Source organism: Streptomyces sp. VTCC 41912, from assembly GCF_045799175.1.
Lineage (GTDB): Bacteria > Actinomycetota > Actinomycetes > Streptomycetales > Streptomycetaceae > Streptomyces > Streptomyces albulus_C.
Map to the genome: position 1 here is coordinate 1 of NZ_JBJMAB010000019.1, position 55578 is coordinate 55578.

The 55578-nt window shown below is 72.6% G+C and carries 57 protein-coding genes, 1 tRNA gene and 1 pseudogene (1 of these 59 only partly in view); 15 read left to right on the plus strand and 44 right to left on the minus strand.

Features of this window, described 5'->3' with window-relative positions; all coding sequences use genetic code 11:
* Positions 1-445: 445 nt before the first annotated feature.
* Positions 446-1135, minus strand: coding sequence for a DedA family protein (locus ACJ6WD_RS24280; RefSeq protein WP_233661860.1), 690 nt, complete (start codon positions 1133-1135; stop codon positions 446-448).
* 204 nt (positions 1136-1339) lie between these two features.
* Here ACJ6WD_RS24280 and ACJ6WD_RS24285 point away from each other — a divergent pair, with 204 nt between their 5' ends.
* A complete protein-coding gene (locus tag ACJ6WD_RS24285) occupies positions 1340-1708 on the plus strand; it encodes a YbjQ family protein (protein ID WP_016578170.1) in 369 nt (122 codons plus the stop codon).
* A gap of 45 nt (positions 1709-1753) precedes the next feature.
* On the opposite strand, the gene ACJ6WD_RS24290 is transcribed toward ACJ6WD_RS24285, so the two are convergent.
* On the minus strand, positions 1754-2512 hold the full coding sequence (locus ACJ6WD_RS24290; protein ID WP_407616529.1) for a MerR family transcriptional regulator: 759 nt from the start codon (positions 2510-2512) through the stop codon (positions 1754-1756).
* Positions 2513-2633: 121 nt separating this feature from the next.
* On the opposite strand from ACJ6WD_RS24290, the gene leuE reads away from it, so the two are divergent.
* The 3 genes from leuE to ACJ6WD_RS24305 all read left to right on the plus strand — a co-directional run bounded on the left by leuE (position 2634) and on the right by ACJ6WD_RS24305 (position 5500).
* Positions 2634-3332, plus strand: coding sequence for a leucine efflux protein LeuE (gene leuE, locus ACJ6WD_RS24295; RefSeq protein ID WP_331249046.1), 699 nt, complete (start codon positions 2634-2636; stop codon positions 3330-3332).
* A gap of 112 nt (positions 3333-3444) precedes the next feature.
* Positions 3445-4068: an NAD(P)H:quinone oxidoreductase gene (gene wrbA, locus ACJ6WD_RS24300; RefSeq protein ID WP_407616481.1), complete on the plus strand. Its 624-nt coding sequence runs from the start codon at positions 3445-3447 to the stop codon at positions 4066-4068.
* A 16-nt stretch (positions 4069-4084) separates the two neighbouring features.
* Positions 4085-5500 carry a glutamate decarboxylase gene (locus ACJ6WD_RS24305; protein ID WP_233661856.1) on the plus strand — a complete coding sequence of 472 codons (1416 nt, stop codon included), beginning with the start codon at positions 4085-4087 and terminating at the stop codon, positions 5498-5500.
* 30 nt (positions 5501-5530) lie between these two features.
* Here ACJ6WD_RS24305 and ACJ6WD_RS24310 read toward each other — a convergent pair whose 3' ends face one another.
* The 4 genes from ACJ6WD_RS24310 to ACJ6WD_RS24325 form a co-directional block, all read right to left on the minus strand.
* Positions 5531-6181 (minus strand): PadR family transcriptional regulator, encoded by a 651-nt coding sequence (locus tag ACJ6WD_RS24310; RefSeq protein WP_016573111.1) that lies wholly within the window; start codon positions 6179-6181, stop codon positions 5531-5533.
* Positions 6182-6270: 89 nt separating this feature from the next.
* The gene (locus ACJ6WD_RS24315; protein WP_055583462.1) at positions 6271-6819 is read right to left on the minus strand and encodes a DinB family protein; all 549 of its coding nucleotides are present in this window, start codon (positions 6817-6819) and stop codon (positions 6271-6273) included.
* Between the two features lie 162 nt (positions 6820-6981).
* The gene (locus ACJ6WD_RS24320; protein WP_233661854.1) at positions 6982-8439 is read right to left on the minus strand and encodes an aldehyde dehydrogenase family protein; all 1458 of its coding nucleotides are present in this window, start codon (positions 8437-8439) and stop codon (positions 6982-6984) included.
* Positions 8440-8503: 64 nt separating this feature from the next.
* Positions 8504-9367 (minus strand): helix-turn-helix transcriptional regulator, encoded by an 864-nt coding sequence (locus ACJ6WD_RS24325; RefSeq protein WP_020929983.1) that lies wholly within the window; start codon positions 9365-9367, stop codon positions 8504-8506.
* A gap of 315 nt (positions 9368-9682) precedes the next feature.
* Here ACJ6WD_RS24325 and ACJ6WD_RS24330 point away from each other — a divergent pair, with 315 nt between their 5' ends.
* Complete coding sequence (locus ACJ6WD_RS24330) at positions 9683-10192, plus strand: ATP-binding protein (protein ID WP_233661853.1); 510 nt, start codon at positions 9683-9685, stop codon at positions 10190-10192.
* 125 nt (positions 10193-10317) lie between these two features.
* On the opposite strand, the gene ACJ6WD_RS24335 is transcribed toward ACJ6WD_RS24330, so the two are convergent.
* The 7 genes from ACJ6WD_RS24335 to rpmG all read right to left on the minus strand — a co-directional run bounded on the left by ACJ6WD_RS24335 (position 10318) and on the right by rpmG (position 13542).
* Complete coding sequence (locus ACJ6WD_RS24335) at positions 10318-10557, minus strand: DUF397 domain-containing protein (RefSeq protein WP_044378415.1); 240 nt, start codon at positions 10555-10557, stop codon at positions 10318-10320.
* Between the two features lie 118 nt (positions 10558-10675).
* Positions 10676-11158, minus strand: coding sequence for an SRPBCC domain-containing protein (locus tag ACJ6WD_RS24340; RefSeq protein ID WP_233661852.1), 483 nt, complete (start codon positions 11156-11158; stop codon positions 10676-10678).
* A complete protein-coding gene (locus ACJ6WD_RS24345) occupies positions 11155-11550 on the minus strand; it encodes a helix-turn-helix transcriptional regulator (RefSeq protein WP_233661851.1) in 396 nt (131 codons plus the stop codon). Before ACJ6WD_RS24345 ends, ACJ6WD_RS24340 begins: the two co-directional genes overlap by 4 nt.
* Before the next feature lie 109 nt (positions 11551-11659).
* A complete protein-coding gene (gene rpsR / locus ACJ6WD_RS24350) occupies positions 11660-11896 on the minus strand; it encodes a 30S ribosomal protein S18 (protein WP_233661850.1) in 237 nt (78 codons plus the stop codon).
* 73 nt (positions 11897-11969) lie between these two features.
* The gene (locus ACJ6WD_RS24355) at positions 11970-13118 is read right to left on the minus strand and encodes a GTP-binding protein (RefSeq protein ID WP_233661849.1); all 1149 of its coding nucleotides are present in this window, start codon (positions 13116-13118) and stop codon (positions 11970-11972) included.
* The gene (locus ACJ6WD_RS24360) at positions 13118-13372 is read right to left on the minus strand and encodes a type B 50S ribosomal protein L31 (RefSeq protein ID WP_016573101.1); all 255 of its coding nucleotides are present in this window, start codon (positions 13370-13372) and stop codon (positions 13118-13120) included. Before ACJ6WD_RS24360 ends, ACJ6WD_RS24355 begins: the two co-directional genes overlap by 1 nt.
* 5 nt (positions 13373-13377) lie before the next feature.
* Entirely contained in the window at positions 13378-13542 is a 165-nt protein-coding gene (gene rpmG, locus ACJ6WD_RS24365) for a 50S ribosomal protein L33 (protein WP_016573100.1), read from the minus strand.
* Between the two features lie 74 nt (positions 13543-13616).
* On the opposite strand from rpmG, the gene rpmB reads away from it, so the two are divergent.
* From rpmB to tatA, 3 genes are all read left to right on the plus strand, one after another.
* Positions 13617-13853: a 50S ribosomal protein L28 gene (rpmB, locus tag ACJ6WD_RS24370; protein ID WP_407616482.1), complete on the plus strand. Its 237-nt coding sequence runs from the start codon at positions 13617-13619 to the stop codon at positions 13851-13853.
* Entirely contained in the window at positions 13853-14158 is a 306-nt protein-coding gene (rpsN, locus tag ACJ6WD_RS24375) for a 30S ribosomal protein S14 (protein ID WP_233661848.1), read from the plus strand. The genes rpmB and rpsN overlap by 1 nt, the downstream gene beginning before the upstream one ends.
* Before the next feature lie 109 nt (positions 14159-14267).
* On the plus strand, positions 14268-14465 hold the full coding sequence (tatA, locus tag ACJ6WD_RS24380) for a Sec-independent protein translocase subunit TatA (protein ID WP_233661847.1): 198 nt from the start codon (positions 14268-14270) through the stop codon (positions 14463-14465).
* A gap of 21 nt (positions 14466-14486) precedes the next feature.
* On the opposite strand, the gene ACJ6WD_RS24385 is transcribed toward tatA, so the two are convergent.
* From ACJ6WD_RS24385 to ACJ6WD_RS24420, 8 genes are all read right to left on the minus strand, one after another.
* Positions 14487-15332 (minus strand): nitrilase-related carbon-nitrogen hydrolase, encoded by an 846-nt coding sequence (locus tag ACJ6WD_RS24385; RefSeq protein WP_233661846.1) that lies wholly within the window; start codon positions 15330-15332, stop codon positions 14487-14489.
* Positions 15333-15654: 322 nt separating this feature from the next.
* Entirely contained in the window at positions 15655-15807 is a 153-nt protein-coding gene (locus ACJ6WD_RS24390; RefSeq protein ID WP_233661845.1) for a hypothetical protein, read from the minus strand.
* 514 nt (positions 15808-16321) lie between these two features.
* Entirely contained in the window at positions 16322-16729 is a 408-nt protein-coding gene (locus ACJ6WD_RS24395) for a rodlin (protein ID WP_233661844.1), read from the minus strand.
* Positions 16730-17113: 384 nt separating this feature from the next.
* Positions 17114-17524, minus strand: a complete 411-nt coding sequence (locus tag ACJ6WD_RS24400) for a rodlin (protein WP_037633824.1) — start codon at positions 17522-17524, stop codon at positions 17114-17116.
* 290 nt (positions 17525-17814) lie between these two features.
* Positions 17815-18114 (minus strand): hypothetical protein, encoded by a 300-nt coding sequence (locus tag ACJ6WD_RS24405; protein WP_233661843.1) that lies wholly within the window; start codon positions 18112-18114, stop codon positions 17815-17817.
* A 271-nt stretch (positions 18115-18385) separates the two neighbouring features.
* Positions 18386-18619 (minus strand): chaplin, encoded by a 234-nt coding sequence (locus ACJ6WD_RS24410; RefSeq protein ID WP_233661861.1) that lies wholly within the window; start codon positions 18617-18619, stop codon positions 18386-18388.
* A 362-nt stretch (positions 18620-18981) separates the two neighbouring features.
* Entirely contained in the window at positions 18982-19392 is a 411-nt protein-coding gene (locus tag ACJ6WD_RS24415; protein ID WP_233661842.1) for a rodlin, read from the minus strand.
* A 251-nt stretch (positions 19393-19643) separates the two neighbouring features.
* Entirely contained in the window at positions 19644-19898 is a 255-nt protein-coding gene (locus ACJ6WD_RS24420) for a chaplin (RefSeq protein ID WP_331249043.1), read from the minus strand.
* 347 nt (positions 19899-20245) lie between these two features.
* Here ACJ6WD_RS24420 and ACJ6WD_RS24425 point away from each other — a divergent pair, with 347 nt between their 5' ends.
* A complete protein-coding gene (locus ACJ6WD_RS24425) occupies positions 20246-21925 on the plus strand; it encodes a bifunctional 3'-5' exonuclease/DNA polymerase (RefSeq protein WP_037633826.1) in 1680 nt (559 codons plus the stop codon).
* Positions 21926-21976: 51 nt separating this feature from the next.
* Here the strand turns inward: ACJ6WD_RS24425 and ACJ6WD_RS24430 are convergent, their stop codons facing one another.
* Positions 21977-22582 (minus strand): TetR/AcrR family transcriptional regulator, encoded by a 606-nt coding sequence (locus ACJ6WD_RS24430; protein WP_016574566.1) that lies wholly within the window; start codon positions 22580-22582, stop codon positions 21977-21979.
* A gap of 266 nt (positions 22583-22848) precedes the next feature.
* Between ACJ6WD_RS24430 and ACJ6WD_RS24435 the strand changes: the two genes are divergently transcribed.
* The 3 genes from ACJ6WD_RS24435 to ACJ6WD_RS24445 all read left to right on the plus strand — a co-directional run bounded on the left by ACJ6WD_RS24435 (position 22849) and on the right by ACJ6WD_RS24445 (position 24932).
* Positions 22849-23559: a spheroidene monooxygenase gene (locus ACJ6WD_RS24435; RefSeq protein ID WP_407616483.1), complete on the plus strand. Its 711-nt coding sequence runs from the start codon at positions 22849-22851 to the stop codon at positions 23557-23559.
* A 78-nt stretch (positions 23560-23637) separates the two neighbouring features.
* On the plus strand, positions 23638-24477 hold the full coding sequence (locus ACJ6WD_RS24440) for a DeoR/GlpR family DNA-binding transcription regulator (protein ID WP_016574564.1): 840 nt from the start codon (positions 23638-23640) through the stop codon (positions 24475-24477).
* On the plus strand, positions 24474-24932 hold the full coding sequence (locus tag ACJ6WD_RS24445; RefSeq protein WP_331249041.1) for a RidA family protein: 459 nt from the start codon (positions 24474-24476) through the stop codon (positions 24930-24932). Before ACJ6WD_RS24440 ends, ACJ6WD_RS24445 begins: the two co-directional genes overlap by 4 nt.
* A 184-nt stretch (positions 24933-25116) precedes the next feature.
* On the opposite strand, the gene ACJ6WD_RS24450 is transcribed toward ACJ6WD_RS24445, so the two are convergent.
* From ACJ6WD_RS24450 to topA, 8 genes are all read right to left on the minus strand, one after another.
* Positions 25117-25944: an arylamine N-acetyltransferase family protein gene (locus tag ACJ6WD_RS24450; RefSeq protein ID WP_407616484.1), complete on the minus strand. Its 828-nt coding sequence runs from the start codon at positions 25942-25944 to the stop codon at positions 25117-25119.
* Between the two features lie 262 nt (positions 25945-26206).
* Entirely contained in the window at positions 26207-27499 is a 1293-nt protein-coding gene (locus ACJ6WD_RS24455; RefSeq protein WP_233661836.1) for an acyltransferase family protein, read from the minus strand.
* A gap of 423 nt (positions 27500-27922) precedes the next feature.
* Positions 27923-28846, minus strand: a complete 924-nt coding sequence (locus ACJ6WD_RS24460) for a glycerophosphodiester phosphodiesterase family protein (RefSeq protein ID WP_233661835.1) — start codon at positions 28844-28846, stop codon at positions 27923-27925.
* 282 nt (positions 28847-29128) lie between these two features.
* Positions 29129-29202, minus strand: a tRNA-Thr gene (locus ACJ6WD_RS24465).
* A gap of 91 nt (positions 29203-29293) precedes the next feature.
* Entirely contained in the window at positions 29294-30898 is a 1605-nt protein-coding gene (locus ACJ6WD_RS24470) for an alpha/beta hydrolase (protein WP_407616485.1), read from the minus strand.
* A 285-nt stretch (positions 30899-31183) separates the two neighbouring features.
* On the minus strand, positions 31184-32437 hold the full coding sequence (locus tag ACJ6WD_RS24475) for a DNA polymerase III subunit delta' (RefSeq protein ID WP_233661833.1): 1254 nt from the start codon (positions 32435-32437) through the stop codon (positions 31184-31186).
* A gap of 396 nt (positions 32438-32833) precedes the next feature.
* Positions 32834-36070, minus strand: a complete 3237-nt coding sequence (gene tmk / locus ACJ6WD_RS24480) for a dTMP kinase (RefSeq protein ID WP_407616486.1) — start codon at positions 36068-36070, stop codon at positions 32834-32836.
* A 150-nt stretch (positions 36071-36220) separates the two neighbouring features.
* On the minus strand, positions 36221-39064 hold the full coding sequence (gene topA, locus ACJ6WD_RS24485; RefSeq protein WP_233660591.1) for a type I DNA topoisomerase: 2844 nt from the start codon (positions 39062-39064) through the stop codon (positions 36221-36223).
* Between the two features lie 485 nt (positions 39065-39549).
* On the opposite strand from topA, the gene ACJ6WD_RS24490 reads away from it, so the two are divergent.
* Positions 39550-40137, plus strand: a complete 588-nt coding sequence (locus tag ACJ6WD_RS24490; RefSeq protein ID WP_233660590.1) for a hypothetical protein — start codon at positions 39550-39552, stop codon at positions 40135-40137.
* Positions 40134-40619, plus strand: a complete 486-nt coding sequence (locus ACJ6WD_RS24495; RefSeq protein ID WP_376447662.1) for a DUF2752 domain-containing protein — start codon at positions 40134-40136, stop codon at positions 40617-40619. Before ACJ6WD_RS24490 ends, ACJ6WD_RS24495 begins: the two co-directional genes overlap by 4 nt.
* 18 nt (positions 40620-40637) lie before the next feature.
* On the opposite strand, the gene ACJ6WD_RS24500 is transcribed toward ACJ6WD_RS24495, so the two are convergent.
* From ACJ6WD_RS24500 to bldG, 7 genes are all read right to left on the minus strand, one after another.
* Positions 40638-41042 carry a hypothetical protein gene (locus tag ACJ6WD_RS24500; RefSeq protein WP_407616487.1) on the minus strand — a complete coding sequence of 135 codons (405 nt, stop codon included), beginning with the start codon at positions 41040-41042 and terminating at the stop codon, positions 40638-40640.
* 158 nt (positions 41043-41200) lie between these two features.
* A complete protein-coding gene (locus ACJ6WD_RS24505; RefSeq protein WP_016574360.1) occupies positions 41201-41398 on the minus strand; it encodes a hypothetical protein in 198 nt (65 codons plus the stop codon).
* Between the two features lie 77 nt (positions 41399-41475).
* Positions 41476-43005: a methyltransferase gene (locus ACJ6WD_RS24510; protein ID WP_233660587.1), complete on the minus strand. Its 1530-nt coding sequence runs from the start codon at positions 43003-43005 to the stop codon at positions 41476-41478.
* Positions 43006-43134: 129 nt separating this feature from the next.
* A complete protein-coding gene (locus tag ACJ6WD_RS24515; protein WP_233660586.1) occupies positions 43135-43719 on the minus strand; it encodes a small secreted protein in 585 nt (194 codons plus the stop codon).
* A gap of 216 nt (positions 43720-43935) precedes the next feature.
* The gene (locus ACJ6WD_RS24520; protein WP_331249030.1) at positions 43936-46344 is read right to left on the minus strand and encodes a sodium-translocating pyrophosphatase; all 2409 of its coding nucleotides are present in this window, start codon (positions 46342-46344) and stop codon (positions 43936-43938) included.
* Positions 46345-47162: 818 nt separating this feature from the next.
* Complete coding sequence (locus tag ACJ6WD_RS24525; protein WP_016574356.1) at positions 47163-47597, minus strand: ATP-binding protein; 435 nt, start codon at positions 47595-47597, stop codon at positions 47163-47165.
* Positions 47598-47706: 109 nt separating this feature from the next.
* Positions 47707-48048 carry an anti-sigma factor antagonist BldG gene (gene bldG, locus ACJ6WD_RS24530; RefSeq protein WP_004571875.1) on the minus strand — a complete coding sequence of 114 codons (342 nt, stop codon included), beginning with the start codon at positions 48046-48048 and terminating at the stop codon, positions 47707-47709.
* 160 nt (positions 48049-48208) lie between these two features.
* On the opposite strand from bldG, the gene ACJ6WD_RS24535 reads away from it, so the two are divergent.
* Entirely contained in the window at positions 48209-50593 is a 2385-nt protein-coding gene (locus ACJ6WD_RS24535) for a DEAD/DEAH box helicase (RefSeq protein WP_407616488.1), read from the plus strand.
* A 231-nt stretch (positions 50594-50824) separates the two neighbouring features.
* Here ACJ6WD_RS24535 and ACJ6WD_RS24540 read toward each other — a convergent pair.
* The 7 genes and pseudogenes from ACJ6WD_RS24540 to ssd all read right to left on the minus strand — a co-directional run.
* Positions 50825-51058, minus strand: a pseudogene (locus ACJ6WD_RS24540) (Rv3654c family TadE-like protein); the annotation flags it as partial.
* Between the two features lie 16 nt (positions 51059-51074).
* Positions 51075-51485 carry a TadE family type IV pilus minor pilin gene (locus ACJ6WD_RS24545; protein ID WP_037633108.1) on the minus strand — a complete coding sequence of 137 codons (411 nt, stop codon included), beginning with the start codon at positions 51483-51485 and terminating at the stop codon, positions 51075-51077.
* Complete coding sequence (locus ACJ6WD_RS24550) at positions 51472-51660, minus strand: DUF4244 domain-containing protein (RefSeq protein ID WP_331249029.1); 189 nt, start codon at positions 51658-51660, stop codon at positions 51472-51474. Before ACJ6WD_RS24550 ends, ACJ6WD_RS24545 begins: the two co-directional genes overlap by 14 nt.
* Before the next feature lie 171 nt (positions 51661-51831).
* Positions 51832-52692 (minus strand): type II secretion system F family protein, encoded by an 861-nt coding sequence (locus ACJ6WD_RS24555; protein WP_407616489.1) that lies wholly within the window; start codon positions 52690-52692, stop codon positions 51832-51834.
* A 16-nt stretch (positions 52693-52708) separates the two neighbouring features.
* Positions 52709-53614: a type II secretion system F family protein gene (locus ACJ6WD_RS24560; protein ID WP_407616490.1), complete on the minus strand. Its 906-nt coding sequence runs from the start codon at positions 53612-53614 to the stop codon at positions 52709-52711.
* A complete protein-coding gene (locus tag ACJ6WD_RS24565; RefSeq protein WP_407616491.1) occupies positions 53608-54765 on the minus strand; it encodes a TadA family conjugal transfer-associated ATPase in 1158 nt (385 codons plus the stop codon). Before ACJ6WD_RS24565 ends, ACJ6WD_RS24560 begins: the two co-directional genes overlap by 7 nt.
* A gap of 205 nt (positions 54766-54970) precedes the next feature.
* A protein-coding gene (gene ssd / locus ACJ6WD_RS24570) for a septum site-determining protein Ssd (RefSeq protein WP_407616492.1) crosses the window boundary here: on the minus strand, positions 54971-55578 show its 3' portion. Its footprint extends 562 nt past the window's final position; 608 of the gene's 1170 nt are visible here — the last part of the coding sequence; its start codon lies off the right edge, out of view; its stop codon occupies positions 54971-54973.

Sequence of the window (55578 nt, forward strand, 5' to 3'; positions counted from 1 at the left end):
CCCCCCCCCCCCCCCCCCCCCCCCCCCCCCCCCCCCCCCCCCCCCCCCCCCCCGACCCCTCCCGTATGAGGGTGGGAAGAGAGGTGAGTGGGGGTGCGCCCGGCTGGGCTCGTGCGGCGCGTCGGGGGGTGACTGACCAGCAGCGGACCACTCAGGCTGGGGCCCACTCACCCATCTTTTCCCCCACCCCCAACGGGAGGGGACGGGCCGGAGGGGGTGGTGTGCAGGACGTAAAGCGCAGCAGTCCTGCACACCACCCCCGCAGGCCCGTCACCGCCACCCAACAGCCCCGCGCAGCGGACCACGCGCCGCAGGCGCAACGGCGAGACGACCCACGGCGGGACGGCCGACCACGCACGTCAAAGCCCCGCGCAGCGGCAACGCGCCGCAGGCGCAAAACAGCAACCCCCACGGCGGGACAGCCGACCACGTGGGAAGCCCCACATCACCGCTTCGCGTGGCGCCCCCGCCCCTGCGGGGCCGTCGTGTCGGCCGCTGCGACGACCGGTTGCTTCTTTGCCTTGGCGCGGGCGCGCAGGAACTCGATGGCGACCGGAATCACCGAGAGCAGCACGATTCCCACGAGGATCGCCTCGATGTTCTTGTGCACGAACTCGACGTTGCCCAGTGCGGCGCCCAGGAGCGTGACGCCGGCGCCCCACAGCGTCCCGCCGATGACGTTGAAGGTGATGAAGGAGCGGTACTGCATCCGGCTCACGCCGGCGATGATCGGCGTGAAGGTCCGCACGATCGGCACGAACCGGGCCAGGATCAGCGACTTCGGGCCGTGCTTCTCGAAGAAGGCGTGCGCCTTCTCCACGTTCTCCTGCTTGAACAGTCGGGAGTCGGGTCGGGTGAAGAGCGAGGGGCCGACCTTGCGCCCGAAGAGGTAGCCGGCCTGGTCACCCAGTACGGCCGCCAGCACCACCAGCACGCACACCAGCCACAGCGGCGTGTCGATCTTGTTCGTCGTCACCATCAGGCCGGTGGTGAACAGCAGCGAGTCCCCGGGCAGGAAGAAGCCGATCAGCAGCCCGGACTCCGCGAAGACGATGAGCAGGACGCCGATCAGGCCGAATGTCGTGATCAAGTAGTCCGAGTTCAGCCACTGGGGGCCGAGCGCGAGAGTATTCACGGGGTGAAGGCTCCTGGGTCGAGGGCGCCCGGCTCGCGCGGTGCGGCGAGCGGAAGCGGAGGTACAGGCGCAGTGTGCGGCCCAAAGCTATCAACGGACTATGGCGCCCAGCGGTTCCACGGCCCTCCCACCCGACCGCCCACGGCCACTGGCCGCCCCCGCCGGGCCGGGCGATCCTGGCCGGAAGGACAGGAGGTGCGGACCATGGGCATCGAGGAGTACGGCGGCGGACAGCAGACGCAGTCCGACGTCCTGGTCGTGACGACCAACGACGTACCGGGGTTTCACGTGAAACAGGTCATCGGCGAGGTCTTCGGCCTCACCGTGCGCTCCCGGCACCTCGGCAGCCAGATCGGCGCGGGGCTGAAGTCGATGATCGGCGGTGAGCTGCGCGGCCTGACCAAGACCCTCGTGCAGACCCGCAACCAGGCCATGGAGCGCCTGGTGGAGCAGGCCCGCGCACGCGGCGCGAACGCGGTCCTGATGTTCCGCTTCGACGTCACCGAGGCCGCCGACGTCGGCACCGAGGTCTGCGCGTACGGCACGGCCGTGGTGCTGGAACCGGCGGGCTGACCGGCCTCGGCGGGCCGGCCGGCCACGCGCGGCCCGGCCGGCCGCTCACCCGTTGCGCGCCGCGTTCGCCACCATCGCGTCCCGCAGGTACGCCGCGAGCCCCGGCCGGATCGCCTCGTAGGTGGCGGTGAACCGTTCGTCGGCGACGTACATCTCGCCGAGTCCGGCGTGGATCTCGTGGGTGCAGTCGTAGTACGCGCGGCCGATGAACCGCCGGTGCTCCTCGGCGACGTCCATCGCCGCCGCGGAATCCGCCGGCACACCCTGCGCGAGCAGTTCCGCCATCGCGCGGTGGAGGGCGTCGAACTCCGCCGTCAGCCGCTTCCAGTCGTCCTTGGTGTACGCGGCCGTCCGGCGCCGGGACTGCTCGTGGGCGCCGGTGCCGCCCCAGCGCCGGGCCGCTTCCTCGGCGTGCCGGTCGGGGTCGAAGTCTCCGAAGACCTCGAACTTCTCCTCCGGGGTGAGCCGTACGTTCATCCTGCGTGCCTCCATGGCGTGTTCGACGGCGGCGGCCATCTTCTGGAGCGTCCCGATCCGCGCGGTCAGGAGTGCGTGCTGGCGCCGCAGGTGTTCCTGCGGGTCCGCGTCCGGGTCGTCCAGGAGGGCCGCCACCTCGTCGAGCGGAAAGCCCAGCTCCCGGTAGAACAGGATCTGCTGGAGCCGGTCCAGGTCGTCGTCGCCGTAGCGCCGGTGTCCCGCGTGACTGCGGGCGCCGGGCACCAGCAGCCCGATCTCGTCGTAGTGGTGCAAGGTGCGCACCGTGACTCCGGCGAGATCGGCGACCTGGCCCACCGAATAGCTCACTTCCGCTCCCTGGTCGGTCGTCGGTACGCACGTCACGATGGCTCCTCACGCCACGTGAGGTGCAAGTCCGGATGGTGAAAGCCCGGTGAGGCGGCCGGTCGGCGGGTGAGATCCTCCGCACATGCTCGGAATAACGGATCTGCCCACGTATCTGGTGGGCCTCGCCCTCATCGTCCTGCTGCCGGGGCCGAACTCGCTGTACGTCGTGTCGGTGGCCGCCCGGCGCGGCCGTCGCGTGGCGTACCGGGCCGCGGCGGGCGTGCTGTGCGGCGACACGGTGCTGATGACGTTGTCGGCGGGTGGGGTGGCCTCGCTGTTGAAGACGAGCCCGGTGCTGTTCGGCATCGTGAAGTTCGTCGGCGCGGGCTATCTGACGTGGCTGGCGGTCGGGATGCTGCGCGGCGCCTGGTCGCTGTGGCGCGACGGCCGGGCCCGCCGGGCGCTGCGGGACGAGGCGGCGCGGCAGGCGGCCGGCCAGGCCCCCGAGGCTGCTGCGGAGGCGCCGAAGGCCACCGTCGAGCGGCCGTTCCGTCGGGCGCTGGTGGTCAGTCTGCTCAACCCCAAGGCGATCCTCTTCTTCATCTCCTTCTTCGTGCAGTTCGTGGACCCCTCCTACGCGCACCCGGTGCTGTCGTTCGTGACCCTCGGCGCCTGGGCCCAGCTCTTCAGCTTCACCTACCTGTCGCTGCTGATCTTCAGCGGGACGTTCCTGGCGGCGACCTTCCGCCGTCGCAAGCGGCTGACGGCCGGTCTCTCCGCCGGTGCCGGCGCCGCCTTCCTCGGCTTCGCCGCGAAGCTTTCGCTGGCCAGTACCAGCTGACCGCCACGGGCCGGGTCCGCGAAGGGCCCGGCCCGGTCGCGCTTCCACTGGGCGAACCCTGGAGGCCGCACACTCCTCATGCCCCTATTGTCGGGTTTCAGGAGGTGTGTCCATGCCCGTGCACGACGTCAACGTCGCCGTCATCTACTACTCGTCGACCGGCACCGTCGCCGAGTTGGCCCGGCTGATCGCCGACGCCGCCGAGCACGCGGGCGCCGACGTCCGGCTGCGCCGGGTCGCCGAACTGGCCCCGCGGTCCGCCATCGACTCCAACCCGGCCTGGGCGGCCAACGTCGCGGCCACCGCCGACATCCTGGAGGCGACCCACGACGACGTGCTCTGGGCGGACGCCGTGCTCTTCGGCACCCCCACCCGCTTCGGCAGCGTGACGTCCCAGCTCAAGCAGTTCGTGGACACCCTGGGCGGCCTCTGGCAGCAGGGCCGCCTGGCCGACAAGGTCTACAGCGGCTTCACCGCCTCCGCCACCAAGCACGGCGGCCAGGAGTCCACCCTCCTGGCGCTCTACAACACGATCCACCACTTCGGCGGCATCCTCATCGCCCCGGGCTACACCGACCCGGCGAAGTTCACCGACGGCAACCCCTACGGCACCTCGCACGTCGGCGGCCCGGACACCCCGGTCGACGCCGACGCCGCCACCGCCGCCCGCGTCCAGGCGGCGCGGACGGTGCGGTTCGCCAAGGCCATCAAGGCCGGCCTGGCCGCCACGAGCTGACGAAAGGCCGCAGCAGATGCCCCTGCACAACGGCGACGCCGAACGCCCCCGCGACCACCGGCGGCACCCGGTCAACCCCTTCTACGGCGAGGCCGACCCGGTCGCCGGGATGGCGACCTCACCCCCGGTGCACGCCCTTCCCGACGGCCCGATCTCCCCCCACAACGCCTACCAGTTCGTCCACGACGAGCTGATGCTGGACGGCAACGCCCGGCTCAACCTCGCCACCTTCGTCACCACGTGGATGGAGCCGCAGGCCACCGTCCTGATGTCGGAGTGCCGGGACAAGAACATGATCGACAAGGACGAGTACCCACGCACGGCCGAACTGGAGCGGCGCTGCGTGGCGATGCTCGCCAACCTCTGGCACGCCCCCGACCCGAGCGCCATCATGGGCTGCTCCACCACCGGCTCCAGCGAGGCGTGCATGCTCGCCGGCATGGCTCTCAAGCGCCGCTGGGCCCGGCGCAACCAGGACCGCTATCCCGGCACCGCCCGGCCGAACCTCGTCATGGGCGCCAACGTCCAGGTCTGCTGGGAGAAGTTCTGCAACTTCTGGGAGGTCGAGTCCCGCCAGGTCCCCATGGAGGGCGACCGCTTCCACCTGGACGCGGATTCCGCCGCCGCGCTCTGCGACGAGAACACCATCGGCGTCGTCGCCGTCCTCGGCTCGACCTTCGACGGCTCCTACGAGCCGGTGGCGGAGATCTGCGCGGCGCTCGACGCGCTCCAGGAACGCACCGGCCTGGACGTCCCCGTCCACGTGGACGGCGCCTCCGGCGCGATGGTCGCGCCGTTCCTCGACCCCGAGCTGGTGTGGGACTTCCGCCTCCCCCGCGTCGCCTCGATCAACACCTCCGGCCACAAGTACGGCCTGGTCTACCCGGGCGTCGGCTGGGCGCTCTGGCGCAACCAGGAGGCGCTCCCCGAGGAACTGGTCTTCCGCGTCAACTACCTGGGCGGCGACCTCCCCACCTTCGCGCTCAACTTCTCCCGCCCCGGCGCCCAGGTCGCCGCCCAGTACTACACGTTCCTGCGGCTGGGCCGGGACGGCTACCGCGCCGTCCAGCAGGTCACCCGCGACGTGGCCCGCTCGATGGCCGAACGGATCGGTGCGCTGGGCGACTTCCGGCTGCTCACCCGCGGCGACCAACTACCGGTCTTCGCCTTCACCACCGCCGACGACGTCACGTCCTTCGACGTCTTCGACGTGTCCCGGCGGTTGAAGGAGCGCGGGTGGCTGGTCCCCGCCTACACCTTCCCGCCCAACCGCCAGGACCTCTCCGTCCTGCGGGTGGTCTGCCGCAACGGCTTCTCCCTGGACCTGGCCGACACCTTCCTGGCCGACCTGGAGGAGTTGCTCCCCGAACTCCGCCGGCAGCCGGCCCCGTTGGGCCGTCCGGAGAACGTCGCCACCGCCTTCCACCACTGATCGCCGCGGGCCCCGGGGACCCGCCGGCCGTCAGTCGGTGCCGGGCTGTCGGGCGTCGGCGTCGTCCCGCACCGCGTACGGGTTCGGCTGCCCCGGCGCGAGCACCCCCACGAACGGCGCGCCCTCGCCGGCGAAGACGTACGCCCCGCCCTCGATCCGCGCGATCAGGCCGCGGGTCCACTCCACGCCGCTGTCCGTCGCGTGCACCCACATGTGCATGATCTCGCCGATGTGGCCGAGCTCCCCGGCCCCGCCTTCGGGCGCGTAGGACGACGTGACGGTGGTCCGCCACTCCGTGAGCGCCCGCACCCGCTCCTTGAGCAGCGCCACCGCCTCCGCGCGCGGCAGATCGACGAGGAAGCCGAGGCCGGCGCTGAGCAGGTCGGTCTTGGGGTCGCGCTGCACCAGCGCCGCCCGCAGCAGCCGGAAGTACTCCTCCTCGCCCGCCGGGGTCAGCTCGTACTCGGTCCGCGGCGGGCCGCCGGCGGTGCTCGGTGCGGTGTCGTGGGCGTGCAGCAGTTGCTGCTTCGCCATCTGCTTGAGCGCGTGGTAGATCGACCCGGGCTTGGCGTTGGACCACTCGTGCGCGCCCCAGTACTCCAGGTCGTTGCGGACCTGGTAGCCGTGCGCCCGACCGTGCTGCCGCACGGCGCCGAGCACCAGCAGCCGGATCGCCGACATCGCCACTCCCGTCCCGGCGCGCGGTCCCGTCCGCGCCCTGCCGCCAGCCTAGGACGCCACCCTAGGCCGCCGGCCGCGGCGACCGGCCGCTACCCCTCCCGCGCCGTGCGCTCCTCGTCGACCAGCACGAAGGCCGTCTTGCCGTCCAGGGACTCCCGGACGATGTCGGCATGGCCCGCGTGCCGTGCGGTCTCCTCGATCAGGTGCAGCAGCAGCCACCGCATCGACTGCCGGGCGTCCTTGGGGAACCACGGGGCCGGCGGCAGCGGGAAGGTGTCGTCGAGGCTGGGCACCGACCGGATGAACTTCTCCGTCTCGGCCGCGACGCCCGCCCAGAACTCCAGCGTCCCCGCGACGGTCTCGCCGTCCTGGAGCTGGAACCCGAGGTGCCAACTGCTCTGGTCGCGCGGAACGGAGGGCTCCCGCTGCTGCGCGAACTCCAGCCAGCGCTGCTCCACCTCGGCGACGTGCTTGACCAACCCGCCCAGCGACAGCTCGCTGGCGCTGGGCTGCTGCTTGGCCTGCGCGTCGGTCAGCCCCAGGACGGCCCGGCGCAGCCCGCCGCGCTGCGCCTCCAAGAAGGCCAGCAGCGCTCCGCGCTCATCACCGTGGGCCTCGGCCAGCACATGAGTGGGCATGGTGGTTCCACCTTTCGTCACGCCGGCGGGTACGGCACAGCTCACTGGCCGGCGCCGAACCGTCCGGCCGCTTCCCGATGTCCCCGACCCTACGAACCACCTAGGACAGTAAGCGTCCTACATCCCCGCGGACCGCTCGCGCGCCGTGTCGCACCCTCGTTCTCAGAACGGGAACGACGTCCGCCCGTGCTGGATCGACACCCACTTCTGCGTCGTGAACGCCTCGACCGTGGACTCGCCGTTCAGCCGTCCGATGCCGGAGAACTTCTCGCCGCCGAACGCCACCTGCGGCTCGTCGTGCACCGTGCCGTCGTTGACGTGGACCATCCCGGTCTCGATCCGCTGGGCGATCCGCGCCCCGCGCTCCACGTTGGCGGTGTGCACCGCTCCGCTGAGTCCGTACGGGGTGTCGTTGGCGATCCGCACCGCCTCGTCCTCGCCGTCGAACGGCACCAGCAGCGCCACCGGCCCGAACAGTTCCTGGCCGTGCAGGGCGGAGTCCGCGGGCAGCCCGGCCAGCACGCTCGGCTCGACGAGGTTGCCCTCCGTGCGGCCGCGCAGCAGCGCCGTGGCGCCCTCGGCTATCGCCCGGTCCACGAGCGAGGTCAGCGCCTCCGCCTGGAAGGTGTTGATCAGCGGGCCGATCTGGGTGCGCGGGTCCCGCGGGTCACCGGTCCGCAGCGCCGCCACCTTGGCCACGAACTTCTCGGTGAACTCGGCCTCCACCGCCCGGTCCAGCAGCACCCGGTTGGCCGCCATGCAGACCTGCCCCTGGTAGACGAACCGGCTGAAGACCGCGGCGTCCACCGCGTAGTCGACGTCGGCGTCGTCCATCACGATCAGCGCGCTGTTGCCGCTGAGTTCGAGCACCACCCGCTTGAAGTGCCCGGCGCTGACCGACGCCACGTGCCGGCCGACCTTGTCCGAGCCGGCGAACGAGATGACCCGGGGCACCGGGTGCTCGATCAGCGCGTCCCCGATCTCCGCGATGTCGGTGATCAACACGTTGAGCAGGCCGTCCGGCAGCCCCGCGTCCTGGAACAGCTTGGCGATCAGGCCGCCGCCGGTGATGGGGGTGTTCTGGTTGGGCTTGACGACCACCGCGTTGCCCAGCGCCAACGCCGGCGCCACGGACTTCATGGAGATCAGGAACGGGAAGTTGAACGGGCTGACCACGCCGATGACCCCGACCGGCCGGGTGTAGACGCGGTTCTCCTTGCCGTCCACCGGCGACGGCAGTATCCGGCCCTGCGGCCGCAGCGCCAGCTGGATCGCCTCACGGACGAACTCCTTGGCGAGCCGCACCTCGTACTCCGCCTTGACGCGGGTGCCGCCCAGTTCGAGGACGAGGGCCTCGACGATCTCGCCCTCGCGCTCCTCGATCAGCCGTAGCAGCCGCTCGGTGACCTGCCGCCGTTCGTAGGGGTTCCGCAGCGCCCAGTCCCGCTGCGCCCGCTCGGCGGCGCGGTAGGCCGCATCGACCTGGTCCACACCGGCGACCGTGATCGACGCCAGCTTCTCCTGGTCGTAGGGGTTGAAATCGATGATGTCCCACGAGCCACTGCCGGCCCGCCACTCACCGTCGATGAACTGGTAGGCCAGGTCTGCGAAGAAGGACATGGCATCCCTACTCTGTGCGGCACTGCTCTGCGGGGGGCTGATCCAGCGTCATCCTACTGCCGGGTCACGTGAGTTGGAGGAGACCACGCAGCAGGTCCCTGGTGCCGGACGGGTTCGGGCTGTCCTCCTGGAGCCGCTCCATCGCCCGCTCGTAGAGCGCGACCTCCTCCGGCTTGTCCACGTAGAGGGCGCTGGTCAGCTGCTCCAGATAGACGACGTCGGACAGGTCGGACTCCGGGAAGCGCAGCATGGTGAACGCGCCACTCTCCCCCGCGTGCCCGCCGAAGTTGAACGGCATCACCTGGAGCCGCACGTTCGGGCGCTCGGAGATGTCGATCAGGTGCTTCAACTGCCCCCGCATCACCGCCCGTCCGCCGTAGGGACGGCGCAGCGCGGCCTCGTCGAGGACGCAGTGCAGTTGCGGCGCCCGTTCGGACAGCAGCAGCTTCTGCCGCTCCTGGCGCAGCGCGACGCGGCGCTGGATGTCGGCGGCCGACGCGTCCGGCATGCCGCGGGAGACCACGGCGTGCGCGTACTCCTCGGTCTGCAACAGCCCGTGGACGAACTGGACTTCGTAGACGCGCAGGAGCGATGCGGCCCCTTCCAGGCCCACGTACGTCTGGAACCACCCGGGCAGCACGTCGCTGTAACTGTGCCACCAGCCCGCGACGTTCGCCTCCTTGGCCAGTGAGAGCAGCGCCTCGCGCTCCTGCTCGTCGCTCACGCCGTAGAGCGTGAGGAGATCTGCGACATCGCGTGCCTTGAAGCTCACCCTGCCCAACTCCATGCGGCTGATCTTCGATTCGGACGCACGGATCGAGTAGCCGGCCGCTTCACGGGTTATCCCGCGCGACTCACGCAGCCGACGGAGCTGGGATCCGAGCAGGATCCGCCGCACCACCGACCCGCCCGACTCACTTGCGGACACCTCTCTGACCCTCCTGTGACCCCACCCCGTCCAACAGTGGGCCGCAGTCTGCCACGTTCAGGCTTCGTTCAGTGCTCATGTGGTTACTGATATGTGCGGCCCCTGCAAGCCCTCCACAAGAAATCACAGGAAGAATACGGCGCTTATACGTCCAGCCCTACGCAATCGCGTCAGCTGCACGTGCATCTGCCCTTGCATCTGCCCTACGCATTGGGAACCATGGGCATCGCACGCATGCACGCTCGTGAAAGATCCGCCAGATCCCCGGCTGACCGGCCCGGGTCATGACGTCCGCGAACGCCAGGAGTGCCTCGCATGGGGACCAAGGTTTCGACCATGCTCGACTTCGAGCCTTTATGGCAGGGCTTTCCCCCCGTCGACCCCTTGGCCGTCTCCGGTTCCGCCTCCTGCCCGCTCCCGCCCCGTTACGAATCGGTCGGCGGCGCCCGCAAGTTCACCCGTGACACGCTCGTCGGCTGGGGCCTGGAGGAACTCTTCGACGGCGTCGGCCTGGTGGTCTCCGAGCTCGTCACCAACGCCCTGCGGCACGCGGTCCTCGCCGCCCCGGAGCACCCCGGTTTCGGTGCGGACTTCACCGACAGCGCCCTGCCCGCCCGGCTCCACCTGATGCGCTGGTCCTCCCGGCTGGTCTGCGCGGTGCGCGACCCCAGCGACGCCTCGCCGGAGGCCGGCGAGGCGGACTCCGCCGACGAATCGGGCCGCGGGCTCTACCTCGTGGACTCGTTCAGCGACAGCTGGGGCTGGCACCGGTTGTCCGGGGGCCGGCACGGCAAGATCGTGTGGGCCCTCTTCCGGCTGCCGTGACGGCCGCCGCGCCGACCGGCTGACCGCTTCCGCCGTCCGTCCTCGCGCAACGGGCGCCCGCACGACGCGGGCGCCCGTCTTCCGTGTGAGCGCCGACCGCGACCGCGTCGGCGCCGCCGGTCCGCTCAGTCGCGCACCAGGTGGTCGAACTCCCCGTCCTTGATGCCCAACAGCATCGCCTCGACCTCGGCCGGTGTGTAGACCAGCGCCGGGCCGTCGGGGAAACGGGAGTTGCGCACCGCTATGTCGCCCCCGGGCAGCTTCGCGAATTCCACGCAGGAGCCCTGGGAATTGCTGTGCCGGCTCTTCTGCCAGGTCACGTCGCGGAGCTCCGTTGCGGCCATGCCGTTGTATGCGTGGGGCACAGGGCTCTCCCGGGTGGTGAACTCGGTGATAAACGGTGTCAACTGCCCGGGATCATAGCTGCGTTCACATGCGGATGCATGCGCAGATGCACGTGCACGACAGGGGGTGCCGGGCCGGTCACATTTTGTTGAGCACCTTCCCCAAAGCGTCCGTTACAATCGACCGCCAGCCGCCCCCCATGATGCGGTGCGCCTGCACCTGGTACGGGTCGTCCGGGTCGAAGCCCTCATGGACGAGGAAGAGACGCGTGCCGCGCCCTTCGGGTTCCAAGGTCCAGGTGAGCGTCCAGTCCGCGCGGTTCCCCTGGCCCTCGTCGGCGTCCTGCCAACGCAGCCGCAGCATCCGCTCCGCCTCGAACGCGACGACCTCGGCGACCACCGTGCCGGAGAAGTTGGTGTTCGGCCGGGGCAGGGTCCGCATCGCGTAGCGGTGGCCGACCTCCAGCCGGAAGTCGCCGGGCATCATCCACTGCGCGATCAGCTCCGGCTCGGTCAGCGCCCGCCAGACCTTGGCGGGGGGATGCGGCAGGAAGTGGTCGACGCGGAGCGTCGTCGCGTCCGCCGGGTCGTCGTCGGGGACCGGGATGCCGTGGGTGTTCATTGCGCCTCTTCGCGGGGGATTGCGTGGGGGATCTCGTCGGGGATGCGGTCGAGCAGCTCGCCCAGGCGCGCGAGCCTCGCGCGCCAGAACCGCTCGTAGGGTCCGAGCCAGTCCTGCACCTCGCACAGCGGTGCGGCCTCCAGGCGGTAGATCCGCTGCCGGCCGGCCCGCCGCTCGCTCACCAGCCCCGCCTCGCGCAGCACCTTCAGGTGCTCGGACAGGCTGGGCCGGCTCATCGCGAAGTGCTCGGCCAGCGCCCGGACCGGTTGCGGCCCGTCGTCGCGCAGCAGGCGGAGCAGCTCGCGCCGGGTGGCGTTGGCGAGCGCCGCGAAGACCCGGTCCTGATCGGTTGCGGACGGCACGGGGTGCGGCGGTGCAGGAGTGGCGTTCACACCCCCCAAAATAAGTAGGAGATTCCCTACGCGTCAAACGTAGGGAATCTCCTACCGGTCGCGAGGGGCGGCGCCGGCTGCCGGGAGCCCCGCCCCCGCGAGGTCCGCGTCACCGCGAGGAGTACGGCAACAGCGCCATCTCCCGGGCGTTCTTGATCGCGCGGGACAGCTGCCGCTGCTGCCGGGCGGTGACCCGGGTGACCCGACGGCTGCGGATCTTGCCGCGGTCCGAGACGAACTTCCGCAGCAGATCGGTGTCCTTGTAGTCGACGTAGGTGATCCCGGCCGCGTCCAGCGGGTTGCGGCGGGGCGCGGCCGTGCGGCGCGCGTCGTGGCGACGGGTCATGGCGGGGTTTCCTTCTCGGGGTGGAGGGACTGGTTCCGGGCGGGTAAACGGCCGGTTCGAGGGGCGCCCGGCGTCACGACACCGGATCGAGCAGCACGTCGAAGGCGGGTGACAGGCCCTTCCAGGCCGCCGGACCGCCCGCGTACTCGGCGTCGGTGAGCAGGCAGGACGCCAACAGGTCGCGCAGCCCGCAGCGGTCCAGCCCGGGCGAGGTGAACGTCAGGTACTGCCCCCGGTCGCCGTGCTCGGGATGCCAGTCCAGCGCGGCGGCCGCCCGGCGCACCGGCGGCACCAGCTCCCAGGCGGCGTCCGGCAGCGCGGCCAGCCACGGCCCGGCGTTCTCCACGCACAGCGCGCCGCCGGCGGCGTCCCAGGACAGCAGCGTGTCCGGCCGGTCGGCCAGCCAGAACCTGCCGCGGCTGCGGGCCGCCGCGCACGTCAGGTCCTCCAAGGCCGCGTAGAGCCGCTCCGGGTGGAAGGGCCGGGCGCCGCGCCAGACGAACGTGCCCACGCCGGCCGCCTCGGCCTCCTGCGGCAGCAGCGCGCAGGCCGGGTGCTGTCGGCTCGCCGCGGCCTCCACGTCGAAGCCGGCCAGCGCGGCGGCCGCCAGCTCCACGGAGTCCACGGCCACCTGGCGCGCCATCGGGTGCAGCTGCGCCAGCAGCGCGTGGTCGGCGTCGTCCGCGGCCTCCTCCCCGCAGGCCAGGGCCAGCACCGGGGCGTACTCCAGTTGCCGCGCCCAGGTGTCGGCGACGGTCCGCTGGTCGGAGGCGGCGGCCGCCAGCCCGGCCTCGGCCAGGTCGTCGCCGCAGCTGAGGTAGGGCAGCAGCAGCGCCGGGTCGACCGCCGTGATCACGCCGGTCAGCGCGAGGTTCGCGCTGCCGCACGAGGCGACCACCTCGGCCATCGCCTTCGGCTCGACCGAGTCCCACAGTTCGACGATGGCCAGCCGGCAGGTCCGGCCGGCGGCCAGCCGCTCCAGTTCGGGCACCAGGTCCTCGCGCAGCGCACAGCAGGCGCAGTCGTTGACCAGCGGCGCCTCACCGGTGTCCAGCGTGCCGCCGGCGTCGCGGACCGTGCGCCGCACGGTGCCGTCGGCCGCGGCGGCCAGGTCGTGGTGGAGGGCGACGCTGCCGGGGACGGTCCGCAGCAGCCGCTCGACGGCGGCCCGCCGGGCGTCCGCGTGCAGGCCGCCCACCAGCGCCACGCTCAGCCGCTCCATCAGCGGGCCCCGCGCTTGCCGTACCGGCGCTCGAACCGCTCGACGCGGCCGGCGGTGTCCAGCACCCGGGCGGCGCCCGTGTAGAAGGGGTGGCTCGCCGAGGAGATCTCGACGTCGATGACGGGATAGGTGTTGCCGTCCTCCCACTCGACCGTCTTGTCGCTGGTCATGGTCGAGCGGGTCAGGAAGGCGAAGTCCCCGGCCCGGTCACGGAAGACGACGGGCCCGTAGGCGGGGTGGATTCCGGGCTTCATCGCGCTCAGCGCTCCTCTCGGAAGGTGACGTGCCGACCGACCACGGGGTCGTACTTGCGCAGTTCCAGGCGGTCGGGGTCGTTGCGGCGGTTCTTGCGGGTGACGTAGGTGAACCCGGTGCCGGCGGTGGACCGGAGCTTGATGACCGGGCGTATGTCGTTGCGGGCCATGCCAGGTAGTATACGCAAATGGTTTCCATTTTCAATAAGCCCGCGCAGGGCCCGACCACCGGAGGGACCGCACCATGTCCGCCCACTGCCAGCTGACCGGCCGCAAGCCGGGCTTCGGCAAGTCCGTCTCCCACTCGCACCGCCGCACCCCGCGGCGCTTCGACCCCAACGTCCAGCGCAAGCGCTACTGGCTGGCGAGCGAGGGCCGCCACGTCCGGCTGACCCTGAGCACCAAGGCGATCAGGGCCGTCGACGCGATCGGCGTCGAAGCGGCCGTCGCCCGCATCCGCGCCCGAGGGGAGAAGGTCTGATGGCCAAGAAGAGCAAGATCGCCAAGAACGAGCGCCGGCGCGCCACGGTCGCCCGGTACGCGGCCCGCCGGGCCGTCCTCAAGGCCGTCATCCGCGACCCGCGCGCCCCCGACGAGGAGCGCACCGCCGCCCGACGGGAGCTGTCCCGCCAGCCGCGGGACGCCAGCGCCACCCGCGTCCGCAACCGCGACGGCGTCGACGGCCGCCCGCGCGGCTACTTCCGGGCCTTCGGCCTCTCCCGGCTCAACCTCCGCGACCAGGCCCACAAGGGCCACCTCCCGGGGGTCACCAAGTCCAGCTGGTGACCCCACGCCCGGCCGCCCGCCCCGAACGCGCCCCCGGGGACCGGGCGGCCGGGCCGTTGGGGTAATACTGGGCAGACCCCCCACCGCCCCGACGAAAGCGAGAGCGCCCGTGCTGCGCAACGCCCTGGAGCCTTGGCACCTGTTCTTGATCCTGGCCGTCCTCGTCCTGGTCTTCGGCTCCAAGAAGCTCCCCGACATGGCGCGCGGCCTCGGCCGCTCGATGCGCATCCTCAAGTCGGAGGCCAAGGCCCTCAAGGACGAGCGCCCCGCCGAGGCCGCCCGCACGGAGCAGCCCGCCGGCAACTGACCCGGCCCCGCCCCGCCGAGGTCAGTGGTCGCCGCCCTCGTCGATCAGTCGCCGCACCTCGCGGTCGATGAGCCCCAGGCGGGCCTCCGCGACGAGCGGAACGGCCCGCCGCTGCCGGCGCGCCTCGGACGGGTCGATCTCCACGGTGACCAGCGCCGTCTCCCACTTGGGCGCCTGCGCCACCACCGCGCCCCGCGGGTCCACCACCCGTGAGCCGCCCCAGAACGACGCCCCGTGCTCGTTACCGACCCGGTTGACGAAGACCACCCAGCACTGGAGCATCCGCGCCGTGTAGGACAGCAGCGTGTCCCAGTAGAGCCCGGTGTCCATCGCCTCCGGATCCAGGCTCGCCGCGCTGTTGGTCGGCACGAACAGCACCTCGGCCCCGTCCTGCACCGCCAGCCACGGCAGCACCGGCTGCCAGGCGTCGTTGCACACCAGCGTCGCCCCCCGCCCCCCGCTCGGCGACTTCGCCAGCTCGTACGAGCGCAGCGACTGCCCCGGGCTGACGTGCTTGCGCTCCTCCCAGGCCAGGTAGTTCGGCAGGTAGAGCTTGCGGTGCGCGTGCGCCAGCTCCCCGTCCACGTAGTACGCGGACGTGTTGTACGCCCGCAGACTGGTGTGCTCGTGGAAGCCGACCAGCACGGCGGGCCCCAGCGTGCTCAGCTCCCGCAACCGCGGATCGCCCGCCTCCAGGGACGCGTCCCGCTTGAGCGCCCCCAAGTGGTAGCCGTGCAGGCTGAGTTCGGGGAACACCACGAGGCCCGCGCCCTGGACCGCCGCCTGCTCGATCTGCTCCCGGGCGACCCGCAGGTTCTCCGCCACGTCCCCGAGTACGCAGTCCGTCTGCGCCAACGCGATGAGCATGCCCCACATCCCCCTCAGCCAATTACATTTAATCGGTTTTACTACCTTCCTCCACATTCTCCCCAAACATCCCGTTCCGCCGCATCCCACCAACGAGCGAAAGGACGGACCTCCCCGTGCCGACGGTCGCCATCGCGCGTTGATCCGCACGACCCGTCGTGCCCGCGGGCGGCCTCCAGCCGCAGCTCCGCCCGGTACCAGCGGTACGGCGGCCGCGGTCGGGACGTCCGGCGCTCACGGCGTCGCCCCGGCCGGGCGGCCCTGGCCGAGCGGCCCGCCGCATCCGCTCGGCCGGCCGCCACGCCCCGCGGCGCCGCACGACTCATCCCCGACGGCCACGGGCCCATTGCAGCAACGCCACCCCGCCGAGCAGCAGCCCGCCACCGGCCCCGGCGATGAGCCCCAGCCGCCGCGCTCCACTGGACGCCAGCAGCGCCTGCCCCACCGACTTGCCGGCCCGCGCCACCGCGCCCACCCGGGGATCCTGGTAACCGCGCGCTCCCAAGCCCCGTCGAACCGCCGCCTCGGACACTCCGGCCCGTCGCCGCTCCCGACGCCTTTCCGACCCCGCCGCGCCCCGCACCGCCCCGACCCGGCGCCCCTCCGTCCGGCGCCCGGCCGACGGCAGCCGCGAGGACCTCGCCCCCTTCCCGCACCGGATCCCCGAAACCACCCGCAGCACCCTCAGCCCGCCCAGCGGGTTGCCGCACGCGGCGACCGGCGCCGGCGCCCCGGGCGAGCCCGCGGTACCTCCCCGCGCGCCGGCGTCCGCGAACACCGGCCCTCCGCCCACCCCCAGCACGCCCGTCGCCACCGCGACGACCAGGCACGCCCTCAGCCTCTGTCCCATATCCCCTCACTCCGCAGTCCTCGCGCACGGACACCCCGCCCGCATCCCCGTGGCGCTCGCACGACCGGGCGGCCAACGGCGCACGCGCTCGTTGGCCGCCCGGTGTCGCAAGCGGTGAATCGGCCGAAGCCGACGGCCGTCAGCGGTTCTTGACCCCGTTGCCCGAGAGGATGGGAATGTCGTCGACGATGTGCGACAGCGCCTCGTCGCCCTTGGCCTGGGTGGAGTTCCGCGCGCACTGCTGGTTCTGCGGCGACGACAGGACGTTGATGTCCTGCACGGTGACCGGAATTCCGCCGATCAGCGAGCCGACGTTCCCCTTGGCGGGCAGGCCGACGCACAGGTCGTTCAAGCTGCCTTGCAGGAGCCCGAGTTGGGTGCTGCGCTTACCGTGCGTCTTGGAGTTCCCGTACACGGACTTGGTGCCGTTGCCGTTGACGGTGCTGGTGCCGTTCTGGTCGCCGATCGCCAGGGCTTCTTGAGCCGCCGCGGCCGAAATTCCGACGAGCGATGCCGCGATCGCCGCGGTCGCCATCATCTTCTTCATCGCGCTGAACCCTTCAAGAGAAGGAACCCCCGGCACGGGAGCCCTGTTTCAACAACACACCGCGGCCGCCCGAGTTCCGCACCGTCACCCGAATAGATGGTGATCGGACTCCCCAAAAGTCCTACCGCGCGCGCCACAGGCCCGGGAAATCACAAGGAAATCTCCCGGGCCGCGTACCCATTTTCGGCCGGCATGCCAATGCCCCGGCAACCCCATCAATCTCGCGAGGGCATTGGCATGCATCCCTCCACACACTCTCCTAACGAGCCCACCGAACCCTCGGCGGTCACGAGCGAATAACAATCCCGAAATCGCCGGGGCGGCAAAGGAAAACCCGGGCCGCTCAGATGCGATATCCGAGCGGCCCGGGCGGTGCTCACCCGATCAGCGGTTGTGGACGCCGTTCGCGGAGAGGACCGGGATGTCGTCCAGGATGTGCGACAGCGGCTCGTCGCCCTTGGCCTGGGTGGAGTTCTCGGTGCACTGCTGGTTCTGCGGCGACGACAGGACGTTGATGTCCTGGACCGAGACCGGAACCACGCCGGCCAGCGAACCGAGGTTCGCCTTGGCGGGCAGGCCGATGCAGGGCTTGTTGAGCGAACCCTGGATCAGGCCGATCTGCGGGCTCATGTAGCCGTAAGTGGTCGAGTTTCCGAAGAACTGCTTCGAACCATTGCCGTTGACCGACGACGTGCCGTGCTGGTTACCAGTGGCCATCGCCTGGGGGGCGGCGGCTGCGGCTACCCCAACAATGGAAGCAGCCGCGGCTGCGGTCGCCAGAGCCTTCTTGATCATTGTTGATCCTTCGTGTTTCGGGATGCCCTTGAGCCGGGCGATCTGACCAACTCAGAAGGGCACATTTAGTTGTGCTCATTCACTCAAATGAGCTTATTATCCGGATCTCCTCTTGCCGACCGGGCATCCCGTCCCAATTTTTGCAGCCGTGATTCACCATCCGGATCGGGGTCAACCCCGAAAATTCATTGACGCACACAGTGCCGATCCGGCGGCTGAGACTTCACACGGCCGCACCGAATTCCCCGGGCGATCCCCAGGGGCAGTCACACCGCGGTTCACCGAACCGTTCACTTGCCGAACGGCAGACCACCGAGCAGCGGAAGTTCCTTGGTGGCCCCCGTGGCGCCACCAACGATCTGCTTGGGGTGCTTGGCGGTCTTCTCCGCCCCCCGGACGGTGTCGACCAGCGGCTTGACCTGGCGACCGTCCACGTGCTGCTGGCTCAGCGCATCCGCCAACCCGCCGTTGAGACTCATGTGCGGCGAGGCCATGTTCGGCGAACCGGCATCGGCAGCGAAAGCGGGCACCGCCGCACCCAGCGCCATGACGGAGCCGGCAACGGTTGCAGCAGACTTCGCGTACTTCACTTTCCACTGTCCCTTCTGGTGCGGTGCTCGAAGAATCCACGACACCAGTGCCGCGTGAGCAGTCACTTCACTGCTCGAACCACCGCATTCCCTCTGCCTAACGAGGGCCGACGCACCGAGAAACTGTGACGTTCTGGTTCTCCGGACGCGCTCGCGAATGCTTTCGGAGCCGCCTGGAACACGAAGGCGAAGGTCCGGAAAACCGTCGGCCCCGGCACGCAACAAAGGCGAGCCGGGGCCGGCCACAACGACGCGGCTGGAACTGTGTCGATCAGACGTTGACGCAGCGGTTGCCGAAAGCAGGGTTCAGGATCCCGATGAAGCTGGCCGTGTTTCCGCACACGTTGACCGGGATGTGGACCGGAACCTGGATGACGTTCCCGGAGATGACGCCCGGGGAACGCTTGGCGCCGCCCTTGGCGTGCGCGTCGGCGAATGCCGGCGCGGCAGCGCCCACCACCATGAGCGTGCCTGCGGTGACTGCTGCGACCTTTGCGTACTTCACTTTCAGCCCTTCCTGCAGCGGGATCCGTAGCACACACGACCGTCGTGTCGCACGGGCGTGAATCTGCTCGCCCGTAACTCCGCTGCCGATATTGGTAACGATTTCCCGCGCCTCGCGAAACTCCCGAAGGGGGGTTTTCGGAGAAATCGCCCGAATGTCGCAAAGCTTTTGTGGCGCACCCATTCATATAAAGAAAAAACAACACGGAAATTCCAACGGGAGAAGCACTCGCCGAATGCGAATTCCGATCGGGAAGGCACCGGGCATTTTCGTCCCGGCACCTCCTCGAACGTGCCGCAGGCCCGGGGGTCCTCAAGGAAACACGAGGACCGGCACCCGGACCTGCGACCGGAGTCGCCGACTCAGCGGTTGCCGATGCCGTTGGCCGACAGGGCCGGGATGTCGGACAGGATGTGCGACAGTGCCTCATCGCCCTTGGCCTGGGTGGAGTTCTCGACGCACTGCTGGTTCTGCGGCGACGACAGCACGTTGACGTCCTGGACCGAGACCGGAATGCCCCCGAACAGCGAGCCGACGTCCCCCTTGAGTGGCAGTCCCACGCAGAGCTTGTTCAACGAGCCCTGGACGAACTCCATCTGAGGGCTCATCCGGCCGTGCGTGGTGGAGTTGCCGAAGACGGCCTCGGAACGGTTGCCGTTGACCGTGGAGGTACCGTGGCGATCACCGACCGCCATCGCCTGCGGGGCGACGGCCGCCGCGACGCCGACCGTGGAAGCGGCTACTGCCGTCGTGGCCAGGACCTTCTTGATCACTGTTTACCCTTCTGGAAGCGGAGCGCCCGTATCGGGAGCGCACTGGTCAACTCGCCTCGTGGGGTGCGGTTTCGCGGATTCACCCGAATGCCACGCAATCCATAGACCCATATCACTGCGTTCGCGCGTCAACGCGGTGCGCCGACAGCCCGCTTGGCGGCACCGTTCGACAAGTCGCCTGCTTCGTAGGCGGATTCGGCACGAAAAAGGCCCGCCCCGGAGCGGGGCGGGCCTCAATCACCTGATGGTGATCACTTGTTGATGCAGCGGTTGCCGAACGCCGGGTTGAGCGCGCCGATGACGTCGACGGTGTTGCCGCACACGTTGACCGGGATGTGGACCGGCACCTGGATGAGGTTGCCGGAGAGCACGCCGGGCGAACCCACGGCGGCACCCTTGGCGTGGGCGCCATCGCCGTGCCCGTGGGCACTGGCCACGCCAGCGCCTCCGACGACGGCAATGCCCGCGGCGGCGGACAGGACAACGGCCTTGGAGACAAACTTCACGGTGAACCTCTTTACTGAGCAGCATTCAGGTTTCTGTGCGCGCCGCCTGGAGCGACAAGCAGTTCAACGCAACAAACCGGGCAAAAGTAGCGGCCCAAACGGGTGATAGTTCGCGGTAAGTGCCGTACGGGGCAGATGTGGTTTCCGCGGTGAATTCGCGCGGAGTTCCCGTCCCGGCAACACGCTGCCCGGTCTGTCGTCTCTCACCCGCGCCATCGTCACACGCCGACGGTCACACACCGGTGATTGGCGCCGCCGTCGCGCCGGGGCTCTGTGGCGCCGGAACCCGCGGCGGCGCGAACGTGCTGGTCAGGGGCATTGTCAGACCCTGATGCAAGACTCGGGGCATGAGATGGGCGGTTGCGGAGACGGGCGACGGGGGTGTTCGTCTCTGCCCGCTCACTCAGGACGGTCGGCCCGCCGGTCCGGTGGTGCGGGAGTCCTCGCTCGCCGGGGCGGTGCGGTCCCGCCCGGAGGTCGAGCGGTGGGTGTGGCGGTCCACTGCCGAGACCTACCGCCGCCTGTTGGCGGCCGGGGTGCGGGTCGAGCGGTGCTACGACGTAGAGGCCGCCGAGGCGCTGCTGATCGGTCACGAGGAGGGGCAGTCGGGCCAGCCCCACTCGCTGGCTGCCGCCTGGGCCCGGTTGCACGGCCTGCCGGTGCCGGCCGACGCGCCCCTGCGCACCGCCGAGACCCAACCGTCCCTGTTCGAGCCGGGGCCGGTGCCGCTGCCGCCCGACACCGACGAGTTCACCGCCCTGCTGGAGGTCTACGCCGGCCAACTCGCCCGTACGGAGCGGGCCGAACACCCGGACCGCATGCGGCTGCTGCTGGCGTCCGAGTCGGCGGGCATGCTGGTCGCCGTGGAGTTGTCCCGGACCGGCATTCCCTGGCGGGCGGACGTGCACCGCGCGGTGTTGGACGGGCTGCTGGGCGAGCGCTTCCCGGGTGGAGTGGAACCGCGGCGCATGGCGGAGCTGGCCGACGAGGTGTCGCGGGCCTTCGGGACGGGCGCGCGGGTCCGCCCCGATCTGCCCAACGACATCATCCGGGCCTTCGCCCGCGCCGGGATCGCGCTCTCCTCGACCCGCAAGTGGGAGCTGCAACAGGTCGACCACCCCGCGGTGGCACCGTTGTTGGCGTACAAGTCGCTCTACCGCCTGTACACCGCCCACGGCTGGTCCTGGCTCCAACAGTGGGTGCACGAAGGCCGGTTCCGCCCCGAGTACCTCCCCGGCGGCACGGTCACCGGCCGCTGGACCACCAACGGCGGCGGCGCGCTCCAGATCCCCAAGGTGATCCGGCAAGCGGTGCGGGCCGACCCGGGGTGGCGCCTGGTGGTGGCCGACGCCGCCCAGATGGAACCGCGGGTGCTGGCCGCGGTCTCCCGCGACCAGGGCCTGATGGAGGTCGCCGGCAGCGGCGCGGACCTCTACGCCGACCTGGCGGCCCGCGCCTTCGGCGGCGACCGCGACCGCGCCAAACTCGCCCTGCTGGGCGCCATGTACGGCCAGACCTCGGGAGACGGCCTGAAGCACATGGCCGATCTGCGCCGTCGCTACCCGGCCGCGGTGGCGTACGTCGACGACGCGGCCCGGGCCGGCGAGGAGGGCCGGCTGGTGCGCACCTGGTTGGGCCGCACCTGCCCGCCCGCCTCGGTGGCACCGCCCGACGAGGCGGGCCTGCCCCAGGAGGAGGAACGGCCCGCCGGCTACGGCAGTACCTCGGCGGCGCGCGCCCGCGGCCGCTTCACCCGCAACTTCGTGGTGCAGGGCAGCGGCGCCGACTGGGCCCTGCTGGTGCTGGCCGCGCTGCGCCACGCGATGGCCCGTGCCGGCCTCCGCGCCGAGCTGGTCTTCTTCCAGCACGACGAGGTGATCGTGCACTGCCCGGCGGAGGAGGCCGGCACGGTCGCCGAGGCCGTCGCGACGGCCGCCGCGACCGCCGGCCGGCTCGCCTTCGGCCCGACGCCGGTTCGGTTCCCGTTCACCACGGCGGTGGTGGAGTGCTACGCGGACGCGAAATGACCACGGGGGACGGACGGGTGGACGGGCCGGCGGGACGCCCCCGCGTGTCGTCTACTGCCGTCCGGCCCCTTCCGGGAGCAGGCCGCGCGTGAGGCGGGACATCGCGGCGACCAGGACCGCGCGCGGAGTGTCGGGCCGCTCCAGCCACCACAGCGCGAGGCCGTAGAGCGAGCTGCGGATCGCCTCGCCCAGGGGCTCCAGTTCGGGCTCGGGGATGTCGGGCGCCACCTCGCGCAGCAGGGCCACGTCCGTCGCCCGTTGCCGGCGCTGGAGTTCGCGGTGGAACGCCTGCACCTCGGGGTCGCCGGTGGTGTCGTGGAACATCATCCGCCAGGTGTACGGGTGGGTCTGCACATGGCCGAACCAGGCGTCGTACATCGCCTCCATCCGGGCGTGCAGAGCGCCTTCGCCGTGCAGCAGTTCGCGCAGCGGTGCGGCGGCCAGCTCGTCGCGGTGCCGTTCCAACAGGACGAGGTGCAGCTCCTGCTTGGAGTCGAAGTGGCGGTAGAGCATCGGCTTGCTCAGGCCGGCCTCGGCGGCGATCTCCCCGATGGTGGTGCCCGCGAAGCCGCGCTCCGCGAACAGCCGGGCCGCCGCGTCCTCGATGCGCGTCCTGGCCTCCGCGCGGGCGGCGCGGCTGCGGTCGATCTCGTTCATCGGGCGTCCTCGTGGCTCTCTGGGATGGCGTGCTGCTCGTCGTTCTCGGGCGGGCCACCGGCTGCTGCGGTCCCTGGCGCGACCACCGCCTCGGTGGTGCCGGGCGCGCAGGCGCGGCCCGCCCGTGCGCGGGAATCCGGCGCACTGTGCCGTGGCGTCCCCCTCGCAATTGTCTCCGCCATGCGGCATACTCAGTCGTGTACCACATGGTATACGTGTGAGTAACTTGCTGGTTGGTCACGCGCCGGGACGGACGGGGGTCCAACATGATCGTTTCCGTGCACATCGCCGACCTCGGCGTGCGCGCCGCCCGCACCGCCCTCGGTCGGCCTCCGCGGCCGGGCGCGGTCCCCGGCCTGCGGTTCGCCACCACCGCCCTCACCGGTGCCCTCGCCGCCGGCCCGCCCTCCGTGCACCCAGGTCGGGCCGCACTGCTCGCCTCGTGGGAAGACGACGCCGCCCTGGACCGATTCCTCGCCGAAAACGCCCTGGCCCGGCAGCTGGCGGGCGGCTGGCAGGTGCGGCTGCGGCCGGTGCAGGTCCTGGGCGCGTGGGGTCCACTGCCGGTCGAGACCGACCCGGACGCCGCGCTCGGCGACGAGGACGGACCGGTCGCCGTGCTCACCCTCGGCTCGCTGCGGTTGCGCCGCGCGGTCCCGTTCTTGCGGGCCAACTCCCGCGCCGCCGGGCGGGCCGCGGCCGATCCCTCGATGCTCACCGCCGTCGCGCTGGCCAGACCGCCCCGGTTCGTCGCCACGTTCTCGATATGGCGGACCGTCTCCGCGATGAGCCGCTACGCCTACGGCACCGCGCACCCACAGCACAGGGAGACCGTCCAGGAACACCGCACCGAGCCGTTCCACCGCGAGGCGGCGTTCGTCCGCTGCCGGCCCTACGGCGCCCGGGGCACGCTCGACGGGAGCGATCCGCTGGCCACGGCCGCTCAGGACCCGTCACGCCCTAAACTCGCCGGGTAGGGGGCCGCCGCCCGACGGGCGGCCAGGACCCGAGCCATGCACGCCATCCGAGCCGTCCGAGCCGCGAAGGGACCAGCGTTGACCGACACCGAAGGGGCTGCCGACGCCCCGGTCGCGAGTGAGGCGCCGGTCACCAAACTGAGCCCCAAGGACCGCCGCAAGCGGATCACCGACCGGGTGCTGGCCGAGGGCCAGGTGAGCATCGAGGAACTGGTCCTGGAGCTCGGCGTCAGCCAGATGACGGTGCATCGCGATCTGGACGCCTTGGAGCACCAGGGCTGGCTGCGCAAGGTGCGTGGCGGGGCCACCGCCACCCCCAGCGCCCTCTTCGAGTCCACGGCGCGCTGGCGCGGCAACGAGCAGGTCGCGGCGAAGGAGGCGATCTGCGCGGCCGCACTGGCCATGGCCGAGCCGGGACAGGCCGTGATCATCGACGACTCCAGCACGGCGCTGCCGCTGGCGCGCTCGCTCTCCTCACGCGGCGCGTTCACCGTCATCACCAACTCCCTCCAGGTCATCAACGAACTGGCGGAGGAGCCCGACATCCGGGTGATCGCGCTGGGCGGCGAGTACCACGCGGCGTTCAACGCCTTCCTCGGCATGTCCACCGCCGACATCGCCCGCAGCTTCCGCGCGGACGTCGCCTTCTTGTCCACCTCCGCGGTCGACAACGGCCACTGCTACCACCAGGCGCAGGAGAACGTCCTGGTCAAGCGGGCCCTGATGGCCGCCGCCCGGCGCAAGGTCCTGCTCGTGGACCACTCGAAGTTCGGCCGCCAGGCCCTCTACGAACTCGCGCCACTGGCCGACTTCGATCTCGTCATCTCCGATGAACACCTTCCCCAGGAGGAGCGGGACGCGCTTCAATCCCTGGGAGTGCGTTACGAGTTGGCGACGGAGGGGAGCAGACGGGGATGAGCGACGGCAACGACGGCGACCGCAACGGCCACGACGGCGTGGAGCGCATCAACCCTCCGCACCTCGCGCCGCCGACCGGATTCAGCCACGCCGTGCGCATCGCGGCCCCCGGCACACTGGTGTTCCTGGCCGGGCAGACCGCCCTCGACGGCACGGGCCGGATCGTGGGCGACGGCATCGTCGAGCAGTTCGAGCGGGCGCTCGGCAACCTCCTGGAGGTGGCGGCCGCGGCCGGCGCCGCCCCGTCCGACCTGGCCAAACTCACCGTCTTCGCGGTCGACGTCGCCGACTACCGCCGCCGCGCGAAGGAGCTCGGCCGGGTGTGGAAGCGCCTGGTCGGCGGGGACTTCCCGGCCATGGCTGTGATCGGCGCCACCCGGCTGTGGGACGAGACGGCCCTGGTGGAGATCGAGGGCATCGCGGTGGTGCGGGAGGGCCGCACGGCGCCGCGGTAGCGCGGACATGGTGCGCGCGACCGGGCGACGGGCGCCCGGCCTCGGCGGGACAGCCGACTTCCGCGGGCCGGACACCCGACTTCCGCAGCCGGTCCGCGTCCCGACGAGCCCGGTCCCCGTGCCCCGCGCCAGCCGGCCCAGGCCAGGCGGCCCCGACCGCGGCCGAGCCGCCCGGCTCCCCGCCTCACTCCCCGTACGCCGCCACCAGCGCCTCGGCGTCCGCCGCGGACAGCGTGATCCCGAATTCGGTGTCCAGCAGGCCCGGAACCTCCTCCGGCGCCACCTCCCGCACCTCCCGCGACCAGTCCGGCCGGGTCAGCGTCAGCTCCCGTCCGACCAACGTGCGGCGCAGTTCGGGGTCCGGCTTCTGCACCACGATCTTGCCGGTGAACGGCGACCGCGGGTGCGTCGATATGTAGTGGTTGAAGACGGCGTAGTCGGCCGGGAAGCGCTGCTCGGTCCCGAAGGCGTACAGGTCGAACCACCCGTCCGCGTGCCGCGACCGCAGCACCCACGCCTCGGACTCCTTCTCGTGGACCAGGCCGAAGGTCCAGGCGCCCTGTGCCTCCTCGACGCAGTCCCGCAGCGGGAGCGGGGCGAGCAGCGCCTCACCGCCGAAACCGACGTCAGTGATCCACTCCGTGCCGGCCAGCTCCACCTTCAGCAGGGCGTGGGTGACCGCGCGGACCTTGCCCTCGCCCATCCGGATCCGGGCGCCGAGCCCGGAGACCCGGAAGCCGAGGCGCTCCAGGGCGGCCGCGTAGAGGAGGTTCTGCTCGTAGCAGTAACCACCGCGCCGCTGCCGCACCATCTTGGCCTGGAGCGCCTCCACGTCGAGCAGGATCGGGCGGCCCAGCACGATCTCCACGTTCTCGAAACCGATGGCGGCGCTGTGCGCGGCATGCAGCGCCCGCAGCGTCTCCAGGGTCGGTCGGCGGTCGCCCGCGTAGCCGATGCGCGCCAGATAGGCGTCCAGATCGAGCTGCTCGCCGCCCCATGTGGTTCCGGTCATGGTGCCTCTCCCCCTCGTCACGGTGTCCTCCCTGCGGGGAGCCGCAAGGGAGCTTAGGGGACGCACGCGCAGGGCCGGATCGGCTGTCGGGACGACATCCGGCAGCGGCTGGGCCTAGGCCCCCGGACCGAGGAAAGGGGAACGGGGCAGCCGGGGCAGCCGGGGCCGAAGAGCGCGAGGGCCGGGACGCCGGGCCGACGGACCGTCCCGGCCGACCGGCCGACGGACCACCGGCCGCATCCCGGCCCTCCCCGCCCCGACGTCAGCGACGCCGGCGCGCCATCCCCACCGCGTCGGGCTTGAACGCCCAGTTCATCTTGGGCTCCATGGCGAACCGGAAGATCCGCTGCACCGGCGGCGTGCACAGCAGCGTGACGATGGTGCCCGCGATCAGGGTCAGCAGCACCTGCCCCCACGGCGTGTGCAGCCAGTCGTTGTCGTACCAGTGCCAGAAGCGCGAGCCCTTGGCGAGGAACCCGTGCAGCAGGTAGCCGTAGAGGGTGCCCGCGCCGAGCGCCGTGAACCACATGCGGCGGCCCGGTACCCAGGCGAAGAAGCAGGCCACCAGCACCAGCGAGCAGCCGAACATCGCCAGTGTCATCACCACGCCGCTCCACCAGGGAGCGCCCAGTTCCTGCGCGCTGTCGCGGTGGTAGAACCACGCGGCGTTCATCCGCGGCGCGGCCCAGTAGGCGAAGACCAGCGCACCGGCGACCACCGGCAGCGTGGCCATCCGCACCGACCGGCGGCGCACGCGTTGGAAGTGCTCCGGCCGCAGGGTGAGCCCCACGACGAAGAACGGCAGGAACTGCAGCACCCGCTGGAGGTTCAGGTCGTCACCGATCTCCGGCGAGACGGCCGCCAGGACCGCGATGGTCAGCGCGAGCGGCAGCGGCCAACGCACGATCTTCCACAGCGGCGTGGTGAGCCGCCAGATGAAGAGCGCGATCAGGAACCACGTCAGGTACCACGGCTGCAGCAGGGTGATCGGGTACCCGGGATCGTCGTCCGCCCAGCGCTTGAAGAAGGTGTAGGCGACCTCGAAGAGGACGTACGGGACCGCGACGCCGGTGATCAACCGCTGGAGCCGGTCCTTGCGCATGTCGAAACTGCGCGAGAAGTAGCCGGAGATGATGATGAACGCCGGCATGTGGAAGGCGTAGACGGTGATGTAGAGCGCCGCCGCCGACCGGCTGCCGTCGCGCAGCGGCTCCCAGGCGTGCCCCATCGCCACCAACACGATGGCCAGGTACTTCGCGTTGTCGAAGAACGCGTCGCGGCTCTTGGCCGGAGCGCCGTCGCCCGTCGGTCGACCGGTGGCGGCCGCGGTCGGGGCCGCGCGTCCCTTGGCGTGCCGCCGGCCGCCTGGCGCACCGCCGGCGTCGGTCTCCTTCTCCGACGGCGTGACCGGGGCGAGGGTGGCCGTGGCCGTCGCCGCACCCGTCCCGTCCGCCCCGACGGGCGCGCCCGCGGCCGGTGGCGCGTCCTGCGGCATCTGCCGCGGCGCGGGAAGCGGCACCCGCCGCTCGCCGTACGCCGGAAACTCGTTCGTCAAGGGCCCTCCCGGAACGCGCCTGTCGGAGGAGCCGGATGCGGCGGCGAAATGCCGGGCCCCGAAACGGAACCCACAGGCCAAATCCAGCGTCTTAGTTGAATTACGGGGAGTGTGGCGTCGAACATCTCTGGCACCTTAGCCGCGTCGACGGAATCCCGTAAATCCCGCACGGCCAGGGCCGCTCGTGGAGTCGCGCCCCTTCACCGCACCTTCACCGGATGCGGACGAAACCGCGCAAAACACGGGCGGGAGATTACACCCGCACCCCTCGGACGAGCCTCCGCAACTCCGACACACACGAAAAAAACACCCACCCCCGAACAACCCGTCACGTCCGCAACGATTCCCGCACGCATCCCGCCCCGCCGGCGCGCCCGCGCACCGCCTCCGCCCGCTCCCCGAAGCGGGCGACCCGTCGATCGGTCAGTCGATTACGCCTTCCACGCCGCGCCCCCGCACCGCCCGCACGCTCGCCTGCGCTCCCACGTCCCAGGCGTAGATCTCCAACCGCCGTCCGTGCGGCCCGTGCAGCCCGTGCACGACCCGGGCCCAGCGTGAACCGACCTCGGACATACGGGGATTGATCTGGTCGGCGAAGCGCGCATAACGCCGCAGCTTGCTCAGCGACGGCCGTCCCAGGATCCCCGTGCGCACCTCGGGCATCAGCTTGTGCACCCGCTTCACGCACCGCACGCAGAAGCTCTGGATCACCAGCCGGTTGGTGAGGTGCGCGGCATCCAGCCAACCCAGCGACCGGAGTTCGCGCAGCGTCTGGCGCTCGATTCCCGGATACTGCTCGGGCGCCTTGAGCTCCAGCAGCAGGCCCTGCCGATGGCTGTCCAACCTGCGCAGGTAGTCCGCGAGCGTGGGCACGTGCTCCCCCGCGAACCGCTTCCCGAACCAACTCCCGGCATCCAGCCGCGCGATCTCCGCCGCGGTGAAGTCCCCCACCCGCCACGGCGCCCGCCCCGGGAACACCTTCGCGACGTTGGTGGTCCGGTTGAGGGTGGTGTCGTGCAGCACGATCAGCCGACCGTCCTTGGTCCGCTGCACGTCGTTCTCGACCCACACCAACCCCCGCCGGTACGCCGCGTCGACCGCCGCGAGGGTGTTCTCCGGCGCGTACCGGGACGCGCCCCGGTGGGCGATCACGAACGGCGCGCTGCCCCCGGCCTGGAGGCTCACGACCTTCCCGCCCCGGGTGGCGAGTTGCTGTCCGTCCGGGCCGGAGGCCAGCGCGGACGAGGCCACGGTCAACGTGACGACGGACGCGAGCGCCCCCGACGCGACCCGCAACGGCCGCCGGAGCCACACCACCCCACGGACCCGCACCGATCGTCGAACCATGCGGGGCCTCCCGGTCGCTCGGCCGCAGACGCTGCCGTCTGCGTCAGGTACGCCCCCTAGGACCGCCTTGCCGGCCCTGCCTCCCGACCCTGCCCCCATCCCGGCACCCGCGCCACGCGAACACCCCCGTCCCCGCCCCTCCAACCACCCCCCGTACCCCCCTTTCCGCAGGTCAGCGCCTTCCCCAACCCCTCACCAGCAAGCCCTCCATCCGGTGCCCCACCCCTCCCCGGAAACAACAAAAAACCCAGGTCAGAGATTCTCTGACCTGGGTTCCAGCTGAGCCGCCTTCGGGATTCGAACCCGAGACCTACGCATTACGAGTGCGTTGCTCTGGCCAACTGAGCTAAGGCGGCGTGTTGCGCGGCCCAGTCTACACAGGAGCGGGGGGTGCTCTGTACTCGGTTGATGCGGGGTCCGGTGGGGGTGGGGCGGGTGTGGGGTGGCTCACGTACAGCGCTTGCCCTTGGCGGGTGGGGTGCCTTCCAGGAGGTAGGTGTTGATGGCGGTGTCGATGCAGTCGCTGCCCCGGCCGTAGGCGGTGTGGCCGTCGCCGGCGTAGGTCAGCAGGGTGGCGCTGGAGAGCTGGGCGGCCAGGCCCTTGGCCCAGGTGTACGGGGTGGCCGGGTCGCGGGTGGTGCCGACGACGACGATCGGGGCGGCGCCCTTGGCCTCGATGCGGTGGACCGTGCCGGACGCCTTGACCGGCCAGTACGCGCAGTTCAGCGCCGACCAGGCGAAGTTGTCGCCGAAGACCGGGGACGCCTTGCGGAAGGCCGGCAGGGCGGCTTCCACCTGGTTCGGGCTGGCGAAGGCGCCGGGGAGGTCCAGGCAGTTGACGGCCGGGTTGGCGAACATCTGGTTGGCGTAGTGGCCCGAGGCGTCGCGCTCGTAGTAGCTGTCGGACAGTGCGAGCAGTTCGCGGCCGCTGCCTGCCTGGGCCTGGGCGATGGCCTCGCGCAGCATCGGCCAGGCGCCCTGGTCGTACATCGCGGCGATCACGCCCGTGGTCGCGAGGGACTCGGTGAGCTTGCGCTCCTGGCCGGTGTCCACCGGGTGGGAGTCCAGCTTCTTGAAGAGCTCGGAGAGGCGTCGGCCGGCGTCCTGGGCGTTCTTGGTGCCGAGCGGGCAGTCCTTCTGCTTCACGCAGTCCTCGGCGAACGCCGTGAACGCAGTGTTGAAGCCGGCGGTCTGGTCGACGTTGATGGCGCGGGAGTCGAGCATCGGGTCCATCGCGCCGTCGAGCACCAGGCGACCGGAACGGGTCGGGAACAGGCCGGCGTAGGTCGCGCCGAGGAAGGTGCCGTAGGAGGCGCCCACGTACGTCAGCTTCTTGTCGCCCAGGACGGCGCGCAGCACGTCCATGTCGCGGGCCGCCTCGATGGTGGAGACGTGCGGCAGCAGCTTGCCGGAGCGGGTCTCGCAGCCCTTGGCGAAGTTGCGGTAGGCGGCGACGAGGGTGTTGATCTCGGCGGGGGTGTCGGGGGTGGTGTCGGTCTGGGTGAAGCGGTCCATCTGACGGTCGGTGAGGCATTCGATCGGGTCGCTGCGGGCCACCCCGCGCGGGTCCATGGCGACCATGTCGTACCGCGCCCGGACGGCGGCGGGCTGCGGCGCGTACTGCTGGAGGTAGTCGATCGCCGAACCGCCGGGACCGCCCGGATTGACCAGCAGCGAGCCGAGCCGCTGCCCGGGGCCGGTGGCCGTCCTGCGGGCCACCGCCAACTTCAGGTCGGTGGCCGGGTCGGGCTTGGCGTAGTCCAGGGGGGCCTTCATCGTCGCGCACTGGAAGCCCGCCACGCCGCAGTCGTGCCAGCTCAGCTTCTGGTCGTAGTACGGCCGGAGGTTGGCCGGGATGGCCGTGGGCAGCGGCTGGAGCGGGGTGACGGCGGCCGCCGGGCGGTCTGCGCCGGCCTCCGTCGAATGGCCCGAGGAACCGGCGTCACCCGGGGACGACGTCCCCGACGAGCAGCCGGAGATCAGCAGGGCGAGGGCCGCGGCGGCAGCGGCCGCGGCGGCGGTGGTGGAGCGGAACGGGCGGCTGGACGGCATGGCGGTCCCTTGGTGTCGATCCCCCGGTAGGGGTGTTCCCGGTGGTGGCCTGCGGTGCGTTCCTGGTGGCGGCGGCTCCTCGGGGGCTCCTCGATGGGGCTTCTTGGCGGGGCTCCTTGGTGGGGTGGGGGGCCGGGTCGGGTGGGGTGCCGTTGCGGGGGCCGGGTCAGGAGCCCGGGCGTCCCGGGCGTCTCGTCCCCACCGTGGCGGCTACCTACGGAGCGTATCCATAGATCAACGATGTGTGCGCGATGGTCGAGGGGGCGGTGGCGGACGGTGCGCTGGTCAGCCGGCCCGGAGCGCGACCGTCATGGCCTCGACGGCGAGCAGGGGTGCGACGTTGCGCCCGAGGGCTTCCCGGCACGCGATCACCGCTTCTATGCGACGCAGGGTGCCCTCGGCCGTGGAGGTGGAGGCGATGCGTCGGAGGCTGTCGCCGACCTCGTCGTTGGCGAGGGGGACGGAGGCCCCCATCTGGACGGCGAGCACGTCGCGGTAGAAGCCGGTGAGGTCGACCAGGGCGAGGTCGAGGCTGTCGCGCTGGGTACGGGTCGAGCGGCGCTTCTGCTTGTCCTGGAGCTCCTTCATGGCGCCCGCGGTGCCCCGGGGCAACCGTCCGCCGGTGCCGGCCGCGGCGCCCAACGCGGCACGCAGTTCCTCGGTCTCCTTGGCATCGACCTCCTCCGCGACCTGCTTGGCGTCCTCCCCGGCGGCGTCGATCAGCTCCTGGGCGGCCTTCAGGCAGCCACCGACGTCGTCGACGCGCAGGGGCAGCTTCAGGACGGCCGCCCGGCGGGACCGGGCCCGCTCGTCGGTGGCCAGCCGGCGGGCCCGGTCGATGTGGCCCTGGGTGGCGCGGGCCGCGCGGTCGGCCGTCTCCGGGTCGATGCCGTCGCGCCGGACGAGGATCTCGGCGACCGCCCCGACCGGGGGCGTGCGCAGCGAGAGGTGGCGGCAGCGCGAGCGGATGGTGGGCAGGACGTCCTCGATGGAGGGGGCGCACAGGAGCCAGACCGTGCGGGGGGCGGGCTCCTCGACGGCCTTGAGCAGGACGTTGCCTGCGCCCTCGGTGAGGCGGTCGGCGTCCTCCAGGACGATCACCTGCCAGCGGCCGCCGGCCGGCGAGAGGGAGGCCCGGCGGACCAGTTCACGGGTCTCCTTGACGCCGATGGAGAGCAGGTCGGTGCGGACGATCTCGACGTCGGCGTGGGTGCCGACCAGCGTGGTGTGGCAGCCGTCGCAGAAGCCGCAGCCGGGGGCGCCCCCGAGGGCGCGGTCCGGGCTGACGCACTGCAGGGCGGCCGCGAACGCCCGGGCGGCGGTGGCCCGGCCGGCCCCGGGCGGGCCGGTGAACAGCCAGGCGTGCGTCATCTGGGAGGTGCCGCCGCGCTCCGGTGCGGCGGCCTCCTGCGGTGCGTCGTCGGCCGACGACCGCGGGCCGGCGCTCGCGGCCGCCACGAGGGCGTCCGCGTCGCGTGCGGCCGCGGCGAGCTGCTCCGTCACCCGGTCCTGGCCGACCACGTCGTCCCATACCGCCATCGCTGCTGCCGTCCTGTCCGTTCGCCTGTGGTGCGGGAGGGGTGCCCTGGGGCGCGCCCTCGCCGCGGGTGCTGCTCGTGTCGCCGCACGGCGCGCGGCGACGACCGCACGGCCCCACGGCCCGTCGCGGACCGCGGCGTGCGACCGTGGCCGTGCGCCCGCAGGCGCCGCGCCGACGACCGGTCGCCGTGCCCCGCCCGCCCGGACGCGGCCGTGTCGACCCGCGCCCTACCCATTGTGGTGCAACCCACCGACAACCCCGCCCACGCCGGGGCGTCGCCCCGCCCGGAGAACAGGGAACGGGGAACGGGCGGGGGGGGGGGGGGGGGGGGGGGGGCCGCAGCGCGAGGGCTGCGGCCACGGCCGTTCGTGCCGGTGCTTCCGGTCCGGGCGGGGTCAGCCGCGCCGGCCCCGGCGGCGGCCGTTCCCGCCCGGGCCGCGGTCGGCGTCCTCGTCCGCGTGCGGCCCGAGGAGTTCGTCGGCCAGGGTCGGCAGGTCGTCCAGCGGCGTCTCCTCCGCCCATTCGGGGCGGGGGCGACCGCTGCGCGCGGACTGGGCCGGGCGGCCGGTCTCGGGGTCGACCTGCGGGAGCTCACGGGTCCGCTCGGCGCCGCCGTCGGCCGCGCCGTGCTCCGATTCCGCGCCGTTCTCCCGGGCGAACATCCACGGCGGCACGCGGTCCGCCGGGTCGTCCTGACGGAACGACGGCAGCACGGCGGTCTCCTCGGAGTCCGCACCGCCCGTCCGGCGGGCGTCGTGGGCGTCGTCCCGTACGGACGGCAGGACCGCCGTCTCGTCGGCCGGGCCGTGCGCGTCGCGCGGCTCGGGGCGGGGCAGCGCCGCCGTCCGCTCGGCGTCCGCATCGGCACCGGAGGAGGCGGAGTCGGCGCCGCGCCCGGAGGCCGCACCCGAGGGCCCGTCCTCCTCGGCGATCCGCTTCCGCAGCTGCGTCACGTCGGTCTCGGCGGTCGGCGCCTCCGCCGCCTCGGCGGCCTCCGCCTTGGCCTGCGCCGCCGCCGCGGCTGCCGCGGCGGCCGCCGCGACCCGGGCCTGCTCGGCGCGCACCAGCGCCTCCTCGGCCTTGCGCTGCTTCTCCAGGCGGCGCTCCTCGGCCTCCCGGCGCAGCCGCGCCTCCTCCTCGTGCTGCTTGCGCAGCCGCTCCTGCTCGGCCAGGCGGGCCTGCTCCTCCGCCTCGCGGCGGCGGCGCTCCTCCTCCGCCGCCTGACGGGCCTCCTCGGCGCGCTTGCGGGCCTCCTCGGCCTGGCGGGCGGCCTCTCGGGCCTTGGCCTCCTCGGCCTCCTGCCGCTTGCGCTCCTCCTCCTCGGCGCGCAGCTTGGCGAGCTGCTCCTCGCGCTCCCGTTCCCGGCGCTCCTCCTCGGCCTTGCGCGCGGCCTCCTCCTCGGCCTTGCGGCGGGCCTCCTCCTCGGCGGCCTTGCGGGCCTCTTCCCTGGCCTTGACCTCGGCCTCGGACAGCGGGAGCGCCTGGTCGAGCCGGTGCCTGAGGACGGTGGTGATGGCCTCCGGCTCCTGGGCGGCGTCGACGACCAGATAGCGGGCGGGGTCGGCGGCGGCCAGGGTGAGGAAGCCGCTCCGGACCCGCTCGTGGAACTCGGCGGGCTCGGACTCCATGCGGTCCGGGGCCTCGGTGAAGCGCTCGCGGGCCGCGTCCGGGGCGATGTCCAGCAGGACGGTCAGGTGCGGGACCAGGCCGCCGGTCGCCCAGCGGTTGATCCGGGCGATCTCGGTGGGCGCGAGGTTGCGGCCGGCGCCCTGGTAGGCCACCGACGAGTCGATGTAGCGGTCGGTGATGACCACGGCGCCGCGCTCCAGCGCGGGCCGGACGACGCTGTCGACGTGATCGGCGCGGTCCGCCGCGAACATCAGCGCCTCGGCCCGGTCGGAGAGCCCGGAGGTGGACACGTCCAGGATGATCGACCGCAACCGCTTGCCGATGGCGGTGGCGCCCGGCTCGCGGGTCACCACGACCTCGTGGCCCTTGCCGCGGATCCACTCCGCCAGCGCCTCGACCTGGGTGGACTTGCCGGCCCCGTCGCCGCCCTCCAGGGCGATGAAGAAGCCGGTGGCCGCGGTGGCCTGCGCCGGGTCGCCGCCGCTGACCGCCTCCCGCAGGTCGTGCCGGAGCGGGACGCCCTGCCGGTCGTCGGTCTTGCCCAGCACCCAGGCGGCGACCGGCAGCAGCAGCGCGCCGACCAGCATCAGGGTGTACGCGGCTCCGCCGTGCGCCAGGACGAAGGCACCGCTGCCCACCTGGTGCGGGCCGATCAGCCCGGCCAGCAGGGGCGCGACGATGGCGGCCAGCCCGATGGCCAGCCGCACCACGGCCTGGAGGTGCTCGGTGGTCCGGGCGGTGCGGGCCTCCTCGGTCTCCTGGTCCAGCAGGGCGTGGCCGGTGTTGGCGGCCACGCCGGCGCTGAGCCCGGCCAGCAGCGCGAGCAGCAGCACCGTCGTGGTGTCCGGCACCAGCCCCATGGCGAGCAGCAGCAGCCCGGTGGCGGCGACCGCCAGGGCGAGCAGCCGGCGCCGGGAGAAGCCGGGCAGCACCTTCTGGGCACCGCGGATGCCGAGGGCGGTGCCGCCGGTCAGGGCGAGCACCAGCAGGCCGTAGGTGGCCGGCCCGGCGCCCAGGTCCACGGCGTGCAGGACGCCGAGCGCGGCGGCCGCGGTGATCGCGGCGGCCACTGCCGCACAGGCCAGCACCAGCAGCGGGATGGCGCCGGTGCGGCCCTTCTCGGCGGCGGTGCCGTTCTTGGCCGTGGCCGAGGTGGTCTTCGGGCGGCGCAGTCCCTCCAACGGGGAGCGCGGCCGCGGCGCCTGCCCACCGGGCAGCTCGATGAAGTAGAGGATCGAGATGGACGCGGCGAACAGGCCGGCCGCGACGTACGAGCCGAGCGCCGCCTGGTGGAGGTGGAACCACTCCACCCCGGTCCCCAGCAGCTTCCCGACGAGGGCGCAGAGCACCAGTGCGGCGGCCGCGATCGGCAGCGCGACGAAACCGGTGCGCAGGAAGAGCCGGCGCAGCGCGTCCATGTTGTCGGGCAGCGGCCGGACGGCGGCGCCCTCCGGGGGCGGGGCCGGCAGCAGGGCGGGCGCGGCGCTCTCCCGGGCGACGGTCCAGAAGCGCTCGGCGACGCCGGTGACGAAGGCCGTCACCAGCAGCCAGGCCAGGGCGTTGCCGGGCGTCCAGTCGATCCACAAGGGGGCGATGACCAGCAGCGCGAGCCGCAGCCCGTCCGCGGCGATCATCGTCCAGCGGCGGTCCAGCGGCCCGTCCGGCGCCGTCAGCGCGGACAGCGGCCCCAACAGGACCGCCCCGAAGAGGAGGGTCGCCAGCATCCGCACGCCGAGGACCGCGGTGACCGCGAGGGCTGCCCCTCGATAGCCACCGCCGAAAACGGCCTGGCCCCCCAGCGGTACGTACAACGCCGCCTGGAGGGCGAGGAGTACCAGGACCAGCAAGGACAGGGCATCGCCGACACCCCCGACGAACTGGGCGCTCCACAACCGCTTCAGTGGGGGAAAGCGGAGCAGGGCGCGTACGGCGCGCTCGCGGGAATCGGCTGCGAGGGCGTCTTCGGTGGGGGTCACGACCGTTGGCTGCTCGGCACGCGTCATCCCGCCAGCCTATCGGGACGGGACACTCCACTGGGCGCCCGCCCGAACAAACGGGCGGATGCACCGGGGCGCGAAAGGGCGGGCCGGCGGAAAGGTGTCCGCCGGCCCGCCCTCTTCCCGCGCCGGACCGGGCCGGCGCGGGCCGTGCTGCTACTCCTCGGCCGACGCGGCCGTCTTCTTGGCCGCCGCCGTGGCCGCGGTCTTCTTCGCGGTGGTCTTCTTGGCCGTCGTCTTCTTGGCCGCCGTCTTCTTCGCGGTGGTCTTCTTCGCCGCGGTCTTCTTCGCGGCCGTCTTCTTGGCCGGCGCCTTCTTGGCGGTCTTCTTCGCCGGCCCCTTGGCCCGCTTCTCCGCCAGCAGCTCGTAGCCGCGCTCGGGCGTGATCGTCTCGACGTCGTCGTCCCGCCGCAGCGTCGCGTTGGTCTCGCCGTCGGTGACGTACGCGCCGAACCGGCCGTCCTTGACCACCACGGGCTTGCCGCTGACCGGGTCGGTGCCCAGCTCCTTCAGCGGCGGCTTGGCGGCGGCCCGGCCGCGCTGCTTGGGCTGTGCGTAGATCGCCAGCGCCTCGTCGAGGGTGATCGTGAAGAGCTGCTCCTCCCGCTCCAGGGAGCGCGAGTCGGTGCCCTTCTTGAGGTACGGCCCGTAGCGGCCGTTCTGCGCGGTGATCTCCACGCCCTCGGCGTCGGCGCCGACGACGCGCGGCAGCGACATCAGCTTCAGCGCGTCCTCAAGGGTCACGGTGTCCAGGGACATCGACTTGAAGAGCGAGGCGGTGCGCGGCTTGACCGCGTTCTTGCCGGTCTTCGGGGTGCCCTCGGGCAGCACCTCGGTGACGTACGGGCCGTAGCGGCCGTCCTTCGCCACGATCTGGTGCCCGGAGTGCGGGTCCATGCCCAGCTCGTAGTCGCCGCTCGGCTTGGCCAGCAGTTCCTCGGCGTAACCCACGGTCAGCTCGTCGGGCGCCAGGTCGTCGGGGACGTCGGCCCGCTGGTGGCCCTCCTCGTCCTTCTCGCCGCGCTCGACGTAGGGGCCGTAGCGGCCGACCCGCAGGGTGATGCCGCCGCCCACCGGGAACGACGAGATCTCCCGGGCGTCGATCGCGCCGAGGTCGGTGACCAGTTCCTTCAGGCCGCCGAGGTGGTCGCCGTCGCCGTTGCCGGCGTCCGCGGCGCCGCTCTCGCCGGCTCCGGTGGCCTCGCCGAAGTAGAAGCGCCGCAGCCACGGCACGGCCTGCGCCTCACCGCGGGCGATGCGGTCGAGGTCGTCCTCCATCTTGGCGGTGAAGTCGTAGTCGACCAGCCGGCCGAAGTGCTTCTCCAGGAGGTTGACCACCGCGAAGGAGAGGAACGACGGGACGAGCGCGGTGCCCTTCTTGAAGACGTAGCCGCGGTCCAGGATCGTGCCGATGATCGACGCGTACGTCGACGGGCGGCCGATCTCCCGCTCCTCCAGCTCCTTGACCAGGGTGGCCTCGGTGTAGCGGGCGGGCGGCTTGGTGGCGTGGCCGTCGGCGGTGATCTGCTGGGCGGCCAGCGCGTCGCCCTCGGCGACCTGCGGCAGCCGCCGCTCGCGGTCGTCCAGCTCGGCGTTCGGGTCGTCGGCACCCTCCACGTACGCCTTGAGGAAGCCGTGGAAGGTGATGGTCTTGCCGGACGCGCTGAACTCGGCGTCCCGGCCGTCCGCGGCCCGACCGCCGATCTTGACGGTGACGGAGTTGCCGGTCGCGTCCTTCATCTGGGAGGCGACGGTCCGCTTCCAGATGAGCTCGTACAGCCTGAACTGGTCGCCGGTCAGCCCGGTCTCGGCGGGCGTGCGGAAGCGGTCGCCGGAGGGGCGGATCGCCTCGTGCGCCTCCTGCGCGTTCTTGACCTTGCCGGCGTACGTGCGCGGCTTGTCCGGCAGGTACGCGGCGCCGTACAGCTGCGTCACCTGCGCCCGGGCCGCGCTGACGGCGGTGTCCGAGAGCGTGGTGGAGTCCGTACGCATGTAGGTGATGAAGCCGTTCTCGTACAGCTTCTGCGCGACCTGCATGGTGGCCTTGGCGCCGAAGCCGAGCTTGCGGCTGGCCTCCTGCTGGAGGGTGGTGGTGCGGAACGGCGCGTAGGGCGAGCGGCGGTAGGGCTTGGACTCGACCGAGCGGACCGCGAACGCGGTGTCCGCCAGGGCGGCGGCCAGCGACCGCGCGTTCGCCTCGTCCAGGTGGAGCACGTCGCTGTTCTTGAGCTGCCCGTTGGGGCCGAAGTCGCGGCCCTGCGCGACGCGGCGACCGTCGACGTTGTTCAGGCGGGCGGTCAGCGTCGACGGGTCGCTGGCGTCGCCGGCCCGCCCGGTGGAGAAGGTGCCGGTCAGGTCCCAGTACTCGGCGGAGCGGAAGGCGATGCGCTCGCGCTCCCGCTCGACGACGAGGCGGGTCGCCACCGACTGCACCCGACCGGCGGACAGCCGCGGCATGACCTTCTTCCACAGCACCGGGGAGACCTCGTAGCCGTAGAGGCGGTCGAGGATCCGGCGGGTCTCCTGGGCGTCGACCAGCTTCTGGTTGAGCTCGCGGGGGTTGGCGACGGCCTCGCGGATGGCGTCCTTGGTGATCTCGTGGAAGACCATCCGGTGGACCGGGACCTTCGGCTTGAGGATCTCCTGGAGGTGCCACGCGATGGCCTCGCCCTCGCGGTCCTCATCGGTGGCGAGGAAGAGTTCGTCGGACTCGGCCAGCAGCGCCTTGAGCTTCTTGACCTGGTCCTTCTTGTCGGTGTTCACGACGTAGATCGGCTGGAAGTCGGCGTCGACGTTCACGCCGAGGCGGGCCCAGGACTCGCCCTTGTACTTCGCCGGGACCTCGGCCGCGCCGTTGGGGAGGTCGCGGATGTGCCCGACGCTGGCCTCGACCACGTAGCCGGGGCCGAGGTAGCCCTTGATCGTCTTCGCCTTGGCAGGCGACTCCACGATGACGAGTCGGCGGCCGCCGCCCTCTGCGGTCTCGCTGGTCGGGGACAACTTCGCTCTTCTCTCCGGTCGACGCTGAAAAACCTTCCGGGGCGGACGCCCGGGGCGCACTGCGGTGACGCTTGACGCTGCGGAGTGTGACGGTACCTCCCGCCCCCGTGTCAAACGGAAAAACCCCGCAACGCCACTCGAACGGTAACCCGACTACATGCCTTCGTGCCGCCCCGACCGCTCCGGCCGCTCCCCCACGGCCCTCCGGCGGCGGCCCGTGGATCACGGCCCGCGGTGGGCCCCCGCGGCCCCGCGGACGGCCGGTCACCCGCTCCGGCCTGGCCCTGCTTCCGCTGCGTGACCGCCTGGTGCGTCCCGCCGTCCGGCCGTCGTCGTCGACGGGGCCGAACGGCGGGCGCGAAGTCGCTCCCGATGGCGTCATCACCGTGATACGGCGGGTGAGCGGGCTGGCAGGATGGAGGCGGCACGGCCCGCGGGCGGGTCGGCTGCCGTCGTCATCACGATCCTCGGGGGGAACCACACCCATGGCGCACCAGTACCCCGGACCGCCTCCGGAACAGCCGCCGGGCCAGCCCGGCCAGAACCCCTACGCCGCTCCCGAGGGCGGCCCGCCCCCCGGCGCGGGCTACGGCTATCCGCACGGCGGGGGCGCCGGCGAGCCCGGTTACGGCTACCCGCAGGCCGGCCCGCCGCCCGCTCCCGGTTTCCCGCCCGGCACCCCGCCGCCGCCTCCGCCCGGTGGTTTCCCGGGTCAGCAGCCGCCGGTCGGCGGCATGACGCTGTCGCTCGGCGACATCGCGGTCAGCGGCGACACGGTCATGACCCCGGCCGGTTCGATGCCGCTGCGGGGCGCGGTCTGGACGGCCACCGACATGTCGCGCACGGAGGAGAAGATCCCCACGCACGCGATCGTCCTCGCCATCATCTTTTTCTTCTTCTGCCTGCTCGGGCTGCTCTTCCTCCTGATGAAGGAGCGCACCACGACCGGCTTCGTGCAGGTCACCGTGAACAGCCAGGGCCGGCACCACTCCACGATGATCCCCGTGCAGTCGCGTGAGCAGGTCATGTTCGTCCTCAACCAGGTCCATTACGCCAGGTCGCTGAGCGTGTGAACCCCGACGAGCCCGGGCCCCCCGACGAGCCCGCGGGGCCCGGGCCCACCGACCCGACGCCGCCCGGCGGCCCCGCGCCACCGGGCGGCCCCGCGGCGGTCCGCCGGCGCACCCTGCGCCGGGCGTCGCTCGCGCTCGGCGTCGCCGCGCTGGGCGCCGGCTACCTCTGGCACACCGACCCGCACCAGCCCGGCCAACTGCTGCTCCCCTGCCCGTTCCGGCTGCTGACCGGACTGCTCTGCCCGTTCTGCGGCGGGACGCGGCTGGCGTACGACCTGATGCACGGCGACGTCGTCACGGCCTTCCACGACAACGCCGCCCTGCTCGTCCTCGGCGTGCCCGCCCTCGCCTACGTCCTGGTGCGCTGGCTGGTCGCCGGGGTGCGCGGGCGGCACCTCCCACTGAAGCTGACCGCCCGCGGCAATGCCGTGGTGCTCGGCACCGCCGCGGTGTGGATGGTCGCCCGCAACCTCATCGGCTGACGGCCGACGGGTCGTGCGTCAGCGGACGGTGATCTTCACGACCGGGGAGAGGGTGTTCCCCGCCGCGATCCGCAGCTCGTTGACGCCCTTGATGCCGAGCTTGACGCGTATCGCGTAGCTGCCGTTGGCGTTGACCGGTGCCTGGGCCGGCAGCGACACCCACTTCTTGCCCTGCTTCTGCTGCACCGCCACCTTGGTGCCGGACTTGATGCCCTTGGCGGCGCCGGTGATGCGGAATTCCTGCCAGGCGTTGACCGTCGTGGCGCTGGACTTGGCGGTCAGCGTCGCGGTCGCGGGCGCGGTGGCCACGACCGGGGCGGGCGTGTGGACGACGTCCTGGGCGGCGAAGGCGACGGCCGAGCCGCCGGCGAGCAGGGCGACGGTGGCCGCGGCGACACCGGCGTAGCGAAGTGCACGGTTCATGTCGGATTCCTCACTGATGGGCCAATGAGCTGGTGGATGACCTTCTTTGAGGAATACGGGCTCCCGCGAGCGGAGGTTCCCCTTCCACGGTCGAAACCGCCGAATTCTCCGAACCTGGCCGGAACTGAACGTCCCTGCCCGTAAGGGCGGTTGTCCCCTCACAACGCACCCAGCAGCCGGCACCCCACCGTCAGGAATCCCGCCCCGGCCAGCAGCGCCGTCACCGTCCCGGCCACCCGGCCGTACCCCACCGCCACCGGCTGCCCGGTCCGCACGCAGACCGCCGCCCACAGCAGCAACCCGCCGCCGAACAGCGCGAACGCCGCGCCCGCGAATGCCTCCGGCCCACTGTCCATGCGGGCAGCCTGCCAGCCGCGTGCGGCAGCGGGACGAACGCCGCGTGAACGCCGCCCGCCGCCGCCCGCCGGACGCCTCAGCCGACCGGCTCCAGGAAGCCCTGCTCGACCAGCATCCGGATCGCGGCCGGCGTACGGTCCCGGAGCAGCACCGGGTCCTCGCCGACGAGCTGCGCGATGGCGTCCAGGATCCGCCCGGCGGGCAGCGACCCGTCGCAGACGCCCGCGAAGCCGGCGCCGACGGTGTCCACCTTCGTGGCCCGGCGCATGCCGCGGTTCTGGCGGAGCACCACGTGCTCCGGGTCCTCCGCACCGGGCAGCCCGACCTGCTCCTGCACCACCTCGTCGGCCAGCCGGAAGTGCCCGGCCAGCAGCGCCGCGTCGTCGGTGGACCGCAGGTAGTCCTGCCGGTCGAAGTGGCGCAGCACCGCCTCGCCCAGGGGCTGTTCGACCGGGTGCGGCCATTCCTCGACCGTGACGGACGGGTCCGCGGCGCCGGACTTGCGCAGCGTGATCCAGCCGAAGCCGACGGCCTTGGTCTTGTGCGCCTCGAACTCGTCGAGCCAGGCGTCGTACCGCGCCGCGTACTCCTCCTGGCCGGCGCGGTGGTCGCCGCCGTCGCGCAGCCACAGCTCGGCGTACTGGGTGACGTCCTGGACCTCGCGCTGCACGATCCAGGCGTCGCAACCGCGCGGCACCCACGAGCGCAGCCGGTCCTGCCACTCCTCGCCCTCGACGTGCTGCCAGTTGGCCAGCAACTGGCAGTACCCGCCGTCGTCGAGGTGCGCGGCGGCCTGCTGGACGAGGGTGCGGCACAGGTCGTCGCCGCCCATCCCGCCGTCCCGGTAGGTGAGCCGGGCCCCCGGCGAGATCACGAACGGCGGGTTGGAGACGATCAGGTCGTAGGTCTCCTCGCCCGCCGGCGCGAAGAGCGAGCCCTCGCGCAGGTCCGCCGGCCGGGCCCCGGAGAGCGCCAGCGTCAGCGCGGTGATCCGCAGCGCGCGGGGGTTGAGGTCGGTGGCGGTGACCTGGGTGGCGTGCTGCGCCGCGTGCAGTGCCTGGATGCCGGAGCCCGTGCCGAGGTCCAGCGCCTTGGCGACCGGGCGGCGCACGGTGATCCCGGCGAGCGTCGTGGAGGCCCCGCCGACGCCGAGCACCAGCTCGGCACGGTCCGCCCCCGTCGCGCCCCGGATGCCGCCCGCCCCGCCGACCGCGCAGCCGAGGTCGGAGACGACCCACCAGTCCTGCCCGTCGGGGCCGCCGTACGGTCGCACGTCCACCGTGGCGCGCACCGCGTCGCCGTCCGGCACCAGCCACCCGTCGGCGAGGCAGTCCGCCACCGGCAGCACCGCGGCCGCCTGCGCCCGGGGCACCGACCGCTGGAGCAGGAACAGCCGCACCAGGGTCTCCAACGGTCCGTCACCCCGGGTGGCGCGCAGCGCGGGAACGGTCTCGCTGCGGGCCAGCGCGGCGTACGCGGGCGCGCCGAGCAGCTCCAGCAGTCCGTCGGCGGTGAAGGCGGCGGCCAGCAGCGCCTCGCGCAGCCGGCTGGTGCGGGCGCTGCTCTCGGGGTCCTGGGCATCTGCGGTGGGGAGGTGCGTTGTCACCCCTCCATTGTCGGTCCTGCCACCGACATTCGGCGACGGCCCGGCGCCACGCCCGTCTCGGGCGCGTCGCCGGGCCGTCGCCCGCGCTCGTGGCCGGGCGGCGGGAGCCCCCGCGGTCCGGCTCCCGCGCTACGCGCTCTTGGACGGCGCGGCCGACGGTCCGCTGGACCCGCCCTGGTTCTGGCAGCCCTTCTGACGGGCCATCGCCTTGCCCACGTCGCCGGCCTCCAGCTTCTTGAAGGCCTGCTCGCTCTTGGCGTTGAGCTTGTTGATCCCGTCGGAGAGCTTGCGCAGCCCGTCCGCGAACTTGAGCTTGTCCCCGGTGTCGAGGGCGTCCACCTGCTTCTTGAGGTCCTGGTACCCCGCGGAGAGGGAGTTGAGTTCCTTGACCGCGTTCTTCTGCGCCTGGTCGCCGCCCTCGTTCGGCGGTGCCCCGGCCTTGTCCAGGGACTTGGCCAGCTGCGCGTACGCGTCGGAGATCTTCTGGAAGGCCGCCGAATCGGTCTGCTGGACCTTCTTGGAGTCCGTGGTGCCGCTGTCGGCCGTCTGCATGGCCGCGTTGGCGTCCTGGATCTGCTTGAACGGAACCTGCGCGGGGTCGCAGAACGACTTCGCCCAGTTGTCGAGCTTGTCAGTGTTGTCGCTGCTGCAACCGGTCAGCGCGAGCAGGACTGCAGCACCGCCGGACAGGGCAGCCACGAGCTTCTTGTTCACCGGATTGGTCCCTTCCATGGCTCTCGGCCCCGGAACATACACGTCCAAACGGCCTGGTCCATGGGTCGGGCATCGGCCCCGGCCCGCATTGCAGCCATTTGCACCAAGGACCGCGGCGCCGTCCGAGCACGCCGCGGGCGGGTGTCCGGCGCGGGCAAGAAGCGCCGTACACCCGCCCGTTGAGCGGTCTGCGGGCCGGTAGAGCGGCCCTTCCCGTCAGGACGCCACGGCCGTCTCGGTCGACTTGGCGACGTTCTCGGGATCTTCGGAGTTGTTGTCTTCGTCACCCACGGCGATTCCGCGCCGCTTGGAGACGTAGACCGCGACGACGATGATGCCGATCGCCAGCACCGCGGCCGCGACGCGCACCCCGAGGCTCTTGTCGTGGCCGTACGAGAACTTCACCACGGCCGGTGCGATCAGCAGCGCGACCAGGTTCATCACCTTCAGCAGCGGGTTGATCGCGGGGCCCGCGGTGTCCTTGAACGGGTCGCCGACGGTGTCGCCGATGACCGTCGCGGCGTGCGCCTCGCTGCCCTTGCCGCCGTGGTGGCCGTCCTCGACCAGCTTCTTGGCGTTGTCCCACGCGCCGCCGGAGTTGGCGAGGAAGACGGCCATCAGCGTGCCGGTGCCGATCGCGCCGGCCAGGAACGAACCGAGCGCCCCGACGCCGAGCGAGAAGCCGATCGCGATGGGCGTGAGCACCGCCAGCAGCCCCGGCGTGGCCAGTTCGCGCAGCGCGTCCTTGGTGCAGATGTCGACCACCCGCCCGTACTCGGGCTTCTCGGTGTAGTCCATGATCCCCGGCCGCTCGCGGAACTGCCGGCGCACCTCGAACACCACCGCTCCGGCCGACCGCGACACCGCGCTGATCGCCAGCCCGGAGAACAGGAAGACGACCGAGGCCCCGAGGATCAGCCCCACCAGGTTGTTGGGCTGCGAGATGTCCAGGCTCAGGCCCAGCCCACCGGCCGCGTGGCCGACGTCGCGCACGGCGTTGGCGATCGCGTCCCGGTACGAGCCGAACAGCGCGGAGGCCGCGAGCACCGCGGTCGCGATGGCGATGCCCTTGGTGATGGCCTTGGTGGTGTTGCCCACCGCGTCCAGGTCGGTCAGCACCTGCGCGCCGTCCCCGGTGACGTCACCGGACATCTCGGCGATGCCCTGCGCGTTGTCGGAGACCGGGCCGAAGGTGTCCATCGCGACGATGACCCCGACGGTGGTCAGCAGGCCGGTCCCGGCCAGTGCCACCGCGAACAGCGCCAACGTGATCGAGGCGCCGCCCAGCAGGAACGCCCCGTAGACCGCCAGGCCGATCAGCACCGCCGAGTAGACGGCCGACTCCAGGCCGATGGAGATGCCGGAGAGCACGACGGTGGCCGGGCCGGTCAGCGAGGTCTTGCCGATGTCCCGGACGGGCCGCCGGTTGGTCTCGGTGAAGTAGCCGGTCAGCTGCTGGATCAGGGCGGCCAGCACGATGCCGATGGCGACCGCGACCAGGGCGAGCATCCGCGGGTCGCCGCTGCGCCCGAGGATCTCCGGGTCGCTCACGCCGTTCAGGTCCTGGTAGCGCGAGGGCAGGTAGCTGAAGACCGCGGCGGCCACCAGGACCAGCGAGATGCCCGCGGAGACGAAGAAGCCGCGGTTGATGGCGGTCATGCCGCTGCGGTCCCGCCGCCGCGGCGCCACCACGAAGATCCCGACCATCGCGGTGAGCACGCCGATCGCCGGCACCAGCAGCGGGAAGGCGAGCCCGGCGTCGCCGAACGCCGCGGTGCCCAGGATGAGCGCGGCGACCAGCGTCACCGCGTACGACTCGAAGAGGTCGGCGGCCATGCCGGCGCAGTCGCCGACGTTGTCGCCGACGTTGTCCGCGATGGTGGCGGCGTTGCGCGGGTCGTCCTCCGGGATGCCCTTCTCGACCTTGCCGACGAGGTCGGCGCCGACGTCCGCGGCCTTGGTGAAGATGCCACCGCCGACCCGCATGAACATCGCGATCAGCGCCGCGCCGAGGCCGAAGCCCTCCAGCACCTTGGGGGCGTCCACCGCGTACACGAGCACCACGCAGGACGCACCGAGCAGCCCGAGGCCGACGGTGAACATGCCCACGACGCCACCGGTGCGGAAAGCGATCTTCATCGCCTTGTGCGCGACCGCCGTAAGGTCCTTTTGCTCGGTCGCGCCGTCTTCCGGAGTGGCCTCCCTGGCCGCAGCCGCCACACGCACATTGCTGCGCACCGCGAGCCACATGCCGATATAGCCGGTGGCCGCCGAGAATGCCGCACCGATCAAGAAGAAGACGCTGCGTCCGGCCCGCTGGCTCCAATTCTCCGCGGGCAGCAACATGAGCAGGAAGAACACGACGACGGCGAATACGCCGAGGGTCCGCAACTGCCGTGCCAGGTAGGCGTTTGCGCCCTCCTGCACCGCTGCCGCGATCTTCTTCATACTGTCGGTACCCTCACCGGCCGCGAGCACCTGGCGCACCAGCACCGCCGCGACCGCCAGGGCGGCGAGGGCGACGACGGCGATCACCAGCACGATGCCGCGGTTGCCCGCGGTGAGTGAAGGTGCGGCCAGATAAGTGGGGGTGTCCATCAACTGAGGGGTGTAAGGCCCCGCCATTCGTCCTCCTTGACGTTATGGCACATGGGCGCGCGGAAGCACGCTCAGGCGTCCTGAGCAAGATGCTGACGGATTGTAGGGAGCCACGGTTGATCAAAACAGGGCGCCGCAAAGGGAATTCGCCTGATCCCGGCGAAGATCAAAAGGCAGAGGGTTCAACGAATTCGCCCGGACGGAGGAAACCCAGGAATTCGCTGACTCCCGACCGATGATCTCCATTTCCTACTGATCCCGCTGCTCAACGACCCCGCGCCCCGGCTCGATCCGGCTGTGACCGGCGTGAAATCGGAGGGAATTGAGCCGCGGACCGCTCCGCGGGAATCACCACGCAGGCCCCACCGACCCCTCCCGCACCATCCAGAATGCGGTGACAGCCCGTCAGATCCCGACCGGATCACGTCGCCCACGACGCCGCCGACCACCCGGGACGAGCCCGTTCGCCTCCGGGACACATGACCACCGGCGAACCTGGGCACCGCCCGCCCCCACGCCGCCCCGCACGACCACCAACACCAGGGGCCCGCACCACACGAAGCCGGGTACACGGCGCTCGCCGCACACGGACGCGCACCCGACCACACCGGAAACCGGGACCCCAAGATCCCGGGAGCGAGGCACGCCCCTGAGCACGCGAACGACCGGTGCCGCGGAGGGGCGAACCCAACAGCCGAGGCGGAAACGCGACAGCTCAAGAACACGAACGGCGCACTGCGCCCGGGGGAACCCCCGAAACCACCCGCACGACGACGGGCTCACCGCCCACCACGGACGAGGGCCGACCACCGCGCCCTCCGCCCGACGGGCGTACGCGTACCGCCCTACGGCAGTACGGGTGCCGGGTGCGCGGGCCAGCTCATCCGGATCCGCCCGCCGTTCTCACCGGCGGACACCTCGACGTCGTCGACCAGCCCGCTGATCACCGCGAGGCCCATCTCGTCCTCGCCCTCGGCGTCGCTCTCCCCGGCGCCCTCGGCCTCGCCGCCCGCGGCGGCCCCGCCGGAGCCGGGAACCTCGTCGCCCACCTCGATCGAGAACGTCTTCTCGTCCTCGACCAGCACCACCCGCACCGGCGCCGTGATGCCGTGGCTCTCGTGCAGCCCCACGGCCCGGCTGCACGCCTCGCCGACGGCGAGCCGCACCTCGTCCAGCACGGCCTCGTCCACCCCCGCGCGCCGTGCCACGGCAGCCGCGACCAGACGCGCGGTCCGGACGTGCTCGGGAAGGGCGCTGAAGCGCAGTTCGACGGTGGCCATGCCATCCCCCTCGTGATGCGGGCGTGCAACGCGGGGGGCCGGACGAAAGCGTCCGGTACCCCCCACTCCTTCCACCCCCGCGCCCACGGCGCGGGGGACCGGCCGACCGTCAGTCAGTTGCTGCGACGGCTTCGTCGACCGAGGTGTGGATCGGGAACACCTTGGTCAGACCGGTGATACGGAAGATCTTGAGAATGCGCTCCTGGTTGCAGACCAGGCGCAGCGAACCCTCGTGGGCACGCACCCGCTTGAGCCCGCCAACCAGGACGCCGAGCCCTGTGGAGTCCAGGAAGTCGACACGTTCCATGTCCACCACGAGGTGGTAGCTTCCGTCGTTCACAAGCTCGACCAGCTGCTCGCGCAACTTGGGCGCGGTGTATACATCAATCTCGCCACCGACCTCGACGACCGTACGGTCGCCAACGGTCCGGGTCGACAGGGACAGGTCCACGGATCCTCCAGCACCTTGCTATCGAGCGGTCGCCCCCCTGGGGCCTCCCCACCGAGGTAGGGGCGGATCGGCAGCCGCCATGGCATTCAATCACTTACCAGCAGGCGTGCACGACGCCTTGTGAGCATTGTCCGTCACACCGGTGACACACTCGGTGCCGATGGCCTCCAATCGACTCCCGCCGGATCCGGGCGCGCGCACTTCCCCAGGCATGATTCTCGACCGTCTGGCCCGGGGCGCGACCCGCGCTGCGCGCATCACTCATACGGAGCACTTGCCCCCGCGCATCGGCACCCATGCCGACTGGCCGGCACGGATCCGGCCGGAAGTGATCGACGCCATCCGTTCGGCCGGAATCGATCGCCCCTGGGCCCACCAGGCACGCACGTCCGAACACGCACTGCGCGGGGAATCGGTCGTGGTCGCCACCGGCACCGCCTCCGGCAAGTCACTGGCCTACCTGGCGCCGGTGCTCTCCACCCTCCTGGACGGCTCCGAGGCGCCCAACGGCCGGGGGGCCACGGCCCTGTACCTGGCGCCCACCAAGGCCCTGGCGGCAGACCAGCGACGGGCCGTGCGCGAACTGGCCACCCCGCTCGGCACGGCCGTCCGGCCCGCCGTCTACGACGGCGACACCCCGGTCGAGGAACGCGAGTGGGTCCGCCAGTACGCCAACTACGTGCTGACCAACCCCGACATGCTGCACCGCGGCATCCTCCCGGCCCACCCCCGGTGGTCCTCCTTCCTGCGCGCGCTGCGCTACGTCGTCATCGACGAATGCCACGCCTACCGCGGCGTCTTCGGCTCCCACGTCGCCCAGGTCATCCGCCGGCTGCGCCGGGTCTGCGCCCGCTACGGCGCGGAGCCGGTCTTCCTGCTGGCCTCCGCCACCGCCGCGGAGCCGGCCCGGGCGGCGTCCCGGCTCACCGGGCTGCCGGTGGCCGAGATCACCGAGGACGCCTCGCCGCGCGGCGAGGTGGTCTTCGCCCTGTGGGAGCCGCCGCTGACCGAACTCCACGGCGAGCAGGGCGCCCCGGTCCGCCGCACCGCGACCGCGGAGACCGCCGACCTGCTCACCGACCTCGCCGTCCAGGGCGTGCGGACGGTCGCCTTCGTCCGGTCCCGGCGCGGTGCCGAACTGATCGCCCTGATCGCGCAGGAGCGGCTGGCGGAGGTGGACCGGTCGCTGCCCGGTCGGATCGCCGCGTACCGGGGCGGCTACCTGCCGGAGGAGCGCCGGGCCCTCGAACGCGCCCTGCACGGCGGGCAGCTCCTCGGGCTGGCCGCCACCACCGCCCTGGAACTGGGCGTGGACGTCTCCGGCCTCGACGCCGTGGTCATAGCGGGCTATCCCGGCACCCGCGCCTCCCTGTGGCAGCAGGCCGGGCGGGCGGGCCGCGCCGGACAGGGCGCGCTGGCCGTCCTGGTCGCCCGCGACGACCCGCTGGACACCTTTCTCGTGCACCACCCCGAGGCGCTGTTCAACCAGCCCGTCGAGTCGACGGTGCTCGACCCGGACAACCCGTACGTGCTCGCGCCGCACCTCTGCGCGGCGGCCTCCGAACTTCCGCTCACCGAGGCCGACTTCCCGCTTTTCGGGCCGGAGACCGCCGGCCTGCTGCCCCAGCTGGAGGCCGCGAACCTGCTGCGCCGGCGGACCTCCGCCTGGTACTGGACGCGCCGCGAGCGGGCCGCCGACCTCACCGACATCCGCGGCCAGGGCGGCTCGCCCGTCCAGGTCGTCGAGGCCGGCACCGGGCGGCTGCTGGGCACCGTCGACGCCGCGGCGGCGCACACCACCGTCCACGACGGGGCGGTCCACCTCCACCAGGGCCGCAGCTATCTCGTCCGGCACCTGGACCTGGCGGACGACGTCGCGCTCGTGGAGGAGGCCAATCCGCCCTACTCCACGACGGCCCGCGACACCACGGCGATCTCGATCCTGGAGACCGACACCGAAGTGCCCTGGGGGGACGCCCGGCTGTGCTTCGGTTCCGTGGAGGTCACCAACCAGGTGGTCTCCTTCCTGAGGCGCAAACTGATCACCGGTGAGGTCCTGGGCGAGACCAAGCTCGACCTGCCGCCCCGGACGCTGCGCACCCGCGCGGTGTGGTGGACGGTCACCGAGGACCAGCTCGACGCCGCCCGGGTCAACCCCGAGCAGTTGGGCGGCGCCCTGCACGCCGCCGAGCACGCCTCCATCGGCATGTTGCCGCTCTTCGCCACCTGCGACCGCTGGGACATCGGCGGCGTGTCCGTGCCCCTGCACCCGGACACCCTGCTGCCCACGGTCTTCGTCTACGACGGCCACCCCGGCGGCGCGGGCTTCGCCGAACGCGCCTTCCACACCGCCGCCGAGTGGCTCGCCGCCACCCGCAGCGCCATCGCCGCGTGCGAGTGCGAGGCCGGCTGCCCCTCCTGCATCCAGTCCCCCAAGTGCGGCAACGGCAACGACCCGCTCCACAAACGGGGCGCCATCCGACTGCTGGGGGAACTGCTGCGCGGGGCACCGGACGACCCGGCCGACACGCCGCGCGACAGTTAGCCCCGCGCACCGGCCGGGGCTGCGGGCGGCCGCGGTGGGCCAGCGGGACGCTTCGGGGCGCCGGACGGCGCTCCGGACCGGGCCTCCGGCAGGGGATCGCCGTACGCCCGCCATGGGCCCGCCGTACGCCACCGGGCCGCCGTTCACCCCGGCCTCCGGCCCGCCCGTGCCGGGGCCGGCCCGGGACCGCACCCGCGAGGTGAACGGGCCGTCGACGGCCTCCACCATCACGTCGGCGATCAGCCCGACGAGCGCGCAGCGCACCACGCTGGTCCGCTGCCCGACGGCCACCCGGCGTGCCGTGGCGCAGGCCGCCGCCGGGCCCCGGAGGGCCTGGTCCGCGGCGGCCAGTGCCGCCAGGTCCGCCGCCGCGCCCGCCCGGTGCCGGGCGGCGACCGCCTGGCCGACGGCCATCAACGCGGCGAAGACCGCGCACAGCGCCGCCGCTGCGACAACCGTCCACACCGTGGCGGAGCCCGCGTCACCGCACCGTTTCCTCCGCAAGGGCCACCGCCTCTCCCCCGACCCGTAACGCCAGCCGGGCCGCCCCCGGCAGCGCGGCCTCGACGCGTACGCGCACCAGGTCGCCCTCGCGCGAGACCTCGATCCGTGCGCCCCGGGGAGCCGCCTGGCGGGCCGCGGCAACCACCCGCACCGGTGGCTCCTGCCGTGCGGCCGCGCGGGCGGCTGCCCGTGCGGCGTCCACGCAGGCGATCCGGGCGCAGGCGGCCAGCAACCCCCAGATCAGCGCCGCGGCCACCGCCACCAGCACCGGCAGCACCACCGCCGCCTCCGCCGTGACGAACCCGGTATCCCGCGCCCGGCGCCCGCCCGGCGGGCCCGCGCCGGCCGGTGCGGCCCGGGCCCGCCCGCGGCGCTCAGAACGGCACATCGAGCGCCCTCTGGAGCACCGACCGCAACGCCGCGGCCACCGGTCCACTCGTCACGAGCTTGTAGAGCACCGCGGCGAACGCGCACGCCGCCAGCGTCCCCACCGCGTACTCCGCGGTGCTCATCCCGCGGTCCACGCCGTCCGCGCGCACCGTCACCCACCATCGACGGAACATCCTCTGCCTCCTCGGAATCCCTGCATTCGCCTGTGCATCCGTGAACGTGTGCAGCCCGTCGAGCCCCGCGCCGCATGGCACCCCGCGCAACACGGGGCTGCGCACGGGCTCCAGGCCCCTCCGGTCCTGTAGTCGCGCGCCAGACCGATCCGGTCGTCGCGCGCCGTCGCCTCACCCCACGCCGTCACCCCCCAGCAGTCCGCCCGCGAGCCCGATCAGGACCGGGGCCACTCCGAGCACCAGGAAGGCCGGTAGGAAGCACCCCGAGAGCGGGAGGGTGACCAAAACCCCCGCGCGCCGGGCCCGCGCGGCCGCGGTCCGGCCCCACTCGGCGCGCAGCTCGGCCGCGATCCGGGAGACCGGCTCGACGGCCGGGGCTCCCGAGGTGCCCGCACGCTCCAGACACCTCGCCAGGGCCTCGGCACCGGGCAGCTCCGCCAGCCGAGGCCACACGGCGGCCGGTTCGCCGCCCAGGCGCAGCTCCGCCGCAATGTGGCGCAGTCGCTCGGCGACCGTCCCGTCCAGCGACCGGCCCACCGCCTCGGCGGCCTCCCGTGGCCCGGCCCCGGCCGCCAGACAGGCCGCCAGCAGATCGCCGGCGGGGGCGAGTTCGGCGGCCACCCGCGCCGTCGCGGTCCGGCCGGCAGCCGCGGCCCGCTGCCACCGCAGCCAGCAGTACGCGCCCCAGCCCACCACCAACCCCAGCAGCACCCCGGTGACGCCACCCAGGAGGACAGCCGTCCCTCCGGCCGCCGCCAGGGGCCCGCCCCACTCGCGCAGCCGCCCGGCCCGCCGATCGTCCTCGCGGGCCGCTGGGCGCCCGCGCCAGCGCCCCCGGACGTTCCACCGCGGACGCCCGCTTCCGCCCTCCTGGCCGCCGTACGGCCCCTTCACCACCCCTTCCAGCACCAATGGCACCCGCCGCCGCACGGCCTGCTCGGCCCGTACCCGCCGCGCCAGTACCGCCGCGCACAGCACCGTCGCCACGGCCAGCACCGCCATCCCCACCCTGTGGACAACTTCCGGGCTCACCACACCCACCTCCCGCTCATCTCCCCACCCCCGCCGCCTCGGCGACGATCCGGGCCGTCCACGCCACTCCGCCCCACTCCAGTAGCCCGCCGACGACCAGAACGCCCCACCCGGCCGGGGTGTGCAGCAGCACCCGGAGCGGATCGGCGCCGAGCGCACCGCCCATCAGCAGTCCGCCCACCGGCAGCAGCGCCAGCACCAGGGCGGTGGCCCGCGGCCCGGCCAACTGGGCCCGCAACTCCTCTCCTTGGTCGCGTCGCGCGGCGAGCCCGGCCGCGATCCGCTCCAGTCCCAGGGCCAGCCCCGCGCCGCCCTCCACCGCCCCCTGCCAGCACGCGGCTGCGCCGGTCAGCCCCTCGGCGCCCGGCTGCCGCGCCGCCGCCCGCAGCGCGGCGGGGACGTCCCCGCCGTACCGCGCGGCCGCCACCACCGCGGGTCCCGCTTCCCCCAGTCCCGTCGCCCCGGCCGTGACCAGGGCCAGGTGCGGCTGCCGGCCGGCCCGCAGTTCCCCCGCCACCGCCGCGCAGAACCCGATCACCGCCGCCGCCCGCCGGTCCGCAGCCCGCTGCCGCGCCCGCCCGACCAGCCACCGCCGTACGACGAACAGCGCCGCGACCGAGGCCACCACCGGCAGCACCGACCGCCCCAGGACCCCCAACGCGACGCCGGCCGGCAGACACCAGACCTCCGACCCGACCTCGCAGCGGCGCCCGAGCCGCCACCGCCGCCCCGCCTCACCGGCGACCATCCGCCCGGCACACCACCGCCACAGCCCCGCCCCGGCGGACACCGCCCCGGTGTCCTTCAGGACCACCGCCGCCCGCCGCCGCAGGGCGTGGGCCCGCCGCAGCCGCCGCACCGGCACCACCGCGCACCCCACGAAGGCCACGACCGCGATCAGCCCCGCCCCGGCCCTCAACACCCCTCGCCGCCCCTCTCGCACAGCCGGGCCAACCGCCCCCAGCCACGCGCCTCCTGGAACCCGCGCGGACTCCACATCGCCGCCGGAACGGTCACCACGAAGCCGTCGCGGTCCCGCTCCAGGACATGGACCTCGGCGATCCGCCGCCGCCCGGCCCGGTCGCGCACGAGGTGCAGCACGACGGACAACGCGGCCGCCAACTGGCTGTGCAGGGCCGCCCGGTCCAACCCGGCGGTGCACCCCAGCGCCTCCAGACGGGCCGGCACGTCGCACGCGGCGTTGGCGTGGACGGTGCCGCTGCCCCCTTCGTGGCCCGTGTTGAGCGCCGCCAGCAGGTCCGTGACCTCTGCGCCGCGGACCTCACCGACCACCAGTCGGTCCGGTCGCATCCGCAACGCCTGCCGCACGAGGTCCCGGAGGGTCACCCGACCGGCGCCTTCCTGGTTGGCGGGCCGGGTCTCCAGCCGCACCACGTGGGGGTGGTCCGGCCGCAGCTCCGCCGAGTCCTCCGCCAGCACGATCCGCTCGTCCGGTCCGACGAGCCCGAGCAACGTGCTGAGCAGCGTGGTCTTGCCGGAGCCCGTGCCGCCGCTGATCAGGAACGACAGTCGGGCGGCCAACAGCGCCCGGAGCAGCCGGTCCCCGCCCGGCGGAACCGTCCCCGCCGCCACCAGCTCCGCAAGGGCGAACGCCCGAGGTCGCAGCACCCGCAGGGACAGGCACGTGCCGGCGACCGCCACCGGGGGCAGCACGGCGTGCAGCCGCGTCCCGTCCGGAAGGCGGGCGTCCACCCACGGCCGGGCGTCGTCCAGCCGCCGTCCGGCGACCGCCGCCAACCGCTGGGCCAGCCGGCGCACTTCGGCCGCGTCCCGGAAGCGGACGTCGGTGCGCTCCAGTCCGCCGCCCCGGTCGACCCACACCGCGTCGGGCGCGGTCACCAGCACGTCTGTCACCTCGGGTGCGGCCAGCAGCGGCTCCAACGGCCCGCTGCCCACCATTTCCGACCGCAACGCGCTTACCACGCCCAGCACTTCGGCGTCCCCGAGGAGGCGGCCTTCCGCGCGCAGCGCCACCGCCACCCCGGCCGGCGTCGGCTCCGCCCCGGCCTCGGCGAGCCGCCGGCGCACCACCTCCAGGAGTTCCCGGCTCATCGCGCACCCCCACAGCCGGCCGCCACCACGACCCACCCGGCCGCGACGGGCCCGCCGCCGCTCCTACGGGACCACCACCCCGCCCCGCACAGCAGCCCGTCCCGCCACCAGTCACCGAACCGTGGCCCGCAGCGCCCCGGGGACGTCCGGCCCCCGGGACCGGCCGTCCGCCCCCGGCTCCACCGCGCACCCGTCGCCCGCCGCCTCATTCCGCCACACCTCCCGGCTCAGATGCGGCTCCGCGGTCCGCGCCCAAGGCCGCCGCATCGGGACCAGCGGCCCGCACCCGCGTCCAGAACCCGGCGCAGAACCGTGCCAGCGGCCCCCGCGCCCGGCCTCCGGGCACCCGCCCCCGCGCCAGGTCCTCCGACAGCCCCGCCTCCCACGGGAGTTCGCCCGCCAGCGGCAGGCCCACCAGGCGCGCGACCTCCTGTGCCGTCGGCCGGCCGCCGCTCCCCGAGCCGGGAGGTCCACAAGCCACCACCCGGACGTCGCCGAGCTCCGCCCGGACCCCGTCGGCGACCCGGCGCGCCGCCGCGACCGCCCGCAGCTCCGCCGGGACGAGCAGCAGCCCGACGTCCACCTGCGCCAGTGCCTCGGCCACCGTCCGGTCGACCCGGCGCGGCAGGTCCACGACCACCACTCCACCGCGCCGCCGGGCCGCGGCCAGGACCGCCCGCATGGCCGGTGGCGGGATGGCCACCTCCGCACCGCGGTCCCAGCTCAGCACCCGTAAGGAGTGCAGCCGGGGCAGCGACTCGGCAAGCGCACCGCCCGCCACCCGCCCGCGAGACTCGGCGAAGGCCGGCCACC

What these genes read in the sequence shown, in the direction of transcription:
- ACJ6WD_RS24285 (WP_016578170.1), top strand. Translation starts at nt 1,340, where the DNA reads ATGGGCATCGAGGAGTACGGCGGCGGACAGCAGACGCAGTCCGACGTC.
- leuE (WP_331249046.1), top strand. Translation starts at nt 2,634, where the DNA reads ATGCTCGGAATAACGGATCTGCCCACGTATCTGGTGGGCCTCGCCCTC.
- wrbA (WP_407616481.1), top strand. Translation starts at nt 3,445, where the DNA reads ATGCCCGTGCACGACGTCAACGTCGCCGTCATCTACTACTCGTCGACC.
- ACJ6WD_RS24305 (WP_233661856.1), top strand. Translation starts at nt 4,085, where the DNA reads ATGCCCCTGCACAACGGCGACGCCGAACGCCCCCGCGACCACCGGCGG.
- ACJ6WD_RS24310 (WP_016573111.1), bottom strand. Translation starts at nt 6,181, where the DNA reads ATGTCGGCGATCCGGCTGCTGGTGCTCGGCGCCGTGCGGCAGCACGGT.
- ACJ6WD_RS24315 (WP_055583462.1), bottom strand. Translation starts at nt 6,819, where the DNA reads ATGCCCACTCATGTGCTGGCCGAGGCCCACGGTGATGAGCGCGGAGCG.
- ACJ6WD_RS24320 (WP_233661854.1), bottom strand. Translation starts at nt 8,439, where the DNA reads ATGTCCTTCTTCGCAGACCTGGCCTACCAGTTCATCGACGGTGAGTGG.
- ACJ6WD_RS24330 (WP_233661853.1), top strand. Translation starts at nt 9,683, where the DNA reads ATGGGGACCAAGGTTTCGACCATGCTCGACTTCGAGCCTTTATGGCAG.
- ACJ6WD_RS24340 (WP_233661852.1), bottom strand. Translation starts at nt 11,158, where the DNA reads ATGAACACCCACGGCATCCCGGTCCCCGACGACGACCCGGCGGACGCG.
- rpsR (WP_233661850.1), bottom strand. Translation starts at nt 11,896, where the DNA reads ATGACCCGTCGCCACGACGCGCGCCGCACGGCCGCGCCCCGCCGCAAC.
- ACJ6WD_RS24355 (WP_233661849.1), bottom strand. Translation starts at nt 13,118, where the DNA reads ATGGAGCGGCTGAGCGTGGCGCTGGTGGGCGGCCTGCACGCGGACGCC.
- ACJ6WD_RS24360 (WP_016573101.1), bottom strand. Translation starts at nt 13,372, where the DNA reads ATGAAGCCCGGAATCCACCCCGCCTACGGGCCCGTCGTCTTCCGTGAC.
- rpmG (WP_016573100.1), bottom strand. Translation starts at nt 13,542, where the DNA reads ATGGCCCGCAACGACATACGCCCGGTCATCAAGCTCCGGTCCACCGCC.
- rpmB (WP_407616482.1), top strand. Translation starts at nt 13,617, where the DNA reads ATGTCCGCCCACTGCCAGCTGACCGGCCGCAAGCCGGGCTTCGGCAAG.
- rpsN (WP_233661848.1), top strand. Translation starts at nt 13,853, where the DNA reads ATGGCCAAGAAGAGCAAGATCGCCAAGAACGAGCGCCGGCGCGCCACG.
- ACJ6WD_RS24385 (WP_233661846.1), bottom strand. Translation starts at nt 15,332, where the DNA reads ATGCTCATCGCGTTGGCGCAGACGGACTGCGTACTCGGGGACGTGGCG.
- ACJ6WD_RS24395 (WP_233661844.1), bottom strand. Translation starts at nt 16,729, where the DNA reads ATGAAGAAGATGATGGCGACCGCGGCGATCGCGGCATCGCTCGTCGGA.
- ACJ6WD_RS24400 (WP_037633824.1), bottom strand. Translation starts at nt 17,524, where the DNA reads ATGATCAAGAAGGCTCTGGCGACCGCAGCCGCGGCTGCTTCCATTGTT.
- ACJ6WD_RS24425 (WP_037633826.1), top strand. Translation starts at nt 20,246, where the DNA reads ATGAGATGGGCGGTTGCGGAGACGGGCGACGGGGGTGTTCGTCTCTGC.
- ACJ6WD_RS24430 (WP_016574566.1), bottom strand. Translation starts at nt 22,582, where the DNA reads ATGAACGAGATCGACCGCAGCCGCGCCGCCCGCGCGGAGGCCAGGACG.
- ACJ6WD_RS24435 (WP_407616483.1), top strand. Translation starts at nt 22,849, where the DNA reads ATGATCGTTTCCGTGCACATCGCCGACCTCGGCGTGCGCGCCGCCCGC.
- ACJ6WD_RS24445 (WP_331249041.1), top strand. Translation starts at nt 24,474, where the DNA reads ATGAGCGACGGCAACGACGGCGACCGCAACGGCCACGACGGCGTGGAG.
- ACJ6WD_RS24450 (WP_407616484.1), bottom strand. Translation starts at nt 25,944, where the DNA reads ATGACCGGAACCACATGGGGCGGCGAGCAGCTCGATCTGGACGCCTAT.
- ACJ6WD_RS24460 (WP_233661835.1), bottom strand. Translation starts at nt 28,846, where the DNA reads ATGGTTCGACGATCGGTGCGGGTCCGTGGGGTGGTGTGGCTCCGGCGG.
- ACJ6WD_RS24470 (WP_407616485.1), bottom strand. Translation starts at nt 30,898, where the DNA reads ATGCCGTCCAGCCGCCCGTTCCGCTCCACCACCGCCGCCGCGGCCGCT.
- ACJ6WD_RS24475 (WP_233661833.1), bottom strand. Translation starts at nt 32,437, where the DNA reads ATGGCGGTATGGGACGACGTGGTCGGCCAGGACCGGGTGACGGAGCAG.
- tmk (WP_407616486.1), bottom strand. Translation starts at nt 36,070, where the DNA reads ATGACGCGTGCCGAGCAGCCAACGGTCGTGACCCCCACCGAAGACGCC.
- ACJ6WD_RS24490 (WP_233660590.1), top strand. Translation starts at nt 39,550, where the DNA reads ATGGCGCACCAGTACCCCGGACCGCCTCCGGAACAGCCGCCGGGCCAG.
- ACJ6WD_RS24500 (WP_407616487.1), bottom strand. Translation starts at nt 41,042, where the DNA reads ATGAACCGTGCACTTCGCTACGCCGGTGTCGCCGCGGCCACCGTCGCC.
- ACJ6WD_RS24505 (WP_016574360.1), bottom strand. Translation starts at nt 41,398, where the DNA reads ATGGACAGTGGGCCGGAGGCATTCGCGGGCGCGGCGTTCGCGCTGTTC.
- ACJ6WD_RS24520 (WP_331249030.1), bottom strand. Translation starts at nt 46,344, where the DNA reads ATGGCGGGGCCTTACACCCCTCAGTTGATGGACACCCCCACTTATCTG.
- ACJ6WD_RS24525 (WP_016574356.1), bottom strand. Translation starts at nt 47,597, where the DNA reads ATGGCCACCGTCGAACTGCGCTTCAGCGCCCTTCCCGAGCACGTCCGG.
- ACJ6WD_RS24535 (WP_407616488.1), top strand. Translation starts at nt 48,209, where the DNA reads ATGGCCTCCAATCGACTCCCGCCGGATCCGGGCGCGCGCACTTCCCCA.
- ACJ6WD_RS24545 (WP_037633108.1), bottom strand. Translation starts at nt 51,485, where the DNA reads ATGTGCCGTTCTGAGCGCCGCGGGCGGGCCCGGGCCGCACCGGCCGGC.
- ACJ6WD_RS24550 (WP_331249029.1), bottom strand. Translation starts at nt 51,660, where the DNA reads ATGTTCCGTCGATGGTGGGTGACGGTGCGCGCGGACGGCGTGGACCGC.
- ACJ6WD_RS24565 (WP_407616491.1), bottom strand. Translation starts at nt 54,765, where the DNA reads ATGAGCCGGGAACTCCTGGAGGTGGTGCGCCGGCGGCTCGCCGAGGCC.